Origin of the sequence: Pseudoalteromonas aurantia 208 (assembly GCF_014858725.1) — a bacterium.
Taxonomy (GTDB): Bacteria; Pseudomonadota; Gammaproteobacteria; order Enterobacterales; family Alteromonadaceae; genus Pseudoalteromonas; species Pseudoalteromonas aurantia.
In genome coordinates, this window is sequence record NZ_AQGV01000010.1 from 1 (window position 1) to 57,671 (window position 57,671).

The window sequence follows — 57,671 nt, forward strand, 5'->3', positions numbered from 1 at the left end:
CCATACAACCCAAAATAGTTTTAAGTTGTACTGTCAAAGACAGTTTAAACTTCGCCAGAAGTTAATATTGAATACTAAAGTAGATGCTAATTAATCATTGATTAATTGGCATTGTTTTACTTTTGAAAACTCTTTATAGATACGAATATCTATAAGAATTTATTTATCAGCTTTTCCAAATTTTTAAAGAGCAAGAGAATTTAACTTCTCAAAGAGAAACACACTTCATACTCAGGATATACCTGAAGTATGCTTTTCTTTCAAAAGTAAGGTGGTGGAGCTAAGCAGGATCGAACTGCTGACCTCCTGCGTGCAAGGCAGGCGCTCTCCCAGCTGAGCTATAGCCCCACAATACTGGAATGACATTGTTTGATACCAAAGCTAAAAGGTTAGCAAAGTGGTGGGTCTGAGTAGACTTGAACTACCGACCTCACGCTTATCAGGCGTGCGCTCTAACCAGCTGAGCTACAGACCCAAACAATGTTTGTGTTCTCTAATTCTATTCAGCAATCATCTGTGTGGACACTACGAACAAACAAGTTCTAAATCGTATAAGGAGGTGATCCAGCCCCAGGTTCCCCTAGGGCTACCTTGTTACGACTTCACCCCAGTCATGAATCACTCCGTGGTAAGCGCCCTCCCTAAGGTTAAGCTACCTACTTCTGGAGCAACCCACTCCCATGGTGTGACGGGCGGTGTGTACAAGGCCCGGGAACGTATTCACCGCGGCATTCTGATCCGCGATTATTATTTTTAATAAAAACAAAAAAACAGTGAGTTCGGGCAAATAACAAGCAAAATGGGCCTAACATCATCATTCTGTATGAAAAACAACCTCAAATTTCAGTGTATTTCTACTTCATTTATTTAATAGATAAATATAAAACAAAAAGCCGGATCACTTTGCAGTTTTCCGGCTTACATTAAAATATATTAAATGACATCATGGACGAGGAATAAAGCCCACAGCATCATATACTGCATTTAATGTTATTTGAGCTCGCGTACTTGCTTTTTCAGCTCCACTTCTCATGATCTCATCAAGACGACTTTGATCTTCACGGATCTCTTTGAATCGAGATTGGATCGGCTCAATCATTGCGACAACAGCATCTGCGGTATCTTTCTTCAAATGGCCATACATCTTGTCTTCATACTCAGGGACTAAATCGACAATAGCGCGCTTAGTTGCTACCGAAAGTAACGTCAGTAAATTAGATACACCTGGCTTCTCTACTCTATCAAAGTAAATACGTGCTTGCTCATCGGAATCCGTTACTGCTTTTTTAAGCTTTTTCTCTATTTTTTTCGGCTCATCTAACATCATAATAAACGCATTAGGATTATCATCTGATTTAGACATCTTCTTTAATGGATCCTGCAAACTCATCACACGTGCTCCCAGTTCCGGTATATATGGTTCTGGTAATTTAAACACATCACCATATAAGTTATTAAACCGCGTAGCGATATCTCTTGTGAGTTCTAAATGTTGCTTTTGGTCTTCACCAACTGGCACTTGAGCCGCTTGATATAATAATATATCAGCAGCCTGCAATGCAGGATACGAAAATAGTCCAACATTAATATTATTTGCATGTTTTGCCGACTTGTCTTTGAACTGTGTCATGCGATTCAATTCACCCATTTGGGCGTAACAATTCAGTACCCAACCTAACTGGGCATGCTCTGGCACTTGTGATTGCACAAAAAGCGCTGCTTTTTCGGGATCAATACCACAAGCAACATATAGTGCGATTCCATTTAGTACGCGGTCACGAAGTTCTTCTGGTTTTTGACGCACTGTAATCGCATGAAGGTCAGCAAGCATAAAGTAACTTTCATGATTTTCTTGCAAGTTAAGCCACTGATTAATAGCACCAACATAATTGCCTATCGTCATACCACCTGTTGGCTGCATGCCACTCAACACTACTGGTTTGCTCATGATGTTCCTTTATATCTAAATATTAAATTCGCTTGGTTAAAATAGGGATTATATCTAAGAATCCCTCACAGAGGTACTCTGGATTAAAATCTTCTAAATTGCAGCCTTGGTTATAACCGTATTTTAAGGCGATAACGTCTACTTCTGCATTTTTGGCCGCCAATATATCGCTTTTCGAATCGCCAATCATTATTGCATCGCTCGGTTTAATACCCAACGCTTTGCATGCCATTAAAACCGGTTCAGGATTTGGCTTTTTCGCCGTATCATCACCACAAACAAGCACTTCAAAATGGTGATTAAGTGATAGTTTATCTAAAAGCTGCTCGGTAAAAGCCCTGTCTTTATTGGTCACCACAGCCTTAGGTAAATGCGCCAGCGCAGACAAACCTGTCTCTACATGTGCATACAAAGCGGCGTAATTACCCACAATATCATGATAGTGCACCTTGAACCGGACAATTGCGTTATCTACAAGTGATTGGCTCAACTCAGGGTTAACTAGCATGTCTCCTGTTAAACCACGCTTCACCAATATTGTAATGCCATTACCCACCCATGTTTTAACTTGCGCGTAGCTGACGATCGGATAGGCTACCTCAGTCAATGTCAGGTTTAAAGCCATATACATATCTTCGACGCTATCAACTAACGTTCCATCTAGGTCGAACAACACACCTTGATAACTCATGATCCAACCTTTGCAAGTTCATCACGCATTTGCTCTATAACCGTTTTATAATCTGGTTGGCTAAATATGGCAGACCCCGCCACAAACATATCAGCACCTGCAGCGGCTACTTCTGCGATATTCTCTACTTTAATACCACCATCAACTTCTAGACGAATGTCTCTCCCGGAGTTTCTGATAAGTGTCTTAACTTTTTTTAACTTACTTATCGTTTCTGGGATAAAGCTTTGACCACCAAAACCTGGATTTACTGACATTAATAAAATGACATCAAGCTTATGTATAACATGGTCAAGATAATGTAACGGCGTCGCAGGGTTGAACACTAATCCTGCTTGGCAGCCATGTTCTTTAATCAAGCTAATTGTGCGATCTATATGCTCACTTGCTTCTGGATGAAATGTAATAATACTCGCACCAGCATTCGCAAAGTCGGGAATTAGTCTATCAACAGGCTTAACCATTAAATGCACATCGATTGGTGCGGTAATACCATAATTCCGAAGCGCTTTGCAGACCATTGGCCCTATTGTTAAGTTAGGCACATAATGGTTATCCATAACATCAAAATGTACAACATCCGCACCAGATTTAAGAACGCGCTCTACATCTTCACCTAACCTTGCAAAGTCTGCTGATAGAATAGACGGAGCAATAAGGTATTTTGCTTTTTCAAACACTATAATACTTCCTGATATATCGAATTATCAGGTTCACTTTACCGCAATTTTTACTCCGACCCCAGTGAAAATAAGCGTAATCGACTTCATTGAATTTGATATCGACTAAGCTATAATAATTGTGTTTGTTTTATGAGCATCTATTGTGTATTATCTAATGATAACTTGTAAGTGAGGGTAGTTATTATGTTGAGTCGGCTAAAAACACGGATGCTTGGGCTTTCAGCGATTGCAATTGTTTCTTTAGGTGCAATTTCATATGATAATGCTCAATTAGTACTTGCAGAACACAAAAATTGTGGCTGTAATACAACACTTCAGACCACAAATCAAAATACTTTAATCTGTAAACGTGAAGCCCACACAAGCTGGTACGCATGGCTAACAGGTGAGAGTAGCAGTGCCCAGTTCCATTACTTGGATTTACTCGAATTACTTTTAGGCTCTAAACAATCGAGTGATAACAGCAATAGGTTAACATCACACCTATAAAAAAGGACTGCCACGACATGAAGTTACTCAGCATTTTCCAAAGTGTATTAGCTGCTTTATTTGGCGTACAAAGTCACGGCAAATATGAGTTTGATTTCAATTCTGGCTCTTTTTTACCTTATGCTGTCGTTGGTATAGCACTTGTTACGGGGTTCGTTGTCGCACTTGTTGTCTTGGTTAATTACATTCTCAACTAATTTCTTTCAAAGGAAGAATGGTTAACTCTTACAATAAAGCGCCATTAATTCATTCACCTTATTTCGGCTCCCACCTTTTGGACTGATCGTTCTTTTTACTTGAATAACATCTAACGATGCTTGACTGTAGATTTTACGTGTCCAAGCAGTATCATGATTGGATATCAAAACAGGAGTCGACTGCTCAAATGCTGAAACTTCCGCTAAATTGGCTAAAATAGCTTGATCATTCAAATCAAAACCACCTTTCGCATAAGAGGTAAATGAAGCCGTCTTACTTAACGGGACGTATGGTGGATCACAATATACGACGGCATTATTCGGCAAACTCTTAAATACCTGAGCGTAACCTTTACACGTAAAAGTCGCTTTTTGTGCCTTTTGCGCAAATGTGTATAGTTCTTTCTCTGGGAAATATGGTTTCTTATACTTGCCAAACGGTACGTTAAAAATGCCTTTTAAATTATATCTGCATAAACCATTATAGCCATGTCTATTCATATATAAAAAAAGAATTGCGCGCTCATAAATATCAACGCTTGCGTTAAACTGCTTTCGGTAGTCATAATAAGCATCAGCATGATTATTGAGATCAACAAAGAGTTTACGAGCATCGCTTACAAACTCATCAGGTTGGAGCTTCAATTCATTATACAAATTGATCAAATCGGCATTAATATCGTTTAAGACATAGCGCTTAAAGTCCGTATTCAAAAACACTGAACCAGCACCAACAAAAGGCTCAACTAGAGTATCGGCACTTTGACTTGCTAACGATAAACGTTGCGCTATGCCATCTACCAGACTATATTTTCCGCCTGCCCATTTTAAAAAGGCTCGGGTCTTTTGTTGCATACTGACTCTATTTATTTTGAAGTTGCGCGATTTTACACTAAAATCTACCAATTACCGAATGAACAAAGCAATTTCCTGCTTGATTTTAGTCTGCTTTTTAAAGAATGGTTGTCCAGTGAGCAAATCTTTTGGCAATTTCGCTTTTCCTATTTTTGCCGCATCGATGGTAGAGTAACCACTTTGGATAACTATCCACCATGCAACATCGGCTCGGTTTGTGCCGTAAATTTTTAAATCACTAACGCGTTGCTCATGAGCAGAAATAAAAGCTTCTGCAATTGCTTTATCTTTTACCGCTAATAATTGAATAACCCAGTTAGAATCAGGCTCAGATAACAAATTCAAGTGGTCATCAACAACGCTAACACTTTCCACATCCGCAACCACCTCATTTAATTCTAAAAACTCGGCACTTTCTTCTTTTCTAAGTTCAGACGTAACGGCTACCGAAAGTTGCTTCGGTTTATTGTCCGTCACAATCTTATCCACTTCGGCTTTTTGAGGAGTGTGGGTAAGCGCAGAAAAAATTGCACTCGTCTCTGTCTTATTTTGTACTTCTAGTGCATCACCGATTGACACACCAGCTGTTCCATTCAAAACATCATCTGATATTTCAGTCTTACTGCCATCACCTATAATTAACTCATGACTATGCAATGGTGTTTTTAAAATCCGAGTACTTGGCAGTACGGTGTTAACAACTGCTTTTTCCTCACTCATCTCGGGTATCAAGCTCGTAATTTCTTTTTGATACACAAAAGCAACCATCAAAAGTGCCAACAAAACAGTCAGCAATGTCAAATGCCACTGCATCTTTATGAATTTACTGGATCCTGGTTTTTCTAACTGTTGCGTTTCAGGCTGCCAATCTAACAAGATTGCAGGGTTACCATGAGATGCACTCAAAAAGGTTTGAAAAATTGGATCTTCATCAACAGGCAACTGCTTAAAAAACATTTTCATTAGCGTCTTGGACTCAGACAATGAGAGTGGCTCTAAATGTAAATCCAATGCTTGCGGGACCACCATCGGTGATTGTGCAGTGACAAGAATATATATTTTTTCAATGCCCTGTTTTGCTATGTTTTGTAGCTCCGCGATCATTTCATCAGATAAATGTCGCGCGCCATCCAAAACCCATAAGCAAGGGCCTGATGGAGAATGATTGTGTAAATTTACGAAATTCTCACTTAAGGTGAGAGTTTGATCAATTAATGGGGAGCGAAAACTGTGCTGTAATAATTGAACTGTTAGATCTATATCTTTTGAGTTTGCTGATAATTTAATAAATGCTTTATTAAATTCAGCATATTTATCTGTAATGAATGACTCTGCTAAATAGCTTTTTCCTAATCCAGAAGCTCCTATTAAGCAAATCAAATTCTGCCCATATTCAAACTGTAATTCAATTCGATTAACTAAAGCAGCTCTACTGGGCAATATTTGAGATTGCATTAGCGCCCTATTAGCGTACTCACAGCGTCATCAGAAACATCGTCTACCAATGCGCAATTACCCAACTTCGTTGGTACGATAAAACGAATGCGGCCTTGCTTATTCTTTTTATCTTTACGCATATGAAATAAGAATTCAGCACTAGTCATATTATCAGGAATATCAATAGGTAAGTCATACAAAGATAACAAACCTTCAATTCTTTCAACTTCTTTAGCCGTTAATGCACCACGTTGATATGCTAACTTAATAGCCAACATCATACCTGAAGACACCGCTTCACCATGCAGCCATTTTCCATAGCCCATCTGTGCTTCAATAGCATGACCAAAAGTGTGACCTAGATTTAGCAATGCACGCAAGCCAGCCTCCTTCTCATCATGTGCAACTATTTCAGCTTTAATTTGGCAGCAACGATGGATAACTTGCATCAGTGAGTCGACGTTTAACGCTTTTAACTTTGCATGGTTATCTTCAAGGAAGGCTAGAAAGTCAACATCATAAATTAAGCCATACTTAATCACTTCAGCCATACCTGCCGAAAACTCTCGAGGTGGTAATGTCAGAAGTGTATCAGTATCAATAAAAACGGCAATTGGTTGATAAAAAGCCCCTATCATATTTTTACCAAGAGGATGATTTACAGCGGTTTTGCCACCGACAGATGAGTCGACTTGTGATAATAAGGTTGTTGGTATTTGTATAAAAGGAATACCACGCTGATAACATGCTGCAACGAACCCTGTCAGATCTCCTATTACTCCCCCGCCTAAAGCAATTAAACAAGTGTCTCGCCCACAATTGTTTTCCAACAAAAAGGCTGATACCTGTTCAAAATACTCTAATGTTTTATATTGCTCTCCATCCGGTAGAACAATATGTAAGGGGGCGTGTTCATCTAAACTACGTAATAAACCATTCAAATACAATGGTGCTATAGTTTGGTTAGTCACGATAACAGGTCGGCATGTACCAACATAGTGTTTTAATTTCTGCCCATCAGACAATAGATTCTGACCAATATAAATTGGATAACTACGCTCGTTCAAATCCACTTTTAATTCAAGCATGCATCCCTCTCATATTGGTCATTTCACTAGAAGTCTAGTTTATCTATTATTTGATTCGCAACTACTTTTGCGCTTTGCTCATCTGTTCGAACAATGTGATCTGCCACTTCTTTATAAAGTGGTTCGCGCTCTTCAGCCAAACGCTCAAGAACATCTCTTGGCGCTTCTTCTGTTTGCAATAGTGGACGGCGCTTGTCACGCTGTGTACGAGCAACTTGTTTTTCAATTGGTGTTTCTAGGTAAACAACAATACCGCGCGCAGATAACTTGTTACGCACTTCTTTGCTGACTACCGAACCTCCACCAGTTGCTAAAACAATCCCTTGTAGCTCGGTTAGATCTGAAATCACGCCTTCTTCGCGTGTTCTAAATCCATCCTCACCTTCAAGATCAAACACCCACGCAATATCTGCGCCAGTACGGCGTTCAATTTCTTGATCCGAGTCTACAAATTCAAGGTGTAATTGATCAGCAAGGTGCCGACCAATCGTGCTCTTACCAGCCCCCATCGGGCCCACTAGAAATATATTACGTTTCTCAGCCATATCTTTTTAGTACTAACGAACTCTAAAATTTGAAATAAAACCCCGCCTAACGACCTGGCCCCAAAATTAAGGGGGGGATTATCTCAGTAATTCGTGAACGATTTCAAGTCAAATAGTATAAAAAGCATCTACTGAACCTAAAATCAACCTATTATTAGTCAATTACTGACCATCTAACATTATTTTTGGGGTTACAAATATCAATAATTCTTTCTTTTCATTAATCTCACGGGTATTTCTAAACAACATCCCTAAATACGGAAGGTCACCTAACAACGGAATCTTGCTTACTGCGCTGGTAATTTCCTGTTGATAAATACCGCCTAACACCACAGTCTGACCATTTTCTACCAAAACTTGGGTCTGAATCTGCTGTGTATTGATTGCAACAGCGGGTCCACTTGGCGTTTGTACATTATCACCGCGTGTGTCCTGTGTAATCACCAAGTCTAGTATAATTTTGTTGTCTGGTGTGATTTGTGGTGTAACTTCTAAACTTAACACTGCCTTTTTAAAACTAACAGAAGCCGCACCACTAGAAGAAGCCTCAACATAAGGAATTTCTGTACCTTGTTCTATGCGCGCTTTCTTCTGGTTTGCTGTTGTAATACTCGGAGTTGCAATTATCTCTCCCTTATTTTCTTGCTCTAATGCAGACAATTCCAAGTCTATTAACGTTCCATCTGCCAATTTTGCAATATGAACACCAATTCTACCTGCCGAAGTACCCGCTACTGGTAAGTTTACATTTAATCGATCTGTAAATGCAGGGATAGTACCATTGGATAACTCATTTGCGCCTTGTAACGAGCCTGAAATCGCATCAGAGCCCTGTTGGTCACTAAACCCCCATCGAATTCCTATATCCTCTTGTACGTTGTCCTTAACCGTTACCATACGAGATTCTATACGTACCTGCTTTACTGGTACGTCTAATGTCTCAACCATGCGTCGAATACTTTCAATACTTCTTGCGCTATCTTTAATCAACAACGTATTTGTACGATTATCGACAGATACACTCCCTCGTTCACTAATGATACTGTTGATATCCGTTTTTAACAAATCCGCAAATTCTTCTGCCTTCGCATAATTTAATTGGATATACTCGCTGTACAAAGGCTCTAACTCTTCGACTTGTTTACGTGCTTGTAATTCTTTCGCTTCTCGTGCAGCTAACTCTTCTGAAGGCGCAACCATTAAAATTGACCCCTCCATCCGCTTATCTAGTCCTTTTACTCGTAAAACCACATCAAGTGCCTGATCCCAAGGTACCCCATCTAAACGCAGTGTAATATTGCCGCTGACCGAATCACTCGTTACTAGATTGAAGTTATTTGTGTCTGCAATAATCTGTAGCACTGAACGAACAGGGATATCCTGAAAATTAAGTGTAATTGGCTGCCCTTGATAATTTTTCTTTTCTCCAAACACCTGCTGTTCATTATCTTTTTCTACCGTTAAAGTAAAAATACTATCTAATTGCTGGTAGGTATATTTAAATGCTGCGTTTGGCTCAATCACTAAACGCGTTTTATTTTCTTCTTTAAAGGTTTCAACCTTACTAACAACAGTACCAAAATCTAATACATCCAGTTCATATAAATGCTCATCAAGGATCGCTGTATGGTGGAAATCAGCTATGATCTTCCCGCCTCGTTCTTGCACATCAATTGCAGCATGCCCACTTTCTAAAAAAGCAAATACTTTAGCTTCACCTCTTTCTCCGCGACGAAAGTCAATCGACTGGATTGTATTAATGTGTGTTGCAACAGTGTCACTTGCAGGGTCTAACGTCTCGAGCGCAATCGGGTTTTCTGAAACCTGTAAATAAACTAAATTGTTTTTTACTCGGACCTTATAAAGCTTTAACTTGTCCATAACAACCGTCACGGAGAAGCCCTGTTTACCCATATTGCTTTCAATGCGTTTTATGCCCGCTTTATTTACCTCAAGTAATTTTAAACTTTCTTCAAATTCTGCATCAGGAAAAAACAACTCTAATCTAGCCGGTGAATTTAATACTTTAACTACTGGCTCTATATCTAATTGCTCATCAAAAACAAATTGTAATTCCGTTTCATCATTTGGCACTGGATTATAGCGAACGTCATAAAGCATAGGAACAGCTTGAACCAACCCAGAAAAAGTAAACAGGACCACAGAAAACGTTGCGTTTAACCAAAAATTCAAACCCTTGCGAGCCATAATAGTGTTACCTTTATTGTTATTCACTTGTACCGGTTTCTTCTGATTCATGTATTTCTACTTTTGTTAACCGTTCTTTCCAACAACCAGTACCGTCGGGTATTAATTCTAATAACTCGATATGATCAGGATTCACACTAACCACTTCACCATGATACAACCCCATATATTGGCCTTGCTTAATCCTATATAGTCCTTGATCTGATGCTTTAATTAAGGCCCATGTGGCATTAGTTGTGGCAATTGTGCCTTTCATTTCTAAGTTATCCAATGGATATTTTTCCAATGGATCTCTGGCTCGATTCGGATCAGGATGCAGACAATTTCGTATCTGCACCATTTTACTTTCTATTACTTCTGGCTCTGGTGCCACAAAAGGGCTGCGCAAATTTTCCGCATCATAAGCAAAATGTATAAACTCTCGCATTTCTGGAATAGGCTCAACTTTGGGCGTTGCACTCGCCTGTATTTGATCGATATATTCTTTTTGTTCAGCAGTATCATCATTACATGCACATAATAGTAGCGTACTAAAAAATAAGCATGGTAAACGATACATCACTTACGCTCCCCCTGTTCATAACGATACGTTTTGGCTATCACACTAAATACCAAATCATTATTACCCGCATTTTCGATCTGAAAATCGTGCAAACTCACTATTCTAGGTAACTGAGCCACCTTCCCAACAAACTTACCAAATTCATGGTAAGTTCCTACTATTTCAAGTTTAATCGGTAATTCAGTGTAGAACTCTTTCTTGACTTCAGGCAGCCACCCTATTTTCAAAAATGTTAAGCCGCTTGAAGTACCCACATATGTTAAATCATCTAATAACCCTGGTGTTTCATTCGACGTTGGTAGCCGGCGTAATAGTTGGGAAAATTGTGCTTCCATATCTAACATTTGCTGACGATATAAATCTAAGTTATTTGCGCGAGCATATTTTATACGATAACTCGTTCTAAACTCTTCTTCCGCATTAACCGCGCTTTCATACCGGCTAATTGAGGTAGACACAAGTAAACTATATCCGACCACAAAAGTAATTACGACGACTATGACACAGCATAAAACTTTAACGACAAAAGGCCATTCACCGATATTGTCTAGCTCAATTTCATTCCAATCAATATCTTGTAGAGATTTCAAGTCAAAATTCACAGTTTATATTGCCACCCTAAAGTTACTTTCCACGCTGAGAATCTTCAATTTGTTGAAATGACTTTACATAAAAATGCATGCTAAAATCACTCAATAAACGCGACCGTTGCTCACCAGCGACAATACCTTGAATGATAGGTCGTTCCAATAAATATGATGCTTCAACTTGTCTCAGCATTTGTGATAGTCGATTATTTGACTCACTTCTACCCACAACTTTCAATAAGTTACCTTTTCGCTCTAAGCTTGTAAGGTACACACCTGCAGGTACTACTCGCGTAATTTCATCTATTATTTGAGTACCCAAATTTCGATTACTTTGTAATTCTTCAATCAAACGAATGCGTCTTTGCAAATTGTTTTTCTGCTTATTTAAATCATTGATCGCAATAATTCGCGTATCTAACTTAGAGATCTCCGCTTTTAAATAATTATTTTTAATGTTTTGCCCTGTGGTTAGACTATCGTAAAACGCACCGATGAAATACATCACTAAACAAACCACACCGATAATTAAGCCTATTATTGTCAAAAACTTCTGCTGTGATGCTTGTCGTTCTTGTTCTCTCCACGGAAGTAGATTTATATGTGGCATGATGTAAAACTCCTAAGTGCCAAACCCGTCGCTATAGCAAACTGCGCTCGGTGCCGTTGCAATACATTACGGTCTACCTTTGGCGATACTTCCATATCCGCAAATGGATCAGCCACTATGGTATGAATACCTAATTCATCCACTAACAATCTGTCCAACCCCTCAACCAGCGAAGTTCCTCCTGTTAGTACTACATAATCTACGTGATCTTTACCGCTAGTCGTCATGAACATTTGTACAGCTCTTCTTACTTGCTGCAATAACGCAGTCTGAAAAGGGGCAAGTACTTCAAAAGTATAGTTAGGGGGTAAATCTCCGGTCGTTTTAGCAATTTCAGCTTCATCGAAACTTTTATTGTAATAGGCAACAATACTATTTGTGTACTGCTCTCCACCAAACACTTGATCTCTTGTATAAATCGCTTTTCCAGATTGAATCACACTCACTAACGTAATCACAGCGCCAATATCAATCACCGCAACCACTTTATCAAATGCATCGGAAGGCAATTGCCCATACAAAACATCTAAAGAACGTCCAAGCGCATAACTTTCTACATCGACAACTTTTGTTTTATAACCTGCATCATCTAACGCGTTAACACGTGCTTGCACACTTTCAGTACGCGCTGCTGACAACAGTACATTTACTCTCGACGGATCGGCTTCATTAACAGAGATCTTTTCAAAATCTAGGCTAACCTCATCCAAGGGATAAGGTATCAAACTATCGGCTTCTATCGCAATTTGCGACTCTAATTCAGCATCAGTTAATGAAACATCCATGAAAATTACTTTCGTAATGACGCTTTGACCTGATACTGCGACTGCTGCATACTGTGTATGTTTGGGTAAACGCTTTTTAAGTTTGCTAATAACACGGCCTATCGCTTCAATATCTTGGATCGCACGTTCAGACATTGCACCTTTTGGGACAGGCTCTATTGCAACCGCTTCAACCCTAAAACCAGTATTAGATTGTGATAACAGTACCGCTTTGGCGCAATGTGAGCCAATATCGATACCGAACATCATCGGCGCTTGTTTTTTGAATAATTTGCTAAGCATGCCTGTCGCCTAATATCCTTTGTTTTATGTATGAACGAGTTATAATTATACGTACAATAGTTATTAATCATTTTTTATTCAGATATACTAGCAGTGTCTACCTATAATTGGGAGCCTAACTAGGGAATATTCCGTGACTATATTGAAGAGAGCTATACAGTTTTTCATCGCGTGTACCATTTTAGGTCTATTAACATTAATCAGTCTTTATTACTATGTCAAATCAGATATCCCCAGTGTCGCAGTGCTTAAAGAGGTACAATTACAAACACCGATGCAAGTATTTACCAAAGACGGTAAGTTAATAAATCAATTCGGTGAAAAAAGGCGTATTCCCGTACGCATTGAGGATATTCCCCAACCGCTTATTGATGCCATACTCGCAACTGAAGATAATCGCTTTTACGAGCACTTCGGCATCGATCCCATAGGGATTGTGCGCTCATTTCTTGTTTTAGTAAGTACTGGTGAAAAGAAGCAAGGCGCGAGTACGATTACCATGCAGCTAGCAAGAAATTTCTTCTTAACAAGGGAGAAAGCATACATTCGTAAAGTGAAAGAAATTTTCATCGCGCTACATATTGAACAATTACTAAGTAAAGACGAGATATTGGCTTTATACCTTAATAAAATAGAACTCGGTCATAGAGCCTTTGGTATTGGTGCTGCAGCACAAGTATATTATGGTAAAGAGTTAGGTGAACTCACACTCGCTCAAATGGCTATGATAGCAGGGCTTCCAAAAGCGCCTTCAGCCCTCAACCCTATTAGCAACCCAACTCGCGCAAAACAACGTAGAAATGTCGTGCTTGGTCGTATGTTTAAAGAGCACTACATTGATCAAGCTACTTATCATAAAGCGAGGGAAGCACCAATTACTGCGCGCCGTCATGGCGCTGAAATAGAACTATATGCGCCTTATATTTCTGAAATGGTACGCGCATATATGGTAGAACGCTACGGTACAGATAAAGCCTATAATAGTGGATTTAGAGTCTTTACCAGTGTCGAGTCTGATATTCAAGCTGCAGCCCAACGTGCTCTCGTTAACAACCTGCATAAATATGATATGCGCCATGGTTACCGAGGACCAGAAAAAGCGCTATGGCAGCCAACAATTGATATTCCCTGGAACGAACAAGCCATAATATCTTACTTAAAAACAGTAAAGGAGATTGCGCCACTGAAGGCGGCTGTTGTGATCCATATTTCTGAAAAATCAGCAACAGTTTTGAGCAAAGCTGGCGCTTATCATACGATTGAATGGAGTGGACTAAATTGGGCTCGTAGTTTCATTTCTCAAACGCGACAAGGATTACCACCTAAGACCGTTGACGACATTTTATCTCCGGGTATGCAAATATGGATAAGAAACCATAATCAGCAATGGCAACTCAGTCAGTACCCTACGCCTTCCAGCGCACTCGTATCACTCGATCCACAAGATGGGCGTATCAAAGCATTGGTCGGTGGCTATAGCTTTGCACAAAGTCAGTACAATCGTGCAACACAAGCAAAAAGACAGGTCGGTTCAAACATCAAGCCTTTTATTTATTCGGCAGCCCTTGAAAGTGACTACTCTCTTGCTACGATTATTAATGATGCCCCTATAAATCACTGGGATAAAACCCAAGGATACTCATGGAGACCTAGGAACAGCCCAGATGTTTACAGTGGTCCAATTCGTATTCGCCGTGCATTAGCACAATCCAAAAATGTTGTGTCAGTTCGCCTTTTGCGTGGCGTAGGGTTACAAGAAAGTGCCGACCATTTATTAAAATTTGGATTCCAAGATGAAGATATTAATCGGAGCGAGTCCTTGGCGCTGGGTAGCGCAGCCATGACTCCGCTTGAAATGGCCAGAGGTATGAGCACTTTTGCCAACAGAGGTCATTTAATTGATCCTTATTTCATTAGTGAAATTCAAGATGCCTACGGAAATACACTTGGCACTGCCCAGCCCTTAATCGCATGTGATGAAGAACAACAAGATATGCAGACACACCTTTGTGCACCGCAAGTTATTACTGAACAAAATGCGTTTTTAGTCTCTAGTGCCATGCATAGTGCTATTTGGGGTGGAGGTAGCTGGCGACATAAAACAGGATGGACAGGTACCGGTTGGCGCGCTCAAAATCTAAAACGCCGTGATTTATCTGGTAAAACAGGCACAACCAACGAAGCAATCGACACATGGTTTAGTGGATTTAACCAAAATGTGCTTACCACTGTATGGGTGGGATTCGATGATGCTAGCAAACCATTAGGTCGAGCGGCCTACAATAATAGTTTAGGTAAAAACCAACTTGTAGGCGCTGAGTCCGGCGCTATTTCAGCGCAGCCTGCTTGGATTGAATTCATGCGCTCTGCACTGGTGAATGAACCCCTCGCACCGATAGACCCGCCGCCTGGGTTAATTTCGGTACGTATAGATTTAAAAACCGGCTTGCTCAGCCACAAAAATGATTTCACCAGTCGTTTTGAATATTTTGAATCAGGCACTGCCCCCACAAAATATGTATTAGATACTGGATCTAGTACGCCATTTGATGAGCCTCTACCTGTACAAGATGAGTTATTTTAGTTCACTCATTGAAAAATAGAGCTGCATAAACATAAAAAGCCAATCAAAATAAGATTGGCTTTTTACATACAACATCAATCATTTACTACGCTTCAAGATCTGCCATATAATTTTCTGGCAAAGCTATTTGGGCAACGCCTGAGTCAATCGCAGCATGAGCAACTGCTTTCGCTATACGTGGCAATAAACGCGGATCCATCGGTTTAGGGATAATATACTGTGCTCCAAACTCTAAGCTTTCTACATCAGCCGCTTTTAATACTTGTTCAGGAACAGCTTCTTTGGCAATACTTCGGATAGCTTCAACGGCTGCTATCTTCATCTCGTCATTAATCGCTGTTGCACGCACATCCAATGCTCCACGGAAAATAAACGGGAAACATAGCACGTTATTCACTTGATTTGGATAATCTGAACGACCGGTTGCCATAATCAAATCTTTGCGAGCACTATGTGCCAATTCAGGATTAATTTCTGGATCAGGATTTGAGCAGGCAAATACAACAGGCTTTTCATTCATCAACTTCAAATCATCAGCTGAGAGTAAATCTGGTCCAGATACGCCAACAAACACATCAGCATCAGCGATTACATCTTGTAACGTACGCTTATCTGTGTTGTTTGCAAATAATTGCTTGTATTCATTTAAATCATCACGACGCGTATGAATAACACCTTTACGGTCTAACATATATATATGTTCACGTTGAGCACCGCACTTAATTAACAGCTCCATACAGGCAATAGCCGCAGCTCCTGCACCAAGACACACAATAATAGCATCTTGAATGTTTTTTCCTTGGATCTCTAAGGCATTAAGCATACCGGCTGCAGTTACAATTGCTGTACCGTGTTGGTCATCGTGAAACACTGGAATATCACAACGTTCTATCAGCGCTTTCTCAATTTCAAAGCACTCAGGCGCTTTAATATCTTCGAGATTAATACCACCAAAAGTATCTGCTATGTTTGCAACCGTATTAATAAAGTCTTCAGTTGTACGATGCTTTACTTCAATATCTATGGAGTCAAGCCCCGCAAAACGCTTAAAAAGTAAAGATTTACCTTCCATTACAGGTTTAGAGGCAAGCGGCCCCAAATTTCCTAGGCCTAAAATAGCCGTACCGTTACTGATCACGGCCACCATATTGCCTTTACCAGTATATTTATAAGCGTTTGCTGGATCTGCCGCGATTTCGCGCACGGGTTCGGCCACACCGGGGCTATACGCCAATGCGAGGTCTTTTACGGTTTCCGCTGGCTTGGTCAGTTCAACACTGATTTTACCTGGAACGGGATGAGCATGATAATGTAAAGCTTGTTCACGAAAGTCTGACATGACGCGATATATTCCTGCAAGAAGTTAAAAGTGAGAGTGAAGTTCCGCAATTAAGTAAACAATACCTTGTTTGCAAATATATTCAAGCAATATCAGGTCTATCCTGTGATGACACTTTACAAGCATTTTCTCTGACTTTTACTGGTATTTAACTTACTTTATCTACATTTATTCGTTCTTACTCGCTTAAAAATAAGTAAATCATCACTCATATCGAATGAAAAACAACCCAAAAAAGAGACGAATAGCAAAATAAGCTAATAAAATCCAAAAAATAGCATTTTTACATCTTTTAGAAGATCTTAATGAACTTTAACAACAAAATAACCATTAAAAACGTCGCTACTCTTCGAATTATTATGCAAAAAAATCACCAAGGTACGCAAAATACTTTACGGCACTATTTAGGAATATAGAAGCAACTGATAAAAAATGAAATGTCGTGAATTCAATAGTGAATATAGACAATAAAAATTCGAGCTTAAACTTTATCGAAAAGAGATATAAATAAAAGATATAAAAAAAGCACCCGTAGGTGCTTTTTTTTCAAACGTCTTTGCTTACTTACTGCTAAGTGAACCGAAACGCTTGTTAAAGCGGTCAACACGACCACCTGTGTCTAAGATTTTTTGCTTACCAGTATAGAACGGGTGACACTCAGAACAAACGTCTAAGTGAATGTCTTTACATAGAGTTGAACGAGTTGCGAACTTGTTACCACATGAACAAGATGCATTGATCGTTTCATACTTAGGGTGAATACCTTCTTTCATAGCAACCTCTGGTTAGGCCGTATCGCTCTCCAAACCCGAAGTTTGGCACCATACGTAGTTATACAAATAATTGGACGCGTATTTTAAGTAACTAAAGCACGATCCACAAGCAATAAATACACTATTTTACTAAATTTTGTACACTCACCTGCTTTTCCCCAGTTTAAACTGGGTTTTTAGGTCCCTCTCTAGTAAATTAGCATCACCCATTTAGATACGAGCTTGCAATGTCCTTTGTCGAAGTTGTCATTAAAGTCCCGCTCCCACGTACCTTTGATTACTTACTAATCGAAGCCCAAACTGTAACTGTCGGTTGCCGTGTAGAAGTTTCCTTTGCTAATCGAACTTTAGTAGCGTTGGTTGTGGCACTCAAAAACCATTCCAACGTCCCAGCCAATAAAATTAAACCGATTGCGCGTATTATCGATTGCTACCCCATCTTATCAGCTCAGCATATCGAGCTTTTGCGTTTCACCGCACAGTACTACTGTCACCCTTTAGGTGAGACATTGTTTACCGCTTTACCAGCCTCATTACGCAGTGGTGAACACCCTGACAAAACCACCGTAGCCACTGTAACATTAACAGCTAAAGGTGCTGAGTTACCCAAGCTCCGTTCAAAAAAACAACAAGCACTACTCTCTCAACTAGCGGGTTCTGGTGCATCAAGTGTCACAGAGCTCAAAGCCTTGGGATTTACAAAACAACAAATTGACGCTTTACAAGAGAAAGCACTCGTCGAAAAATCTTTAGAACATGATACGAAATGGACGCAAGCGCCTAGAACAATAAACTCAAAACCCCGACTGAATGAAGAACAAGCAGCCGCCTTTAGTGTTATTAACCAGCAACAAGGTTATCGTACATTTTTACTCGAAGGCATTACCGGCAGTGGTAAGACTGAAGTGTACCTACAATGTTTAGAGAAAATAGTTAACTCAGGCCGTCAAGCACTTGTGTTAGTACCTGAGATTGGTCTAACACCGCAAACAGTGAATCGATTTCGACGACGCTTTCCTGATACACCCATTGATTTATGGCATTCAAACTTAACGGATAATGAGCGCTTACACGTATGGCGTAGAACGGAGCAAGGCAGTTGTGCACTCGTTATCGGCACTCGTTCAAGTATTTTCTTACCCTTTAAAAATTTGGGTATGATGGTCGTCGATGAAGAACATGATAGTTCTTTTAAACAACAAGATGGTTTGCGCTATCACGCAAGGGACTTAGCAGTATATCGCAGTGCCCACGCAAATATTCCCCTAATTCTCGGCACCGCAACTCCGGCACTTGAGACCTTGCATAAAGCAATTAATAATAAATTTCAACTGCTCACATTATCAAAAAGAGCAGAAACAAAAGTAGCAAACCAATTTTTACTAATTGATATGAAAGGCCAAATTGAACAAGGAGGGTTTGCACCATCCACGCTTCAGCACATTGAACGCACGTTAGCGTGTGCGAAACAAGTGATGGTCTTTCTAAATCGCAGAGGTTATGCCCCCACCTTGCTATGCCACGAGTGTGGCTGGTTAAGTCAATGCACTCATTGCAGTGCTAGCACAACATTTCACAAAGCGATGGCAAGATTAGTATGCCACCACTGCTCACAGCAAAGCTATGTTCCTGCACAATGCCCAGATTGTGGTAGCACCCAAATTATGCCTGTAGGCTTAGGTACTGAGCAACTTGAAGATTTTTTAAAGGGTCACTTCCCTGATACGCCGATAAGTAGAATAGACAGAGATTCAACTAGAAGAAAAGGCGCTTTAGAAACTGCCTTAGCTGATATTAATGCCGGTGGAAGTCGCATTTTGGTAGGTACACAAATGCTCGCAAAAGGTCACCATTTTGCCGATGTTAATCTAGTTGTCATGTTGGATGTCGATGGAGGGTTATACTCAAGTGACTTTCGCGCCACAGAGCATATGGCACAATTAATTACACAAGTGGCGGGCCGGGCTGGCAGAAGCGGAGAACCCGGCACTGTGTTATTACAAACCCACTTTCCTGATCACCCTTTGCTCCAAGATTTAGTGAATAATGGCTACCAAGATTTTGCACGTTATGCGCTAAAAGAACGGCAAGAAGTAGAACTTCCTCCCTACACTCATTTAGCATTAGTACGGGTAGAGGGTACTAATGCTAAATTGGTAATAGACTTTTTAACTGATTTAGTTCCTGCAACCCCATACTCTGGTATACAATTACTCGGGCCGATTCCAGCTCCGATGGAGCGTGTTGCCGGTAAGTATAGATACCAATTACACATACAAGCCCCCGAACGACCTGTTTTGCATCGCTATCTTGCACAGCTTTTGAGCTATATTAGTGAACATAAGCTTGCAAATAGAGTTCGGTGGAGCATTGACATCGATCCTATGGATACCTATTAGTAATTTATGGCACAGCACGACTATATAAATAGACAACCAAAAACTCGTCAGAGCGCTAAAAACAAGAAGAATGCGCAAGTATCACAGCGTAAACCTTTTCCTGTTTTTTTAAGTATCGCCGCAGTGATTTTAATTACTGGGTTCACATATGGCTTGTGGTATATCAAAACCAATGCTGACCCAGAGCAAGTCAATCAAGCACAAATGCCAAAAACGGTCGCTAAGAAGATAGACACAGCCCCAGAAAAGCCAAGGGATCCTGAGTTTCTAGAAGAGATAAGAAATCATGAAGTCAAGGTCGACGTCAAAGAAATTAAGCGTAACGGTCCTTATCAAATGCAGTGTGCCTCGCTGAGAACATATCCAGAAGCCGAAGCGCTGAAAGCCAAAATGGCCTTCGCAGGCTTAATTGCGGAAATAAAGCGAACAGAAGGCAATAACGGCGTATGGTACCGCGTACGTCTGGGGCCATACGATAGCAAACGTAAAGCCGAAAGTGACAAGAATAAACTAAAGCGCATCCATATTATTGGCTGCGCTATATGGGGCTGGACTTGATTTTAGTCCAATCGCCCTCATCTATGTTGTAATTAAATTTAATACGAGGCACACACAGCCTCTCTATTAAGGAATACTATGACTACCATCGTAAGCGTCCGTCGTGACAATAAAGTTGTTATTGGCGGAGATGGCCAAGTATCACTTGGTAATACCGTAATGAAAGGCAACGCCCGCAAAGTACGCCGTTTATATAACGGCAAAGTACTTGCTGGATTTGCCGGCGGTACCGCAGACGCTTTTACTCTATTTGAACGCTTTGAAAGTAAACTTGAAATGCATCAAGGACACCTCACCAAAGCGGCTGTAGAAATGGCTAAAGATTGGCGTAGTGACCGAGCTCTGCGTAAGTTAGAAGCATTGCTTGCTGTGGCTGATGAAACCGCCTCCTTGATCATCACAGGTAACGGTGATGTTGTTCAGCCCGAAAACGACTTAATCGCAATTGGTAGTGGCGGTAACTTTGCCCAATCGGCAGCCACTGCATTATTAGAAAATACCGATTTAAGCGCCGTTGAAATTGTTGAGAAAAGCCTTACGATTGCAGGCGATATTTGCGTATTTACCAACAATTTCCAAACCATCGAAGAATTGTAAGAGGAATTGCCATGACCGCAATGACCCCAAGAGAAATAGTCCACGAACTAGATCAACATATTATTGGTCAAAATAAAGCGAAGAAAGCGGTTGCTATCGCACTGCGTAACCGTTGGCGTCGCATGCAGTTGAATGATGACTTGCGCGCAGAAGTAACACCAAAAAACATTTTGATGATCGGCCCAACAGGGGTTGGTAAAACTGAAATTGCACGCCGCCTAGCCAAACTAGCAAACGCGCCTTTTTTAAAAGTAGAAGCCACAAAGTTCACCGAAGTGGGCTATGTAGGTAAAGAAGTTGAGACTATTATCCGTGACTTAGTCGATATCTCAATCAAAATGACGCGTGAACAGCAGTCTAAGAAACACCAACACCGTGCAGAAGAAGCCGCAGAAGAACGTATTCTTGATGCCTTATTACCACCCGCTAAAGACGCCTGGGGTGAGTCACAGCCCGCAGATAACAATTCGACTCGTCAGGTGTTCCGTAAAAAGCTGCGTGAAGGACAGCTAGACGATAAAGAAATAGATATTGATATTGCTGAGACTCAGCCTCAAGTTGAGATCATGGCACCTCCTGGTATGGAGGAAATGACAAATCAACTACAGGGCATGTTCCAAAACATGACCGGCGAGAAAAAGAAAAGTCGTAAGCTTAAAATCAAAGATGCTTTTAAACTGCTCATCGAAGAAGAAGCCGCTAAAATGGTAAACCCTGAAGAGCTTAAAGAGCAGGCTATTTTTTCAGTTGAACAAAACGGTATCGTCTTTATTGATGAAATTGATAAGATTTGTAAGCGCGGAGAAGCCCAAGGCCCAGATGTAAGCCGTGAAGGCGTGCAGCGCGACCTTTTGCCTCTAATTGAAGGGTCTACAGTCAGTACTAAACATGGAATGGTTAAGACAGACCATATCTTGTTTATTGCCTCTGGTGCATTTCAAATGTCCAAACCGTCTGATTTGATCCCTGAGCTGCAAGGGCGCTTGCCCATTCGTGTTGAACTTGAAGCACTGACCGCCAAAGATTTTGAGCGTATCCTCACAGAGCCTCATGCATCTTTAACTGAGCAACAACAAGCTTTATTGAAAACCGAGCTGGTTGATATTAACTTCACTGAAGATGCACTCACTCGTATTGCAGAAGCTGCATGGCGAGTAAACGAAAAAACTGAAAATATTGGCGCACGCCGCCTTCATACTGTGATGGAAAAATTGATGGAAGAAATTTCATTTGATGCATCAGAGAAAAATGGTGAAGCCATCGAAATAAATGCACAGTACGTTGAAAAGCATTTGGACATTTTAGTGCAAGATGAAGACTTAAGCCGCTTTATTTTATAACGAGCAAAACTATGATAAAACGGAGCATATGCTCCGTTTTTTTATGGACCGACATTTCTATGTATGTAGTAACTAAATTACACTATCACCGTAAAAGTAAGATGCTCGACATCTACTTTGATGATGCACAAATGCACACGTTAAGTTGCGAGTATCTTCGTACTCATTCCCCATCGGCGGAAGTTCAAGGGCATGGTACGACACCCAGCAAGTTAGTGCTCAATAAACACGCTGTCAAAATTGAACGGCTCGAGCCAGTTGGTCATTACGCAGTTAAGCTGCATTTTAATGATGGTCACAACTCAGGGCTCTTCAGCTGGCAATATCTCAGAGAACTATGCGTTAATTATCAATTATATTGGCAAACCTATCTCGAACGAACGGAGCAATATCACGCTCAATTAGATAGTGTACCAATTAAGTTTATCCCATAACCCTTCTTATAAAACCCATTTAGCCACACACAAAAAAACGCAGCAAAAGCCGCGTTTATTTGCGCTATTTTTAGATGTGTATTACACCTTATATTTTGCAACGGCTTGATGCAGCACACTGGCTTGCTCAGACACTTCCTCGCTACTTTGAGCATTTGATTGCGCATGTTCAGATGCCACTTGGGCAATATCCCTAATACGCACTACATTTTTATTTACCTCTGAGGCAACTTGATTTTGCTCATCAATTGCCGTGGCGATATGTGTGCTCATATCCATAATTGTTTGCACATCTGTAGTAATTAAAGTTAGAAACTCACCTGCTTTCTCCGCTTGAGAAACACTTTCACTGCCTTGCACACGACATTGCTCCATGATATTAACCACTTCACGCGTACGCTGTTGTAACGTCGAAATAATACTTTCTATCTCTTGTGTCGAGTCTTGCGTGCGCTGTGCCAATGACCGTACTTCATCTGCAACCACAGCAAAACCTCGGCCTTGCTCGCCAGCTCGCGCTGCTTCTATGGCCGCATTTAATGCCAACAAATTGGTCTGTTCGGCAATACCTCGTATAACATCCAACACAGAACCAATCGTCTCGCCATCTTTCTCTAATTGAGATACCACATCCGACGCACCTGCTAAAGACTCCGACAACACCATAATATGTTTAATGGTCGCATCAACTTCACTCCGACCTTGCTGCGCATTATTGTTAGTTGACTCTGCTTTTTGTGCTGCGGCTTCCGTATTATGTGAAATATCTTGAATGGTCGCTTGCATTTCTGTTGCAGCAGTGGCTACCATATCTGCTTCGTGTAATTGCTCGTGCATTCCAGAGCTGGTTTGCGCCGTTGTTTCTGTTAAATGTAACGTGGCATCGTTAATTGTACCTAGCGCTGAATTAACCTCTGAAATTAATATCCCAAAATCATTGACTAAACTATTAAAATCTCGGGTCATAATTGTTATCTCATCGTTACCCGTTTGCTCTATCGTTAGCCCTAGATTATTCTCTCGACGGATCCGTTCAATGGTTTGATAAACTCGCTCCACAGGATTAATAATAGAACTGCTTGTTAACAACACTAAAATCATCACTATCACAGCAGCTATAACAAAAATAGCAATGCCCACAAATTGCGTTTCATCTGCGTTAAGTTTAATTTCCAATTTTGTTTGTTCGACAATCTCAGCAACAACCTTATCACTTTTTTGCACATTGATTTTCATTTTACCCAATGCACCATCATCTAAGCTTAATCCCAGTGTTTGTTGTGCACTGACTAAGGCCTCAAATTTATTCTGATATTCATCAACGAGCGAAAGTAAGTTGTTCTGATAGTTATTATCAAAACCAGCTTGAGAAATCTGCGTGCTAAAAGTTGAGATGAGTTTATCGAATTTAGTTAAATACTTTAAATCCAATCGTAACATGAAGTCTTTTTCAGCTCGACGCAACTGCAACATAGTGGTTAATAATTCAAAGTTTTGCCGTTCTTTAAGTAACGTTTCTACCTCATGCACAGCCCCTCTTAATTCACCATAAAGGGCATCTTTTGGATGTAATCCAATGGTTTTTTGCAGCTCCACAACACTATGAAAGTCTTGGTTGTAAGAAGCCGCTAGCCGTTTAAACTCATTCAATTGAGCCGCATCAATACCGAATTCATCGAATATCACTGACAAAGATTCAACTTTTTGTTGAAGCTCTGCATATTCCGCTTCAAATTGCTTTAACGCATCCGTGTCCTTATAGAATAGGAAATTTTTCTCATACTTGCGCATAGCTAACTCATGAATATCTAATTCTTCAGCATATTCAATCGTTTCATTGAGCCTAAGCATCGTTTTTGCTTCGAGAATAATCACAAACAACATCACTAACATTGCGATGCCCACAACAAGGGCATTGAGTTGCAAACGCCGTTTAATGGTTAAATTTTCCAATAAGGCCATACTGTTACCTATATTTTTTGCTACTTAGCAGACAGTATAGCTGAGAATATGCGCCAATGCGTATTAGAACCCCTTTGAAATTAATAAAAATCACTGCCAACTATTGCAAAAATACTGAACAAAGCAAATAGTTATGCCGCTTTATCCGTTGGTAATGACAAGCCTTGCCACAGCGTTTTATGGAGCGAGTCTAAATCATGCCATTGCTTTGACATAAGCCAATCAACCAATGCATATGGGTTAGTTGGAAAATCGATACTCTTTCCGCTGGGCAATTCAAGAAATTCTTCTAACGCGTCAGAACTTAAATAGTGCATAACCCGAGCAAACCCCATCTCCTCTAACGTATGTGCGTTTGCCAATTGCTCAAATTGACCAGCCAATGGCTTCAATAAAAGTTTTTTGCCAAATTTTAAAGCTTCACTTGATAGTTCAAAACCGGCATTACCTATCACTCCGCTCGTGTTTACAAGGTCTTTTAAAAAACCCTGCCTATTTGGCTTTCGAAGATGAATATGCGCTTGTGACTGATTATTAGCATCTGGGTGATAGCAGTAAAACTCTTTATCAGGAAAATCTTGTAGCAACTCTAAAACACGGTTGAGGTTTTCAAATGGCAAATATACCAACACTTTATTCGCGATTGAGCTGCAATGATTAACTGGCTTATCATAAGGTATAAAAGGCGGAATAATATTTTTTGCAAATGGCTGCCAATGCACACCTAAATAAACATCCGCGGGCGCAAACTGCTTTAAAAGTGTACGTTTAAGAAAACTGTGACTATATATAGGCACTTCGGGACATAAAAATGCAGCTTGATGACTCATCGCTATAACCGGTATTTTGGCGCGTTTAGCAGCCCATGCGGTGATCGGTTCAAAGTCGTTAAAGACAACATCATACTGAGTTACATCAAGGTTTCGAACATCTTTAATAAATTGGCCGATCTTTAAGTTTTTTAATGTCTCGATTTGATCAACTTGACCATTACGTGTGGAAAAGCTCAGCCCTGCTCTTGTTTGATAATGCCCAAAAGGCTGCATATCAAAATATTCACTGTCTTTGCGACCAGAAAATATATAGTCAACATCGATATTTTTTTCTGTAAAACACTCTGCCATTACTCGCGCCCGCGTAATATGGCCATTACCTGTTCCCTGTACGCCGTATAATATTTTCATAATATCCCTACTAAAAAAATCGCTAGACTGGCACACCCAATCCCCATCATCGCACCAACCACAACATCTAAGGGGTAATGGACGCCTACCACAACTCGTGATAACGACACACCTGATGCCCAAATTATTAATGGCCACAGCGGAACACTCAAATGCTCTATGACACAAATTGCATATAACCATGCTCCCGCACTGTGACCAGAAGGAAGGCTAAATTTGTCTGCCGGCGTTAACAGCGCTTTAAGAGCAAAACAATCACATGGCCGTACACGAGCAATCCGTTTTTTTAAAAAGAAATACAGAGGTCTTTCAATCGCAAATGCTAATACTGCAGTCAGTGCAAACTTTTGCCCTAAAGGCTCCAAAAATACAGCACAAATTAAAGCCAGTAGAATATAAAGTCCACCATTGCCACTTTTCGAAAATGCTAACGCAACAACCCGCCACCAGTTTTTTGGGCTAGGTGTAAACACTGCAAAATACAATACGGTGTCTAACTGCGCTAATTTACCTTTCATAATGCTCACCTATTACTTTGCTCACATTTTCAGCATAGAAGAGCTAAATAACAAAGCCGTGACAGTTTTGCGACACTAATATGTAAGTTACTGTTTACCCATTGCTATGACCATTTATGGGAGTATACTAAAATGGACTTTCGTTATTTTTTCAGAGGATTTAAAGTATGGACTACAGCACTTCAGACTTGTGCGATCATTTCGCTGACGTCGTTGATGTACTCGAACCTATGTTTATTAACTTTGGTGGGCAAACAGCTTTCTGTGGGCGCATTAAAACGATTAAATGTTTTGAGAATAACGAATTGATCCGCTCAACGTTAGAGCAAGATGGCAGTGACACTATTTTATTAATTGATGGTGGCGGCTCAACTCGACGCGCGTTAATTGATATAGATTTAGCTGAATTGGCTGTCGAAAACAATTGGCAAGGTATTATCGTATATGGTGCTATACGCCATGTCGATGAACTTGAAGAGTGCAATATAGGCATTCAAGCTATTTCATCTACCCCCGTATCTGCCGATAGTGAAGGGGCTGGCGAACACGGTGTCCCTGTTAATTTTGCTGGCGTATCATTTTTTGATGATGATTACCTATATGCAGATAGCACCGGCATCATTATTTCCGCTGAAGAACTTATCTTAGAAACCGACGATACGCAAGACTAGAGCACCATGACTGAACACCTACATATTTATCGCGAAGCTGATATTGCCAGCCTTGTAACGACTCGTGAGAATGAGCAAAAATTCTGGCAGTCTTTAACTTTTCTTGATACACAGTTAGAGACTCTGCAAGCACTTAAAGATGCAGCCGCTTTTGGTATCAAGTATGTACTCGTTGGTATTAATGAGGATATTGGTCCTCGTGCAAATTGTGGTCAAGGTGGTGCGACATTAGGGTGGCAAGCATTTTTACAACGATTTTTGAATTTACCCTGTAACCAATTTTTAGACCCTAAAAATGTACTGCTCTTAGGGGAGGTCATATGTGATGATCTTCAAAAGACGAGTAAAAACTTATGCAATAAGCAACCTGAACAATTGGCTGAATTACGTCATCTATGTGCCGATATAGATCAACGTGTCAGTAATGTCCTCAAAATGGTATTTGCAGCTGGTTTAGAGCCTATCATTATTGGTGGGGGTCATAATAACTGCTTGGGTATTATACAAGCACTTCACTCAGTAACAGGGCAAGCATGCCATGCGATTAACTTTGACCCACACGCAGACTTTAGAGCGATAGAAGGGCGTCACAGTGGCAATGGATTTCATTATGCCTACCAACAAAACATGTTAAGCGATTATCATGTCGTAGGTTTACATGCTCAAAAAAATAATCAAGCAATTTTAGAAGCCTTAGATACAGCGAATTTTAGCTATACCACTTATCAAGATATCCTTGTGACGCGAAGATGCACGTTAACTCAAGCGATTAAAACGGGTTTAGATCGCTTTGACAATACTGCCCCTATGGGAGTTGAAGTGGACGTAGATAGTATTAGTGGCATGCCTGTAAGTGCCTATACAAACTGTGGCTTTACAACCAACGATGCTGAACACTTTGTATCATTATCTGCCGAGCAAAGTAATACCGCTTATTTACATTTGTGTGAAGCGGCCCCCGCTAATCACCCCCAGGGGTTGGCGCAAGGGTTGATTGAGGCAGGTCAAGCACTTAGCGGTTTAGTGTGTAGCTACCTTACGAGTCGCCAACGCGTTGAGAATTAATTCAAAATCACGCCATTAATGCTCTAGTTTCCATTGTTTCAGCCAGCTTATCATACCTACGCTGCTTAACGGTCTAGCAAAAAAATAGCCTTGAGCAGCAAATGTTTCTAGGCTTTGTACAAAGTTAAGCTGCTCTTGAGTTTCAACTCCTTCGCAAATTACTTTACTATTAAGCTGCTGCTGCATTTCTACCATGCCCCGGACTACACTTTTAAACTGTCCTTGCTGCTGATGTTCAGCAGTTAGAGACCGCCCAACTTTCACGTAATCTACAGAAAGCTTTGGTAACTTCGCTAGAATTAATGGCGCTTCTCCAAAACCATCTACACACAATCGAACGCCAATACTTCTCAAACGTGCCACCATAGCAACACCTTGTGCATCCAATGACATAAACAGAGCTGATGGACACTCAATAATTAAGTCCCCAGGTAATAAATGATGTTCCAGTAGAATCCTATCCAGAAATTCAATAAATTCTTCATGCAGCATTTCAGGGCCAAATACGTTTACGCTCAACGGCATATGAATATTGTCCATTCTCAACGCCATGGCAATTTCAGCTGCCCGCTCGATGACATAATGTGCAACTGGCACAGCTAATCCAGCCAAACGAATATCATCAATAAATCTACCCGCAGCCAAAATTCCCTGCTTAGGATGTTGCCAACGTAACAATAACTCTAAAAACTCTATCTCGTTATCTTGATGACGGATCACAGGTTGAAAGTACAGCTCGAATTCACTGCGAAAATCAATATGGGCAAGTTCAGCCAAACGCGCCTGTTGTTCTAATTTAGTAATTTGCATTTGTTGTTGATATGCACAGACAGCGCGATTTGGTTGACTATCTAATGCCAAAAACCCACATGTAAGTAAATTATCAAATTGACCAAGCTCTTCATCACAGTTGACATAACTCGCCCGCGCACTCACTTCTAAGGTACAATTTCCAACATTAAAGGGTTTTAGCGTACTACGTAAAATATCATCAATGAGTTGTTCATGGAGGTGTTTTTGGTTACTCAGTCCACATACGAAAACAAAATGGAGTCCACCTAAATGAGCAACCCTTGCCATATCGTTACCATTTGCAATCGCAATAACATCATGGCTGTGTAGTTGTTGTTTAATTCTATTTGCTGATTGCGCAAGCAGTAAATCTCCAAATTCCCGACCTAAATGTAGATTAACTTGCTCAAAACCTTCAAGGCGGATCATCACCAACATTGCAGGTCCTGGGTCTAAAGTTCTAAACTCATTAAAAGCAGCTCTTAAACTTGCCCGATCAGGCAAACCTAACACATCATGAGCTTGGTCACTTGCGGCTTCACTTTGAACCGTCTCAACCTCTTCATCATTACCAAGAAGGCAAAGCTGCCCAATATACAGCAGGCCTAGCACTGCAACACTCAGTACGTGTGGCCAAGACCATACGATATGCCCTCCCAACAACATAATAAATATCAGTGCACATACACAGCTCAATACAAGATGAGCACCTTCACTATATCGTAAGTTATACATAATATGCAGGATTAGGGTCAGTCCAAAAACATACTGAACCCAATCAGTATTCATGGCGAGTGCTGCCAGCCCTATTCCCGCCGTCACTGCATGTAAAATACGCAGTCGCGGTTTTTTACTCAACACTATTACAGCCATGCTGCCCATCAATATGACACCCGCTAGCAAAGCCGCTAGAAGAGGAATGAACCCCTGTTGCAATCCATTGAGTACGGGGATCGCGGTGACGGACCACATATGTGTGAAAGCCGACATCAATACCCCATTGCAAAAAATTAATACTGAATAAGTTTACCTAAGATCCAGAGATTTAACAGATCATTCACGCCAAATTGGTAACTTAATTGCGCAGGATGACTAATATCCCATAACGCAATGTCTGCTCGCATCCCTTCTTTTAAAACACCTCGGTCCGATAAACCAAGCGCCTTAGCAGCTTCACAAGTTACCCCTTTGAGGGTTTCTTCTGGTGTCATTCTAAACAATGTACAACCCATGTTTAACATTAACCGCAACGAACATAGTGGCGCCGTCCCAGGATTAAAATCACTCGCAATGGCCATAGATACATGATGTTTTCGAAGTAATTCAATAGGTGGTAGCTGCGTTTCTCTCAGAAAATAAAATGCTCCGGGAAGTAGTACGGCAGTCGTGCCGGCATTAGCCATAGCAATCACACCAGCTTCATCTAAATACTCAATATGATCTGCCGATAAACCTTTAAACTCAGCAACTAATTCAGTGCCTTTTTGATTAGATAATTGCTCTGCGTGACACTTCACTTTTAGCCCGAGTTTAGTAGCTGCCTCAAACACTCGACGTGTTTGTTCATAACTAAACCCAACATTTTCGCAAAAAACATCAACCGCGGTGGCCAAGTTCAGTTCAGCTACACGAGGCAGCATGTCATTACATACAATATCAATATACTCATCAGCACGCCCGGCATACTCGGGGGGTAATGCATGAGCCCCTAAAAACGTACTATGAATATCTATCGGGTGATGCGCAGATAAAAGCGTGTTTACTTCGAGTAATTTAAGTTCATTTTCTGTATCTAAACCATAACCTGTTTTACTCTCAACCGTTGTAACACCTTCTCTTAATAAGCTATTTAAACGTGTCTTTGCATTAACAAATAATGTTTCGTGATCTGCCTCACGTGTCGCACGAACTGTACTAGCAATCCCGCCACCTTGCTGAGCAATCTGTTGGTAGGATACACCTTGCAGACGTTGTTCAAATTCTGTGGCACGATTACCTGCAAATAGAATATGTGTGTGACAATCAATTAAGCTCGGTGTTAGCCATGCGCCTTTTCCAGAATGTACAGGAGTCACTAAAGCATCAAATCTTGGCATATCGGCTTGCTTACCTAACCAAGCTATAGTGCCATCTTTAATCATTACAGCTCCCTGCTCAATCATGCCATAGGCATCAGAACGGTCAACGTCCATCGTTGCAAGGTTCACATCACAAATTACTAAATCAGGCTCAATCATCGCCACAGCTCCGAAAATAAATATCTGATATGAGTGTAACAAGGTTACTTGTATATACAAGAAAGTTGTGCCATCTTTTGCATACATGACTCTTAATTCGGCATGCTTGGTATGACCCAACAACCTAAATTTGCACTTATAAAGCAACATATTATCGACAATATTAGAGCCGCAAACTGGGTTGAGGATCAACGCGTTCCATCAGAAAATGAATTAGCAGAACAATTTTCGGTAAGTCGCATGACAGCACGTAGAGCGCTCAGTGAGTTAACAAATGCGGGAATTTTGACACGGAGTCAAGGTTTAGGCACATTTGTAGCAAGCCTTAAATCACAGTCCTCCTTATTAGAAATTAAGAATATTTCTGATGAAGTTCAAGCCCGTAACGGTGCATATTCTTGCAGCGTCTTATCACTAGAGTCCATATCTGCCATTGCACCCATAGCCATAGCTTTAGGTGTCGATATAGACAGTCAAGTCTACCGAAGTGTCTTAGTCCACAATGAAAATGAGCAACCACTACAAGTGGAGGAACGATTTGTTAACCCTACACTTGCCAGCAATTATTTGCAGCAAGACTTCAACTTAACTACACCACACGAATATTTATCGCAAGTGGCACCTTTGACGGAAGCCCGCCACACTGTTGAGGCGATTATGCCGTCCATTGAAGTTTGCCAATGGTTAAGCTTATTTAATGAAGAGCCTTGCTTACAAGTTATTCGCCGTACTTGGTCGTATGAAGGCATCGTCAGTTTTGCTCGTTTAATTTCTCCTGGCAGCAAATACCGTTTAGGCGGACACTTAACATTCAAACGCAACAGCGAATAGAGGTTTCTCCATATTCGTTAGATAGCATGTAAATATTCAAAACCAAGTTGCTCTATAGCCGAACCATCAATAATACGTTCGCTTTCTGTGTCACACGAAAATGTGGGGGGCTGGGTTTCCAATAATTGACATTTTTGTTGATAATACTGCGCACGCGTCGGGTGCCATGGATGACATAAATTATATATTGCTTGGTTATGGTGCCAGTTAGATAGAACAGTAAATATACCATTTAAAACATCTTGCTGATGTACCATATTAACATGCCCATGCGATGAACTTTTCAGTGCCTTTGCTGCAATAAATTGACCTGGCTCTCTATTTGGCCCAACCAAACCAGCTAATCTCAAAACTTTGCCACCCTGATTCAATACCATGCGCTCCGCATTAACCAACATTTGCTGCCGGTCTGTTGAAGTCTCAATAGAGCTGTGTTCATTGTATAACCCGTCGGCACGGCTATACACCCCGGTACTTGAGCACAGTAAAAAGCCTTTAGCGGACATATCTTTACTCAATGTTAAAGCATGCTCTAAAGTATGTAGGTACTGACTATCTTTATTTCTTGCTCTTGGTGGTATAGCGCATACCCACCAAGCATTGTGCAATGATAAGGTATGGGTAACCCGCTCTTCTAACAAACTGAACTGTCGTTCAAATGGTACTGTAGGGTCAGGGTTTCGCCGTGTTCCCTGTACTTGCCAACCTCGTTCGTTCGCCTGCCGACACAAAGGTTGGCCAAGCCAACCTGCCCCCAATACAATTAACTGCGTCATACTTTTATCCAATATTAAATTTTCTCTGACGCCTTACCTGCGCTAGGAAGCCGCACTTGGGCACTTAAACCGCCATCAGGGCGGTTTTGCAATCTTACTTCTCCTCCATGAGTGGTCACTATCCGTTTAATAATTGCTAAGCCAAGCCCACTTCCTTCACTACCTCGAGCTTGATCGCCCTGTTTAAATGGCTCAAAGACACTTTCCAGCTCTTCTTCTGGAATCCCAGGCCCTCTATCTTGTACCTTAATTAGTACGGATTTATCAAGTACATTATATTCAGTGGACACTTCAATCGCGGCATCTGAATACCGAATCGCATTCTCAATCATGTTTGTCAGTACCCGCTTGAGTGCAACTGAATTCATCAATACTGGTGTTAATTCTTCTTGTGTTGACAAATGAATAGTACGTTGATGCTGCTGCTCGGCATGTACAACTTCCTCAACAACGGTGTTCACGTCCTCTAACACCATTTCACCAGAATTATGATGCCGTAAGTATTCAATAAATTGATCAATTATGGCATTCATATCTTCAATATCGTCAATGATGCCTTCCTTCAAATAATCTTCCTCATCAGCCATCATTTCCGTGGCTAAACGAATGCGCGTTAACGGCGTTCTTAAATCATGAGACACTCCAGCCATTAGCAACCGGCGATCACTTTCAAGTTCAGCAATCCCTTTTGACATTTGATTAAATGCTTTTGTTACTTCAATCACCTCTGTTGAACCACGTTCAACTAATCGTGTAGAAAAATCGCCTACTCCGACTCGTCCTGCCGCTGTCTGCAATGCTTTTAAGGGTCGGTTTAAATGTCGAGCAAACCACCAGCCACCGAGCACACTTAAAAAACCGATACTCGATAAATAAAAAATTAAAAACTCCAGCTTGGTTTCACTAAAACCTGTCAAAGGTACACGAACCCAATAACCAGGCGCTTGAGGGGCTTCAACCCAATACACGACAGGATCACCTTGGCTGATCCGTACACGTGCTGAGCCATTTAATTGCTCTGACATACTTTTCGACAATAAAGTATATTCTTTTGCTTCTCCTAACCCATTAATATACGCCTCTCTCTGTGTCATTACTTCTATACCAGTGATTTCAAAAAATCGCTCTGATAATTCAGATGTCACTTCAACGCCATCTTCCCAATCAATAAAGACCGTTTTAACTTGCTTCGCTAACATCAAGTTGACTTGCTCGAATGTTGGTTTAAATACATACAAAGTCACAGTGATATAAGACATAATTTGATTGACAAGTAATAATGCCCCAACAAAAAACACGGTTTGCCCAAATGCACTTTTTGGAAGTAAACTCATACGCCTAACTAACTTTGGCCATCAGGAACAAATACATACCCTAAACCCCAAACGGTTTGAATATAACGTGGATTAGTTGCATCTTCTTCAATCATTCTGCGTAGCCGTGAAACTTGTACATCAATGCTTCTTTCCAACGCACTGTAATCTCTGCCTCGAGCTAAATTCATTAATTTATCTCGACTTAAAGGCTCTCTAGGATGATTAACAAGTGCTTTTAATACCGCAAACTCTCCACTTGTTAGGGCGATGACCTCATCACCTTTATGCATTTCACGTGTTGCCAAGTTTAGTTTGAATATACCAAAAGCCACTTCATTTTCTTCTGCTGCTGGCGCACCTGGAACTTCTTTTGCCCTGCGTCGTAAAATGGCTTTAATTCTGGCAAGCAGTTCTCGTGGATTAAACGGTTTTGGAATATAGTCATCAGCTCCCAATTCCAAACCTATAATTCTATCCACTTCATCCCCTTTTGCAGTTAACATTACAATCGGGATTTCATTTTCTTTTTGTCTAAGCCGGCGGCAGATTGATAACCCATCCTCTCCAGGCAGCATCAAGTCTAAGACCATTAGGTGGAAGTTTTCTCGCTCTAATAAACGATCCATTTGCTCACCGTTGGCAGCAGTGCGAACAATGAACCCTTGCTCAACTAAATACCTTTCCAATAAACTGCGTAGACGCATATCATCATCTACGACTAAAACCTTAGTGGTTTCACTTCCCATTACTCATTCTTCTTTTTATTAATACCTTAGCTTAATATAATTGAAAAATAGATAACTAGACACCATACCTTAAAAGAAGATTTGTTACCGAACGTTACAAAGTAAAAAAATAAGGTCCGCGAACGTAGAAAGCTCGACATCCAAATCTTTTTTATTTAAGTTGTCACAGCATCAACACAGAGCCGATTTATGACATGAAGACAAACCTGATCACCCCTGAAGGGTACCGAAAATTGCAGCAAGAACATGATCACCTTTGGCATGAAAAACGCCCAGAGATCACGAAAATCGTGTCATGGGCTGCAAGCTTAGGTGATCGCTCTGAGAATGCAGATTACACATTCAATAAACGTGTATTAAGGCAAATAGATAGGCGGGTTAGATATTTAAGAAAGCGTTTACCCGATTTGAAAATTATTGAATATTCGTCTCAACAGGCTGGCAAAGTCTTTTTTGGTGCTTGGGTTGAAATTGAGAATGACGAACAACAATGTAAAAAGTTTCGCATTGTTGGCCCTGACGAAATTTATGAGCGACATGATTATATTTCTATTGATTCACCGATGGCCCGTGCTCTATTAGGCAAACAAGTCGACGATGACTTTGTAGTACAAACTCCGCAAGGAGAAAAAGTATGGTTCGTAAACAAAATAGATTACCCTTCCAGCTAAGCTTCTTATTCATTTATGCTGTGATATAGTTAGTATTATTAATATATGCCGAATTAGCGCGTATCGTATTGAACTTTATAAGGATTTTGCATGAGCAACATCTCTGGACGTTTAGCACAAGAGTTAAACGCACAAGAACAGCAAGTCATTGCTGCTACTGCTTTATTAGATGAAGGTGCAACTGTACCTTTTATTGCCCGTTACCGTAAAGAAGTCACTGGCGGACTAGACGATACTCAACTGCGCCTATTAGAACAAAGATTGAGTTATTTACGAGAATTAGAAGAGCGCCGAAGTTTTATTCTCAATACAATCACAGAGCAGGAGAAATTGTCTGATGCACTGGCCACAGACATCGCGAATGCACAAAGCAAAACCGAGTTAGAAGATTTATATTTGCCGTACAAGCCAAAACGACGTACCAAAGGGCAAATCGCAATCGAAGCTGGGCTTGAGCCTCTCGCTGATGCGCTTTTCATGGACGCTAACCAATCTCCTGAAATACTGGCTGAAAAATATCTAAATGACCAAGCTGGAATGAGCGACATCAAGGCCGTGTTAGATGGAGCAAAATTCATTTTAATGGAGCGTTTCGCTGAAGACGCCAAACTACTCGCTAAATTTCGTCATCACATTCAACAGAATGGTCAACTTGAAGCGATTGTTATAAAAGGAAAAGAAGACAGCGGTAGCAAGTACCGAGATTACTTCGAACACAGTGAAAAGCTCACTAAGGTCCCATCTCACAGAGCTTTGGCCATGCTAAGGGCACGTAATGAGGGCTTCTTACAATTAGCCATTAATCCAGAACCAGGGGTAGACAATCCACAGCAGTATTGCGCACAGATGATAGCCGATCATTATCGACTCAATGTGTCGTCTGCCAATGCCAGTCAATGGTTGATGATTGTTGTACAGTGGACGTGGAAGATTAAATTATCACTACATCTAGAAAATGAATTTCTAGGATCACTACGTGAAAATGCTGAAACAGGCGCAATTGATGTTTTTGCGAAAAACCTAAAAGACCTACTAATGGCAGCACCTGCTGGACCGCGTGTTACCTTAGGGATCGACCCTGGTTTACGTACAGGTTGTAAAATTGCGGTGGTCGATAGTACTGGAAAATTATTGGCTACTAACACCATTTTTCCACATGCACCGCAAAATCATTGGGATAAATCATTACGCACACTTGAACAGCTTTGTCGCCAACATAAAGTGCAATTGATTGCCATTGGCAACGGAACTGCCTCTCGAGAATCAGACAAACTGGCTTCCGAATTACTCAAAGCTGCTGAGGAACTAAAGCTCAGCAAAATTATGGTCAGCGAAGCAGGAGCTTCCGTTTATTCTGCATCTGAATTCGCAGCGAATGAATTTCCTGATTTAGACGTATCACTACGAGGCGCTGTTTCTATCGCTCGCAGATTACAGGACCCGTTAGCCGAATTGGTCAAAATCGAGCCAAAATCTATCGGTGTTGGTCAATATCAGCATGATGTGTCACAAAGTCAACTAGGCCAAACATTAACCTCAGTAGTAGAAGACTGTGTTAACTCCGTTGGCGTTGATGTAAATATGGCTTCAGCGCCTCTTTTAACACGAGTATCAGGTCTCAGCAAAACGCTGGCTAATAATATCGTTAAATATCGAGATGAACATGGCTCGTTTACGGCACGTAATCAACTGAAAAAAGTTGAACGACTCGGTCCAAAAGCATTTGAACAAGCAGCGGGTTTCTTGCGCATCATCGATGGTAAAGATCCTCTTGACGCCTCATCTGTTCACCCAGAAGCTTACCCGGTCGTCAAACAAATTGCACAAGTAAAAGAAATTCCAATTTCCGATTTAATTGGTAACAGTACAGTGCTTAATACACTCGTCGCAAACGACTTTACGAATGATAAATTTGGCTTGCCAACTGTATCCGATATTATAATAGAGCTAGATAAGCCCGGCCGAGATCCTCGCCCAGAGTTTAAAACAGCCGAGTTTAAAGCTGGGATCGAAAAGATATCAGACCTGGAAATAGGGATGATTTTAGAGGGTGTTGTGTCAAATGTCGCAAATTTTGGTGCCTTCATCGATGTAGGTGTACATCAGGATGGTTTGGTCCATATTTCCGCAATCACAAATAAATTTATCTCAGATCCCCGTGAGGTGGTTAAAGCGGGTGATATTGTAAAGGTCAAAGTAATTGAAGTGGATGTAGCTCGTAAACGTATCAGCTTTACTATGCGTTTGAACGATGAAATACATCCAGGTGAAAATATCAAGAAGAGCAAGCCGCACGTTCAGAAGTCAACACCAAACAAACAGCAAAACCGTGCAGCTAAGCCAAAAAAAGATAATGGTAATGCTGCGATGGGCAATGCATTTGCGGAAGCTTTTGCCAAGATGAAAAAATAAACGAGTATCTTATTTATATAAAAACCCGTCATTGAACGGGTTTTTATACGTAAATCCATCTGTTATTAATCTGATATGGAGTATTAAATGAGCCTAATTTCTACTAGACTTGAAGTGATAGAGATGCAGATAATTCAGGCTGAACAGACTGTTGATAAAAGTCATTAATACGCAGCGAACGCGCCTGAATTTGCGGATCTCTTTCAATTGGCAAAGCCACCGAAAATGGTCCACCTTCTGATTTTAGCGCAACAGCTTCTGGTTCAATTGGTAATGCCACTGAAAATGGCCCACTCTCTGATTCTAACACTGCAGAATCACTTAGAGCTAATCCTTCATCGTCAGCAGCCAACCTGCGAGTTTCATAATTTTGAACCCGAGTCGTATCTTGCTGTTGATTCTCCTCTTCCGCTCCTCTACTGATCACTTGCTTCGCTAACTCAGCTTGAGCTGCAGCTTGTTTTTGTGTTGCATCAGCTGCAATTGCCCGATCAGCCCCCGAAGGCTCAGCAGGCGCTAACGCTGCCGCTCGAACTGTTTGCATTTTTTCAATCGTACCAGAAGGATCACCTGGGATCTCTGCCACATCAATCATTACTTGCCCGCCAACAGCATAATTGTTGCCGTCAGGACCTCGTTGATATTCATAACTAGGAGAGCCTGCATACTGCCCACCAACCCGAGCATGCGCTTGTTCGTGCAACCTTACTTCCGTATCACGGGATTTTAATTCTTGGATCTGCTGTTGCTCAGCCTTTTCTTCATTTTGTTCTTGCTCGCTTGCAGTATCATCACCGTCTGATTTGGCTTGACGATCATCACTTTGCGCCCCTTTTTCATCAATGACTTTGTTTTTCTCTAGTTTACCTGAGCTATCATATAATGTGTTATCATCGGGAGAATTGGCTTTCGCTTTATCGCCATCATTTACCGCTTTATTTTCAGTAAATGTGGCCGAGGTAGGTGCTGCTTTAGGGATCACCTCACGCAGCTGATTATCACGTCTTGCTGTTTCAGTGTAGACGTTGGCAGTATTTAAATTCATCGCCGGTGGTGGCGTTACAATACTCATACCATTTTACTTCAATCTCAAACCTTAATATCAATCAAAGTGCCCAATGCTTCATCTGCAGTACGAATTGATTGCACATTCGCCTTCGCATTAAACTCTTCAACTTTCAAATTCACTAATGCTTCATCAATCTTAGCTGGTTGAGCAACAGGTGCTGTTACTGACTCTTCTGGACGGGCCCCTTGCAATTGACGTTGCTGTGCCAATTGATTCTCATCTTGCGAACTTTGAGTCGCACGATTGATTTCAGCACTAGCACGCTCAATACCTTGGCTGGCTCTATTAAACCCCTCAATCCCATTATTTAATACGTCACCAATTGGCATAGCGTGCTCCAGAAACATTTATATATGGTTAATTATTGCGCAAAAAGTCATGGAAATAAAGCACGATTTCGCTATTTTAATACCATTTTTATATTCAATTTTTAAAGTACTGATTTTAGGAAAGTTATAAATTCCTGCCGATGTGAAATAAATGGTGCGTGTGATGCTTTAGGCAATACTTCATAGTTAAATTGTGGGTTAAGCTCGCAAATTTGTGTAATGACACCTTTGGGTACTAGTGAATCTAAGCGACCAAATAAACCAAAAATAGGTTGTGGTAATACACTCATTTCAGCCCGTAAATCTTCCCGTTTTAATATTTCTAGGCCCGCTTTAAGTGCTCGACTATCCGGTGCAGGAGATCCCGCGAGCAAAGCCCGTAAATGCTTAATATCTTCTCGTGCATTTTCACTTCCCATCGCTTGAATTGCTAAAAATCGCTCGATGGTTTTAGCTGCACTATTTTGTAATTGAACTTGGAAGGTATTCAACACATCAGGTTTGATCCCTAACCAGTATTGTTGCTCACAAAAATAAGGCGTTGATGCAATTAAAATGACTTTACTCACTTTCTCTGGAAAATGCTTTGCCAGATAAAGGGCAAATAATCCACCCAATGACCAACCAATTAAAACACTGTTTGCATGCAGCTGCTTGGCTAGTAATTCTGCGGCACTTGCAAGTGAATAATCGCCAGCAGGTGAACATGCGCCACCGAAGCCCGGTAAGTTAATACTGCGCACATTCCCTTTATATACTGCCTGTATATCTGGTTCTACATAATGCCATACTTGTGCATTCATACCCCAGCCATGTAACAGAACCGCTTCATTTTGCATTTTCAAAAACTCTCAACCAAACTTGTTGTAATAATACCGCTAACACAATGGAAAGTAACGATGGCACTCAGGAAAATCATCGATTGGCTTATGCCCAATATCTGTATTTGTTGTCATGCCCCTCTAGCAACACATGACGTCATATGCCCGTATTGTCTCGAAGATATGCCGCTATTTGCTCATAGTGAGGGTAACCTATTATTACGTCCTGATATTCAAAGAGACTTCGCGCTGCCAAATTGTAGTGGTTTGATTGCATGTGGATGGTATGAGAGCCAATTAAAAGTATGGTTAAAGGGTTATAAATTTCAACACAAGGCCTATTATAAAAAAGCGCTACAACAAGTTATTACACAACAGTTTAGTGGATGTTTGTCGCACACAGCTTTTACGCCTGATTTAACCATCGTCATCCCCCTACATCCAATTCGATTAGCCACCCGAGGTTTTAATCAAGTCAGTCAAACATGGCAACCCTGTTTACTCAATACAGTCACGCCTATTCCTACATTAGTCAGGTCACACAACACGCAAGCTCAAAGTAATTTATCACGGCATAAACGACAGCATAATATTAAAGGGGCATTTTACGTTGAAGGCTCAATGGAGGGACTTAATGTAGCACTTGTTGATGATATTATAACCTCCGGTGCAACAATGAATGCAGCTGCACGCGCGTGTCTAGAAGCGGGTGCAGCGCAAGTTTGGGCATTTACTACCGCATTAACGCCCTTGAACCGATAGTGTGTGACCAAAAAATATAGCATTTGTCAGTAAGCGACTACTTCCATACCAATACCCTCTAAAAACAGGGTTATCTGTACTGGCTATCACGCTACCTTCCCCATACCGGTGGGCAATCACTGCTGCACCTTCGCTTATTTTCGAAACATTCTCTGCTGCGGCGTAGCCCGACAATAAAGGTTTTTCTACATATTTGCTGACCGATAAGAACGGCTTTTCAGGCGCTTTAAGCAACCAGGTGCTGTTTTTAAACACAGGTAATGTCGCACGTTCAAAGCCGAAGGAAAGCGGATGTGAAAGATCGAGCTCAGTAGAAAAAATAGCGCCAGCGATACGCTGCTTACCACCCAGTGCATCTTGATCACCATAAGTCAGATCCTTGGTATTAAACTGCTCAGCCATTTCTTTTTTACTCACACTTTTCGCATTTAGCATTTGACTATCAAGCAGCCATTTTGCGCCTCTTTTATGACCCCAAATTACACCTCCCTTATTAACCCAACCAGTGATCAACACTTTAGCCCGATCTGACAAACGATTAAAACGACCATCTGTTAAAATGATATGGCTATATTTTGAGAGATTTACTTGCGCGATTCTATCTTGCTCAACAAGTGTTGGCGCGATGCCTAAATGTTTATCCAAATGATACCAAACTTCACCAACTTCATACTGACTAGTCCCTTCACCTCCTACAAGCAATACCTTTGGCCGCGTGAGTGCGCTCATATTGCGAGATCCTAGATCAATGCCTTTACTCGTTAAACCTGTAGTGATGGGGTGAATTTTTACCGAAAACTTAGTTTGTGCCATATTCAACAGTGCAAGCCAGCGCTTATTCTGCTGAAGCCCTGATGGAATAACGATACTACCTGAGGCAAAAGCGTGTTCTCCTGAGGTGGTTATAGCATTAAATGCTTTCATGGCTACGCGAGTTTCAATTTTATTCTTCAACAAAAAATTCAGCATTTTTGGAGCCTGCCATTGTTGCCATGAAAAGCTATAAGCATACGCATCTGGAAGCACTTCATATTGCTGCTTTGCAGGCAACTTCCAAGGTTGCTCGCTCACTTTTAACCCCCATGTACTATCTGCTTTAGCAAAATTCAAATTAAATGCATGTGCTAATGTCCACCCTGAAACATCATAGAAAGTATTATCTTGAAACGTTTTTTGTTCCGAAAATACCGCTTTAACTAATCGATATTGTGGCTGTGCTAATGGCACATAAATATCACCTATTTGGTACTGGTAGCCAGCCACTTTAAAGGGTTTTTGTAATGTAAACCCTTCGATTTGATGCTGTGACAGCAACGATAAAAACGTTTCAAATTTTTGTTGATCTTGCCCAGCAGATACCACATAACCTGCAAACTTCTCTTTGTCTGCCAAAGCGACTGCCTGTTGATAAAACTGCTGTTGATAGGAAAGTAGTTGTTTTTTATTCGCCATTACCCCTGTAAATGTCGACAGACTGGTTGTTAACTGGTTTTTTATGGTTTGCGCAAAACTGAGCTGTCCATTGATTGTGTCTTGTACATGACCTCGGCTGCTTGCTTGCTCAAATAAAATACCTATAGCGCCATTTGCATCCGGATAAGTAGATCCCTTTCCGTAATAAAAATCATCAAAGCTTTCTTGTGTAAAATAGAGCTGCTTATCATCATCTAAAGACTTAGCATGAAACTGTGCTAATACCTCAGTTAAAGTCACATTCATTTTAGGAGTTAGAGGGTGTGTCCGAGATGCAATACCGGGTTGGAAAAAGTAACTGCTATTCGATCCCATTTCATGGAAGTCAGTTAAAACATTTGGTTTCCATCGATGAAATTCAGACACCCGAGCTTGAGACTCCGGATGTTGCAGCAACAGCCAATCTCTATTTAAGTCAAACATATAATGGTTTGTGCGTCCTGAAGGCCAAGCCTCCACATGCTCTCTATGTTGTGGATCCGCTGATAAATTCATACCTCGATTACTATTTGCCCATTGAGCAAAACGCGCTAAACCATCTGGATTTAGAGAGGGATCCAATAAAATAACCGTGTTGTTCAATAATTCTGTTACCGCATCGTTTTGCGCCGCTGCAAGATAATACGCCACCAGCAATGCCGCATTACTACCAGATGGCTCATTACCGTGCACACTATATCCCATCCAAGCAACCGCAGGTGTGCCCACACTGGTCTCTTCTGAAGATAATCGAGCTAAATGTTGGGTACGAATTTTTTCAATGTGTTGTAATTTGTCAGGTGCCGTTATAGTCAATAACAGCAATGGCCGTTGTTCGTGCGTGTAACCGATTGTTTTTATTTGCACGCGATCACTCTTCTTAGCTAACACTTTCATATACTGTACTAATTGATCATGTCGCACATGCCATTGTCCAACCTCATACCCAAGTACTTCACTAGGCTTAGGAATGTTTGGGTTAAATTGAATATCTTCTGGAAAATAGTAATGAAGTGGCTTAGCCACCACCGAAAGAGGCAAACATATCGCTATTGCCAAACAAAAAAATACAAACCGCATATCAAGACCTTAAAACTGATGATTGTTTAAACGCTAACAGCCTAATTAGAAGTTGCCAAATTTTTACGTCCAACACTAGCGACAACACGATGAGGGGAGTATCATACAAAGTATCCGAGTAATTTAGTCAAGTAATAGTCACAGTTATGATAACCATTTCAGAAACAGCTCAATCACATTTCGCTAAACTGCTATCCGATCAAGCAGAAGCAACTAACATTCGTGTGTTCGTCGTAAACCCAGGTACTTCTCAAGCCGAATGTGGTGTATCTTATTGTCCTGCTGATGCCGTTGAGGAAAGTGATATTCGCCTTAACTTTAACGGCTTCGATGCCGTGGTTGATGCCGAAAGTGCACCATTTTTAGATGAAGCTGAAATTGACTTTGTCACAGACAAAATGGGCACACAACTTACCTTGAAGGCCCCCAATGCCAAAGCTAAAAAGCTGAGTGAAAATGCGGACCTAAATGAACGCGTTGAGTATATGCTAACCTCAGAAGTCAACCCGCAGCTAGCGAATCATGGTGGTCAGGTCAGCCTAGTTGAGATCACAGCAGAAGGGATTGCCATATTACAATTTGGGGGCGGGTGTAATGGCTGCTCAATGATTGATGTGACCCTTAAAGAAGGAATTGAAAAAGAAATGATAGCCAAGTTTGATGAAATCACCGGGGTACGTGATATCACAGAGCATCAAGCTGGTGAGCACTCTTATTATTAAGGCACCATGTTAAAAGCCATCATTTATAAACTTGGGCAGCACCCTAAGCTGAGTCTCAGGCGCTTTTTTATTGGCTTGGGACTGTTTGCACTTAGCTGTATAGCCATTGCATATGGCTATTATGAGCAAGCATGGGTGCAGCTAATTGGGCTAGGATTACTAATCCCGGCATTGTTTTTTGCTGCATGGGGTTATCTTGGTATATTTGCTAATCGCTTTTCACAAGTCATTGCAACAATGCACCCTGATCAAATATCTTCTTATAACGATAAACCAAAGTGAGGCCTCTCGTTGCCATAAAGCAGCTCATCGCAAACCATAAGCCATGATTCCCCCACTCCATCGTTAAATAAAAAGGTACAAAAAATCCAACCATCAGTGCAATAAACATCGAGTTACGCATTTCCTTTGCTCGTGTTAGGCCGACAAATACGCCGTCGAACAAAAAACATGCCATAGCAATAATTGGTAATACAATAAGCCATGGTAAATAAAGCTTAGCAGCCTTAATTACATCTGGAATATTCGTCAGCAATCCGATGATAGTTGAGCCAAATATCGCAAAAAAAACACAATATCCAATAGCAAAAATACTTCCCCACCATACGCTTACCTTAACCCACAAATGCAACTGTTGAACATCCCCTTCCCCTTTCGCTGCACCCACTTTCGCTTCGGCAGCATAAGCAATACCATCTAATGCAAAGCTTACTAGCATGAGAAAGTTCAACAACACAGCATTGGCAGCAAGTATCGTTTCGCCTAATCGCGCACCATAAAAAGTCATGAAGCTAAAGCATAGCTGCAACAGCAAAGAGCGGATAAATATATCACGATTTAGGGTCAACAAACCTGCAATACTTTCCTTTGAAGGCAAGGATCCCCCCCAAGAAACACCGTGACGAGCGAATAGCTTTTTAACTAAACATACTGCTAACACCAATGCACTATAATCCGCGATTACAGACGCCCAAGCCGCACCAGCGACCCCAAAATCTAGTACGAGTACAAACACCACATCTAAAAAAATATTCACAATATTGGTAAACAACACCAAATAAAATGGGCCTTTCCCATAATGCATGCCAAGCATGAGCCCGAGTAATACTAAATTACTTAGTGCCGCGGGAGCACTCATAATTCGAATAGAAAAGTAACTGTTCGCCTGTGACATCACTTGTGGTGACGCCCCCGACAATGCCTCTATCAAAGACATTAATACTGGACTCAAAGCGATAAGCGTAACCGAAAAAATAAGAGACAAAAATAAGCTACTTAACAGGAGTTGCTTAACTCTTACGAAATCTTTAGCACCAAATGCCTGTGCGATAACACCTGTTGTACTCATCCTTAAAAAACTCGCCAACCAAAATAGAATCGCAATGCTTCCTGATCCTAAAGCAATACCGGCTAAATAATGGGCACTTGAGAGATGCCCAATCACAGCCGTATCAACTAAACCTAGCAAGGGTACCGAGATATTTGATAAAATCATCGGTCCCGCAAGTAAAAGTAAAGCGAAGTGGTAGGACTTATGTTTGCTAAGAAAATGACCCATATTGTATTTTTGGCCTCAATGTTGATGACTCGCAGCGTGTTTGCCGCAGTAATATTACAGTATCATCACGTCAGCGAAAAGCTGCCCGCTGTAACCTCAGTAAGTAGTGATACATTTACAGCACATCTTCAATATCTTAAAGAAAATAATTTTAAAGTTGTGCCATTAAACACACTTTTACAGAAACTAAAGCATGGCCTAGCGGTAGGACCTAACACGGTCGCCATTACCTTTGATGATGGTTACGACAACAACATCACAGATGCCGCCCCCTTACTTGAAAAATTTAACTATCCGTATACTATTTTCGTCAACCCCAAGCTCATTGACGAACAACAAAGTTACGTCATGACTTGGGATGAATTAAGAACGCTTGCCAAACGAGGAGCATTGATCGCGAATCACAGTGCACAACATGATTATCTCCATAAAAAGTTAATGGGAGAAACCCATGATGTTTGGTACACACGAATTAAGCAAGATATCACCTGGTCAGAACAACGCATTAAAGAAGAAGTGGGGCATAATGCAAAGCTATTAGCTTACCCTTATGGCGAGTTTAACACTGCACTACAACAACTTGTTGCGGAGTTAGGCTATATTGGCATAGGACAGCATTCTGGGGCTGTGGGCATTTACTCTGACTTCACTCGTATCCCACGTTTTCCGGCATCTGGAATTTATGCTGATTTAAACACGCTCAAGACAAAATTACATTCAAATGCTTTTTCAATCGCAGCTGCGCAATATGATAATTCAGTGACATCACAATCAAAGCCAATAATCACACTCACCTTCCACAACAAGCCCTTCCATACTGGCCAATTAGCTTGCTTCATATCTGGGGGAGGCACTGCTGAGCTAACATGGTTAAATGACAAAAGTGTCTCCATCACTTCTTCACACGCTCTGACATTAGGTCGCTCAAGGTATAACTGTACCGCCCCGATTAAAGGGAAACCGGGTCAATACTATTGGTACTCGCAGCCATGGGTAATTATTAAGTCTCATCACGACAATTAAATTCCAACATGCCACCTCTACTTAGTGACTGATGACAACAATGTCTGAGCTACTCGACTCAGTGGTATAACAGTCTGTGCAGCCTCAAGCTGCACAGCCGCCCGAGGCATACCCCACACCACACAACTCGCTTCATCTTGTGCTGCAGTCTTTGCTCCGTTCTGTCGCAACTTTAACATCCCTTTTGCACCATCACTTCCCATGCCAGTTAAAAGCACGGCACTCACTTGTTTTGCCAATGGGATCAGTGAATCAAACAAAACATCTACAGCAGGTTTATGCCGATTCACAGGATCACCATCATACAGCTCACAGACCGTCACCGAGCCGCGTTTCACTATTTTTAAATGTTTATCCCCTGGCGCAATAAACACTTTACCTGGTCCTAACACATCTCCATGTTCCGCCTCTTTAACAAGCACACTCGTGCAACGATCCATACGTTGTGCAAAAGACGCACTAAATACAGGGGGAATATGTTGTGTTATCACAGTAGCAGGGGCATGCTTTGGCAGCTTCATCAATACTTCTTTAATTGCTTCTGTTCCCCCCGTCGAAGCCCCAATCGCCAAAATCGCGTTGACTTTGTACTGTTGTGACTCGCCTATGATGGTTGGAGGAATGTGATCTGACGCCTTAAATGGCCTGATCCGTGCTTGAGCAGCAACTCTGACCTTTTCTTGTAATGTATCAGCATACGCCTGTAACTGTTCTGACACATTCACCTTTGGTTTAGCAATAAAATCAACAGCACCAATTTCTAAAGCCTCAAGCGTGGCTGGTGATCCTTGCTGAGTCAATGTCGAAATCATGACTACTGGCATAGGTCGCAAACGCATTAAATTTCTTAAAAAGCTTAAGCCATCCATTTTAGGCATTTCTATATCAAGTGTTAGTACATCAGGGTGAAGTGTTTTAATCAATTCCCTTGCTTGATATGGATCTTCTGCGCATCCAACGACTCGAATGTCTGCGGCTTGTTGCAATACCTCTGTTAGTATCCCTCTTATTAAGGGAGAATCATCAATTACGAGTACTTTAATCATGCTCCCTCCTAAAACAACTCTATATCAGTTTTTGCATCTTGCGTTTCAATGTCATGTAGATACCTAACTTCTCTCTTTTCTATCGTATCATTATGCATTTCACGCAACTTTTTCACCTGTGCTTTTCCCGTTTGAGGGTGAAAAACCACCTTTCTAGGCCATGGTCCTCCAACATCGTGTGATACCAGATCTAACGCTTCATCTTTAATATAAGCATTCGCAAACCGTATATTACCAACACCAATATCAGTCATTGAGCGGATTATTTTCCCTCCACCAAACAACTTTATTTTTAAATTCTCTCTCGCAGCACCATTTTTAAGCACTTCATTTATAAGATATTCCATTGCCCAGTGACCATATCGACAATTTAAATCATCAGCATGAATTTCTTCCATGCCTTTCACTCCTGGCAACATAAAATGATTCATACCACCAATGCCTAATCTATCATCATACACACACGCCGCAATACACGAACCTAATACTGTCGATATTAACTCATCATTTTTAGACACATAAAATTCACCTGGGAGCACTTTTGCTACCACCATCGAACGACCGGAATCCCAAAAGCGCTTAACATGTTCAAAACCACTTATGACTGACTTGAACTGCTTATCCATTGCATATCTTCTTATACGTGGTTTTACCTAAATTCTTAAATTCGTCATGCTCTTTACCCATCGTTTCTGAATGGCCAATAAACAAATGTCCGTCACGTGATAACATCTCATGATATCGCCTAAATAACGTATCTTTAGTTTCCTTATCAAAATAAATCAGTACATTACGGCAAAAAATCACATCAAATGGACCTTTCATAGGCCAGTTTTCAAGCAAATTTAATCGCTTAAATGAAATCTGTTGTTGTAACTGTGGTTTAACTCTATATGCCTTTTCATCGGCACTTTTTAGAAAAAATAATTTCAACTGGTTCGCTGCCAAACCCGTAATAGTATCCGGTTCATACACTCCTTGTTGCGCTTTGCTAAGTACATTTGAATCTAAATCAGTCGCTAAAATTTTCACGTCCCATGATGATGGAAATTTATCCATAATAGTCATTGCAATGCTATATGGCTCTTCACCCGTAGAACAACCAGCAGACCAAATTCGTACTCGCCGAGACTCCCTATTCGTCTCTAAAAGTGAGGGAATAATTTGCTCCGATAAATACTCGAAATGATGATTTTCTCTGAAAAAAGACGTTAAGTTTGTTGTAATTGCATTAATAAAGTGGCTAAATTCAGCATCGCTATGCGTTTCTAAATACCGCAAATAATCAGTAAATGAAGTGAGGCCATTCGCCCTTATTCGCCGTGCAATTCGAGAATAAACCATTTCTCTTTTATGCGGGCCAAGCACAATACCACATGCTTGATACACCCGCTCAGAAATCACTTTAAAGTCCGTATCAGTAAACGTAAATTCCCGCATCCCACAGGCTCCTTTTTTATTGAATAGAAAGCGCTATGTCATGTATTAAAACTCTTCCCACTCTTCCGAATTGTCTGCAAATTGATTACCTGTTGCGGGTGCATTAGCGCCCTCATTTGCCGTGGAATGCTCAATACGTGCAGATGCTTGAGGTGGGCGATTAGCTAATGCCTCAGGCACCGAATGCGTTTGTGACGATAACCCCATCGTTGTGGCCTCTGATTCCTCATTCAAAGAGAAGTAATTAAGCAATCTTTTCATATTGTTAGCTTGTTCTGCCATCGACTCACCTGCGGCAGATGCCTCTTCAACAAGAGCCGCATTTTGTTGGGTCATTTCATCCATCTGCGTGACCGCTTTATTCACTTGCTCAATACCTGAGCTTTGTTCCACCGAGGCTTCAGCTATATCAGAAATCATCTGCGTAACACGTTTTACTGAGGCAACAATATCCTTAAGTGTTTCTCCTGATTCGTTAACCAGAATTGTACCGTCTTCAACCTTACCCACACTATCACGGATCAGATCTTTGATTTCTTTTGCCGCACCAGCCGACCGCTGTGCTAAATTACGCACTTCACCTGCAACTACAGCAAACCCGCGGCCCTGTTCACCCGCTCGAGCGGCTTCAACGGCCGCATTAAGCGCCAGCAAATTCGTCTGGAAAGCAATTTCATCGATCACGCCAATAATATCTGCTATTTTTTTACTCGACTCATTTATTGCAGACATACTCGAGACTGCACGATTAACAACCTCACCACCGAGCATTGCTTTATCGCATGTCTCCTCAGCTAGGCTATTTGCAATTTTTGCATTATCTGCATTTTGTCTAACCGTACTGGTCATTTCTTCCATACTAGACGCTGTTTCTTCTAATGACGAAGCTTGTTCTTCTGTTCTTTGACTTAGATCAGTATTTCCCTGCGAAATCTCTTCTGCACCACTGGCCACCAGCGTCGCGGAAGAATTAATTCGATTGAGCACCTCGGTTAATTTATCAGCGGTGGCATTCGCATCTTGCTTTAACTTGTCAAAAGCACCATGGTAATTTGCATTAACACGGCGTGTTAAATCACCATTGGCCAGCGCATCTAACATTTGTGCCGTATCTGACACAGCCCCATCAACAATACCGACAAGCTCGTTTAAACCTTGGGTTAAACGTAAATAAAAACCTTGTTTATTCGCTTCTTCCAATCTAGTGCTTAAATCACCTTTACCTGCTGCAACAACAAGCCCATTAACTTCCGCTTCAATCGCTACCTCCGCTGTTCTATCGCTCCACTCAACCACTGTACCAATTCTTTCTCCATCAGCACCTATAATTGGATTAGCGACCAACCCAAATGTCCGGCCACCCACTAAGATTTCCGTTTTATAAACTGATGTCAAACGCTCTAACATACTTCGTTGATGTGATGGATCTTTGTGGAAAATGTCAATATTTGAGCCAAGTAAAGTACGACTATCAAAATGTGGTAAATCTTTCTTAATATCACTTTCTGCATTGCCCATCATATGAACAACGGCTTTGTTCATATAGACGATATTGTGTTCGTCATTTGCAATCATGGTATTCGTTGCCACATTATCAAGTGCCCGCTTCACCCGTAAATTTTCATTTGCGCGTTCTTGCTCTTCTTTCTCTTTAGCCAAACGTTTGGTTTTGTCTTCCCATTCAACCACTGTACCCAGTCTTTCATTATTATCATCGTATACCGGTGTGGCTATCAGTCCAAATATAAAGCCAGCCACCTCAATGTCTGTCTTGTAGGTTTGTGTTAGTTTCGCCAATAAGTGTCGTTGATGGCTGGGGTTTACATGAAATACATCGATACATTCACCAATTAACTTACTTGCATCAAAATTAGGTAGCGCACTTCTAAGCTGTGCTTGATTAGCAGTTAACATTTGTAATACTGAGTGATTGGCATAAACAATATTCAAATCGGGATCGGCTAACATTACATTCGCTTGGCACACATCTAATGCGCTCGATATACGAGCCGTGTGTGCGGACAGCACTCGCTGCTTCTCCTCAAACTCTAATTTTTCCGTTATATCTTTCCATTCAACCAATGTTGCGATACGCTCATGCTGATCATTGAATACTGGTGTCGCTATTAACTCAAACGTCAAGCCTGCAACTTTAATCTTTGTCGTATATACCTGAGACAGAGTCCCTAATAAACTCCTTTGATGTGCGGGGTTTACATGGAATGCATCAATATTCCTGCCAACTAAGCCATCTACACGAAAACTTGGCAAACTCTCTTGTAACTTAGCTTCGTTATCTTTTAACATTTGGGTTACTGAATCATTCAGATACGTAATATTAAGATCTGTATCAGCGACCATGATATTTGCTTGGCACACTCGCAAGGCTCTAATTAAACTATCTATATGACTTTTATCAGATTTAAGGGACTGCTCTGATTGCGCAGTCAAAGCACGGTGTAATTGCGAGTAATGACTAAAATCAATCGTGGCTATTGTTTCTATCTCTTCAACTTGTAAAAACGGCAAAACGCGCTCAACGCACTCAAGTTGAGCGAGATAATGACTAAAGCAATGCTTCAAGTACAAGACGCAAGCTAATACAGCAATAATAGGCACCAACATCATTGCACTATTTATCAGTGTCAGATCAATACCTATAAGCTTAAATGCCAAAGCAATACAGGCAATTTGAACGATGCCAACATACATCAATTTATTATTAATTGACCCCTGTAAATTATGATTACTCATGTTCTCTCCACTTTACCCATGCTGCATATAATTTGCGCTCAAATCTAACACTCTCGCTAAATTAAGTAACACAACCATTTTCTCGCCGACATTTACTAAGCCATGCACATATTGTGCATTATCAGAATCCTGAAAATCAGGAACATCTTTAGCCTTTTCCTCAGAAATACTATAAACATCCGAGACCGCATCTACGACTAAGCCCATTACTTTGAGCTGATCTTTTATCTCAACTGACACAACAATTACAACAGTTAGAGGGCTGTACGCCACACTTTCAATCCCAAAGCGTAACCGTAAATCAATAATGGGGACTATCGTCCCTCGTAAGTTAATCGCCCCTTTAACAAACGCTGGGGCATTAGGAATAACGGTGGCATCTTCCCAACCTCTAATCTCTTGAACTGCTAAGATATCCATTCCATATTCTTCACCAGCCATCATAAATGTAAGATACTGATCTTCATCTTGTTGACCACCTAGAATTAATTGTTGGTTTAAATCAGCTTGTTCATTCATCATGCAACCTCAACAGCTTTCGCTTCTACTAGAAGCTCTTGTGATCCAGGCCGCTTTAAACCACTTAGTTTTATCAAACCGCTAATATCAATAATCAATGATACTCGACCATCACCAAGTATTGTTGCACCCGATACTCCATCCACCTTTTGATAGTTAGCTTCAAGGCTCTTAATTACGACTTGTTGCTGGGCTAATAAATCATCAACAAGTAAGCCAACTTTATGGTTGTCACTTTCCACAACAACTAAGAGTGTTTTATCAAGCTCTTCAATTGCCCCTTGATGGCTAAAAATGTCGTAGAGTCTCAAAATCGGGATATATTCATCCCTTAGCCTCAATACATCCAAATCTTTGCCAACGCGACTGACTTTTGAAATATCAATTTGTAACGATTCAACGATTGAAATGAGTGGAATAATGTAAGTGTGCTGAGCAACCTTGACCAATTGACCATCAAGAATCGCTAATGTTAACGGTAAACGTATTGTAAATGTTGAACCAACACCTGGTGCAGACGACACCTCAACAGAGCCATTCAATGCTTGAATATTTCGTCGCACAACATCCATACCCACTCCCCTGCCAGAAATATCACTCACTGCGTCTGCAGTAGAAAAACCTGGCATGAAAATAAGTTCATTTATTTCATCTGCACTGAGCTCATCGGATTCTTGCACCAGACCATTTGCAATGGCTTTTTCTTTAATTTTCTCTGTATTTAAACCTTGCCCATCATCCATAATTTCGATCACAATGTTTCCTCCTTGATGAAATGCATTTAAGGTAACAGTGCCTACTGGATCTTTACCCGCAGCAACTCGCTGCTCAGGAGTCTCTAATCCATGATCTAAAGAGTTTCTCACTAAATGCACCATCGGATCGGAGATTTTCTCCATAACCGTTTTATCCAGTTCGGTTTGTTCCCCTAACAGTTTCAATTCAACTTGCTTATTAAGTTTCTGTGATATATCTCGGACTAAGCGAGGGAAGCGACTGAATACAAAACTAATAGGCAACATTCTAATGCGCATAACATTTTCTTGCAGATCTCGAGTATTGTGAGCAAGCTGCGCCAAACCTTCTTGTAATGAAGTAATGGTTGTCTCTGTTATATCCTGCTCTCCGATTTGACTCAGCATGGCTTGTGTAATAACAAGCTCTCCAACCATATTTATCAGGGAATCGACCTTATCAATACCGACTCGAATAGACGTGGAGCTTTGTTCTGATGGTTTTTTTGGTTCAGCTTTTTTCCCGAGAGAGTTGACTGGCACTTCAGCTTTAACCGGTTTTGGTGATGGCGTTTCGAGGCCACTATTACTCTCAATATTGACATTTGCTGTTTCTACATCCGCGTTACTGGCGACCTTACCAAATAGCCCGCCGCACATTGTAATTTCAATATGTGCATCATCTTCAACCCATTCAAAAATCTCTTTAATTGCTGATTCAGGTTTGATGGTTGTCAAAAAAAATCGCCAACTTAAAAAGCACTCATCTGGACTTAAATTTTCGATACTTGGGATCCCATCATAGAAAGCTGTTGTTTCTAATTCTCCAAGTTCAGCTAATTCGCTAATCATGTAGAGGGGTTCATTACCGGTTTTAAACAAATGAGGCAAAGGCTTGAAATCAATTTGATAAGTGGACTCTCCTGAAGACTCTTGAAGTGACTCAACAGGCTCTTCAGCCACACCATCACTCATACCGAGAATCACTTCAAATTTTAACCTTAGTTCATTGGCTTCACTAAGGTCTGGTGCTTGTTCTGCTTGAAGTGCCCCCAATAAAGCCCGCAAACAATCAACTGATTTGAGTAACAAGTTTACATGCTCAGCAGTTAATTGACGTTGCCCATCACGGATCTGATCTAAAAGTGTTTCTAAAACATGGGTAAAATCGGACACTGACGTAAAGCCAAAAGTGCCACTGCCACCTTTAATAGAATGTGCGGCTCTGAAAATTGTATTGATCGTTTCGGAGTCTTCAGCGCCTGGTTCTAAATTAAGTAACTCGGCTTCCATTGCATCTAACCCTTCAAAGCTTTCCTCAAAAAAAACTTCAAAGAATTGACTTAAATCAATACTCATAAGGCACTCCTAGATCAACGAATAACCTTTTTTAATACCGCTAACAACTGCTCCGGGTTAAACGGTTTAACAATCCACCCTGTAGCCCCTGCTGCTTTACCTTCGGTTTTCTTATCTAAACCCGATTCAGTAGTCAACATTAACAATGGGGTGAATTTATAATTAGGTAACGAGCGCAGTTCACGAATTAAGGTAATACCATCCATCACAGGCATATTCACATCAGATATAACGGCGTCAAACCCCTGCTGCTTTGCAATACTAAGCGCCTCACTGCCATCTTTAGCCTCAGTTACATCAAAACCCGCTTTTTTTAATGTGAATCCGACCATTTGTCGCATTGATGCAGAATCGTCTACAGCCAAAATCTTTTTCATACTGACCTCTTAATTAACACTATCTAGGGCTAAATATTGTACTAGCCCTAACTCATCGACTGCATTAGTAAACGCAGTACTTTGCCCGTGCCAGACTATTTGATGATTGATGTTCTGGAGATGTTTTTGTAACGCACAAAGCAATTGAATTGACGCCGTATCAGCTCTACAGACTTCAGAAATATCAATACAAACGTCATGCTCTACATGCAGTTCTTGCTGCAACTGCTGATGTAAATCTTCAACTTGACTTATCGTCAACTCAGGTGAAAGTTTCAACATATGCAGGGCACTGTCCTTGTAAATTTATATTTATAAACTCAGCTTAGACGCAGATGTAAAAAATGCCATAAAAGTTAATACAAAAAAGGTAAAAATAATTAGCGTGTTAGCTATAAATACCGGAAAAACGCGCACTATAATTCAAGCACATTATCCCGTATTTCTGTTCTTACATTGCAATAAGGTTAAAATCAGAGATCAGCGTAGCAACATCAATCAATGGAATTTCATTTGCCGTGTATTTGGCCTTGAAAATAGCCGCTAATTCACCATTTGGATTAATCAATGCCACCGACGCGCTATGATCAACATAATACTCTGAGTCTTCACTGTTATTAATCGCATAAATTAACCCAATATCACGTACAAACGGAAATAATGTCGCGTGAGGCCCACTCATCGCTTTAAACTCGTGATTGAAATAATCTATATATGCTTGACGCTTTTCAACAGTGTCCCTGTGCGGGTCTACCGATATAAACCAAATAGACAATGGCACACTATTTTGTAGTCGTTGATGTACTTGAGCAAGTTTCGCCAATGTCATCGGACAAATATCAGGGCAACTCGTATACCCTAGAAACAACAATGTCCATTGTCCTGGTAAATCTTGCTCAGTCAATATTTCGCCATGTTGGTCTGTTAACGCAAATGGTTTGATAAGTTTTGGCTGTTGATAATGAACCGTCAAATCAGATACCACCGGTTTTTCTGAACACCCAAGTAATAAAACCGAAACAATCCCAAGTAAGATATAACGCATTACATAATCCATTTATCTGCAAAAAGAGCGACAAATAGTAGCAGTAAATGACTTATTGAAAAACGAAAAAGCGCCATCGCTTTCTCATCTGAGGGCCAATAATACAGACTCACACTTTTAACTATAAACCAACCATTTAATACACTTGAACACACTAAATAAAACCATCCAGACATCGAAATTAGATAAGGTACAATGCAGATCAGTGCGAGTAATATGGTATAGACAATCATGCATAGTTGCGTGAACTGTGTACCATGAGTTACAGGCAACATCGGAATATTAGCACGCTGATAGTCATTTCTTCGGGCTATCGCCAATGCCCAAAAGTGTGGAGGGGTCCAAGCAAAAATAATCATGACTAAGAGTAAAGGCTCTGCATCTAACTGCCCAGTTTCACTGACCCAGCCAAGAAGTGGCGGCATCGCACCAGCTAACCCACCAATCACGATATTTTGGGGGGTTGCTCGCTTTAAGAATAGGGTATAAACAACGGCATAACCTAAAAGAGCTAGCAGCGTTAATACAGTACACAGTAGGTTGCTCCACTGTAAAAGAACAACAACTCCTATCACGGTCAACCCTGAGGAAAACAACAATGCATCACGCACCGTTAATCGGTCCGTCGCGACAGGTCTGTGTCGCGTTCGCGCCATCTTTTGATCTATTTCTCGGTCGACAACATGGTTAACGGCCGCTGCCGCTGCCGCTAAAGCACCAATACCCAATAAACTCATTATTTGGGATATCCAACTGCGATCCATCTCTGGTGCCAAAGCAATACCAACCCAAGCAGTAATAACCAACATAGCCACTACTTTCGCTTTACAAATGGCAATGTAGTTGCCCACTGAGTGCCACCAAGAAGCATGCACACTTTGATTCATAATCGCTGTTTTCATACTGCCTCTCCACATCGGTACTTGATTAAAAAACACAACCTAACCATGCTAGTCAATAACATAGCTGCCATAAAATTATGAAAGAGGGTTAAAAGTAGCGGAAATTGTAGATATACAATCGCCGCTCCCACACTCAACTGAATAATCAATAATGCCACGACCCAGAGAATGGCATATTTGAAAGTTGTTGATGTTGCGAGTGCATACAGCTTGATAGCCATGACAAATATCGCAATTGACGTGACCAGCGCCCAAAATCGATGAACAAAATGGATAGACAGCCTCGTTTCAAATGGCAATACGCCATACTCATAATTTTCTTGACCAATTGGTAAATGAAATAAGCTATTAATTGAAAACAACTCCATATTGTTACATGCAGGAAGGCCCGTACAATGAGGTGCAGCATAATTCGCGGCCACCCAACCACCTAGAGCAATTTGAATAACCAATATCCCCAAGACAAACAGTACCATTTTAAACCGGTGAGATACCTTGTCAGCCAAT

55 protein-coding genes, 2 tRNA genes and 1 other annotated feature (1 of these 58 running past the window's edge) are annotated in these 57,671 nt (G+C 41.0%); of the genes, 17 read left to right on the forward strand and 40 right to left on the reverse strand.

Going from position 1 to position 57,671, the window contains the following annotated elements; genetic code table 11:
* Window positions 1-272: 272 nt before the first annotated feature.
* The 5 genes from PAUR_RS01575 to rpe all read right to left on the reverse strand — a co-directional run bounded on the left by PAUR_RS01575 (window position 273) and on the right by rpe (window position 3,319).
* Window positions 273-348, reverse strand: a tRNA-Ala gene (locus tag PAUR_RS01575).
* A 50-nt stretch (window positions 349-398) separates the two neighbouring features.
* Window positions 399-475: transfer RNA gene (locus PAUR_RS01580), tRNA-Ile, on the reverse strand.
* 90 nt (window positions 476-565) lie between these two features.
* Window positions 566-698: a sequence feature (16S ribosomal RNA rRNA prediction is too short), on the reverse strand.
* A 245-nt stretch (window positions 699-943) separates the two neighbouring features.
* Entirely contained in the window at window positions 944-1,948 is a 1,005-nt protein-coding gene (gene trpS, locus PAUR_RS01585; protein WP_192506083.1) for a tryptophan--tRNA ligase, read from the reverse strand.
* Window positions 1,949-1,970: 22 nt separating this feature from the next.
* Window positions 1,971-2,639: an HAD-IA family hydrolase gene (locus tag PAUR_RS01590; RefSeq protein ID WP_192506084.1), complete on the reverse strand. Its 669-nt coding sequence runs from the start codon at window positions 2,637-2,639 to the stop codon at window positions 1,971-1,973.
* Window positions 2,636-3,319 (reverse strand): ribulose-phosphate 3-epimerase, encoded by a 684-nt coding sequence (gene rpe, locus PAUR_RS01595; RefSeq protein WP_192506085.1) that lies wholly within the window; start codon window positions 3,317-3,319, stop codon window positions 2,636-2,638. Before rpe ends, PAUR_RS01590 begins: the two co-directional genes overlap by 4 nt.
* A 186-nt stretch (window positions 3,320-3,505) precedes the next feature.
* On the opposite strand from rpe, the gene PAUR_RS01600 reads away from it, so the two are divergent.
* Both PAUR_RS01600 and PAUR_RS01605 read left to right on the forward strand, forming a co-directional pair.
* On the forward strand, window positions 3,506-3,811 hold the full coding sequence (locus tag PAUR_RS01600) for a hypothetical protein (RefSeq protein WP_192506086.1): 306 nt from the start codon (window positions 3,506-3,508) through the stop codon (window positions 3,809-3,811).
* A 17-nt stretch (window positions 3,812-3,828) separates the two neighbouring features.
* Complete coding sequence (locus PAUR_RS01605) at window positions 3,829-4,008, forward strand: DUF2970 domain-containing protein (RefSeq protein WP_192506087.1); 180 nt, start codon at window positions 3,829-3,831, stop codon at window positions 4,006-4,008.
* A 21-nt stretch (window positions 4,009-4,029) separates the two neighbouring features.
* On the opposite strand, the gene PAUR_RS01610 is transcribed toward PAUR_RS01605, so the two are convergent.
* The 9 genes from PAUR_RS01610 to PAUR_RS01650 all read right to left on the reverse strand — a co-directional run bounded on the left by PAUR_RS01610 (window position 4,030) and on the right by PAUR_RS01650 (window position 12,967).
* Complete coding sequence (locus PAUR_RS01610) at window positions 4,030-4,863, reverse strand: Dam family site-specific DNA-(adenine-N6)-methyltransferase (RefSeq protein WP_192506088.1); 834 nt, start codon at window positions 4,861-4,863, stop codon at window positions 4,030-4,032.
* Between the two features lie 51 nt (window positions 4,864-4,914).
* A complete protein-coding gene (locus PAUR_RS01615) occupies window positions 4,915-6,318 on the reverse strand; it encodes an AAA family ATPase (RefSeq protein WP_192506089.1) in 1,404 nt (467 codons plus the stop codon).
* The gene (aroB, locus tag PAUR_RS01620) at window positions 6,318-7,388 is read right to left on the reverse strand and encodes a 3-dehydroquinate synthase (RefSeq protein WP_192506090.1); all 1,071 of its coding nucleotides are present in this window, start codon (window positions 7,386-7,388) and stop codon (window positions 6,318-6,320) included. Before aroB ends, PAUR_RS01615 begins: the two co-directional genes overlap by 1 nt.
* A 26-nt stretch (window positions 7,389-7,414) precedes the next feature.
* Window positions 7,415-7,933, reverse strand: a complete 519-nt coding sequence (gene aroK, locus PAUR_RS01625) for a shikimate kinase AroK (protein ID WP_192506091.1) — start codon at window positions 7,931-7,933, stop codon at window positions 7,415-7,417.
* 162 nt (window positions 7,934-8,095) lie between these two features.
* A complete protein-coding gene (locus PAUR_RS01630) occupies window positions 8,096-10,192 on the reverse strand; it encodes a type IV pilus secretin PilQ (RefSeq protein ID WP_404821656.1) in 2,097 nt (698 codons plus the stop codon).
* Entirely contained in the window at window positions 10,161-10,700 is a 540-nt protein-coding gene (locus PAUR_RS01635) for a pilus assembly protein PilP (RefSeq protein ID WP_192506092.1), read from the reverse strand. The genes PAUR_RS01630 and PAUR_RS01635 overlap by 32 nt, the downstream gene beginning before the upstream one ends.
* On the reverse strand, window positions 10,700-11,305 hold the full coding sequence (gene pilO, locus PAUR_RS01640) for a type IV pilus inner membrane component PilO (RefSeq protein ID WP_192506093.1): 606 nt from the start codon (window positions 11,303-11,305) through the stop codon (window positions 10,700-10,702). Before pilO ends, PAUR_RS01635 begins: the two co-directional genes overlap by 1 nt.
* Before the next feature lie 22 nt (window positions 11,306-11,327).
* Window positions 11,328-11,900 (reverse strand): PilN domain-containing protein, encoded by a 573-nt coding sequence (locus tag PAUR_RS01645; RefSeq protein WP_192506094.1) that lies wholly within the window; start codon window positions 11,898-11,900, stop codon window positions 11,328-11,330.
* Window positions 11,888-12,967 carry a pilus assembly protein PilM gene (locus PAUR_RS01650; RefSeq protein WP_192506095.1) on the reverse strand — a complete coding sequence of 360 codons (1,080 nt, stop codon included), beginning with the start codon at window positions 12,965-12,967 and terminating at the stop codon, window positions 11,888-11,890. The genes PAUR_RS01645 and PAUR_RS01650 overlap by 13 nt, the downstream gene beginning before the upstream one ends.
* A gap of 133 nt (window positions 12,968-13,100) precedes the next feature.
* On the opposite strand from PAUR_RS01650, the gene PAUR_RS01655 reads away from it, so the two are divergent.
* Window positions 13,101-15,551, forward strand: coding sequence for a penicillin-binding protein 1A (locus tag PAUR_RS01655; RefSeq protein WP_192506096.1), 2,451 nt, complete (start codon window positions 13,101-13,103; stop codon window positions 15,549-15,551).
* Window positions 15,552-15,636: 85 nt separating this feature from the next.
* Here the strand turns inward: PAUR_RS01655 and PAUR_RS01660 are convergent, their stop codons facing one another.
* Entirely contained in the window at window positions 15,637-16,890 is a 1,254-nt protein-coding gene (locus PAUR_RS01660) for a malic enzyme-like NAD(P)-binding protein (RefSeq protein WP_192506097.1), read from the reverse strand.
* A gap of 560 nt (window positions 16,891-17,450) precedes the next feature.
* Window positions 17,451-17,663 carry a 50S ribosomal protein L31 gene (rpmE, locus tag PAUR_RS01665; RefSeq protein WP_010366427.1) on the reverse strand — a complete coding sequence of 71 codons (213 nt, stop codon included), beginning with the start codon at window positions 17,661-17,663 and terminating at the stop codon, window positions 17,451-17,453.
* A gap of 227 nt (window positions 17,664-17,890) precedes the next feature.
* Here rpmE and priA point away from each other — a divergent pair, with 227 nt between their 5' ends.
* The 5 genes from priA to PAUR_RS01690 all read left to right on the forward strand — a co-directional run bounded on the left by priA (window position 17,891) and on the right by PAUR_RS01690 (window position 22,991).
* Window positions 17,891-20,062: a primosomal protein N' gene (gene priA, locus PAUR_RS01670; RefSeq protein ID WP_192506098.1), complete on the forward strand. Its 2,172-nt coding sequence runs from the start codon at window positions 17,891-17,893 to the stop codon at window positions 20,060-20,062.
* A 6-nt stretch (window positions 20,063-20,068) separates the two neighbouring features.
* Window positions 20,069-20,620 (forward strand): SPOR domain-containing protein, encoded by a 552-nt coding sequence (locus PAUR_RS01675; protein WP_192506099.1) that lies wholly within the window; start codon window positions 20,069-20,071, stop codon window positions 20,618-20,620.
* A gap of 78 nt (window positions 20,621-20,698) precedes the next feature.
* Window positions 20,699-21,217, forward strand: coding sequence for an ATP-dependent protease subunit HslV (gene hslV, locus PAUR_RS01680; protein ID WP_119861768.1), 519 nt, complete (start codon window positions 20,699-20,701; stop codon window positions 21,215-21,217).
* Between the two features lie 11 nt (window positions 21,218-21,228).
* Window positions 21,229-22,557, forward strand: a complete 1,329-nt coding sequence (gene hslU, locus PAUR_RS01685; protein WP_192506100.1) for an HslU--HslV peptidase ATPase subunit — start codon at window positions 21,229-21,231, stop codon at window positions 22,555-22,557.
* Between the two features lie 59 nt (window positions 22,558-22,616).
* Window positions 22,617-22,991: a gamma-butyrobetaine hydroxylase-like domain-containing protein gene (locus tag PAUR_RS01690; RefSeq protein WP_192506101.1), complete on the forward strand. Its 375-nt coding sequence runs from the start codon at window positions 22,617-22,619 to the stop codon at window positions 22,989-22,991.
* 81 nt (window positions 22,992-23,072) lie between these two features.
* Here PAUR_RS01690 and PAUR_RS01695 read toward each other — a convergent pair whose 3' ends face one another.
* From PAUR_RS01695 to PAUR_RS01705, 3 genes are all read right to left on the reverse strand, one after another.
* A complete protein-coding gene (locus PAUR_RS01695; RefSeq protein ID WP_192506102.1) occupies window positions 23,073-24,953 on the reverse strand; it encodes a methyl-accepting chemotaxis protein in 1,881 nt (626 codons plus the stop codon).
* A 131-nt stretch (window positions 24,954-25,084) separates the two neighbouring features.
* Window positions 25,085-26,137, reverse strand: a complete 1,053-nt coding sequence (locus PAUR_RS01700; RefSeq protein WP_192506103.1) for an MJ1255/VC2487 family glycosyltransferase — start codon at window positions 26,135-26,137, stop codon at window positions 25,085-25,087.
* On the reverse strand, window positions 26,134-26,655 hold the full coding sequence (locus PAUR_RS01705; RefSeq protein ID WP_192506104.1) for a phosphatase PAP2 family protein: 522 nt from the start codon (window positions 26,653-26,655) through the stop codon (window positions 26,134-26,136). Before PAUR_RS01705 ends, PAUR_RS01700 begins: the two co-directional genes overlap by 4 nt.
* Before the next feature lie 167 nt (window positions 26,656-26,822).
* On the opposite strand from PAUR_RS01705, the gene rraA reads away from it, so the two are divergent.
* Window positions 26,823-27,326: a ribonuclease E activity regulator RraA gene (gene rraA / locus PAUR_RS01710; protein ID WP_192506105.1), complete on the forward strand. Its 504-nt coding sequence runs from the start codon at window positions 26,823-26,825 to the stop codon at window positions 27,324-27,326.
* A gap of 6 nt (window positions 27,327-27,332) precedes the next feature.
* Complete coding sequence (locus PAUR_RS01715) at window positions 27,333-28,391, forward strand: formimidoylglutamase (RefSeq protein ID WP_192506106.1); 1,059 nt, start codon at window positions 27,333-27,335, stop codon at window positions 28,389-28,391.
* Between the two features lie 15 nt (window positions 28,392-28,406).
* Here the strand turns inward: PAUR_RS01715 and PAUR_RS01720 are convergent, their stop codons facing one another.
* The gene (locus tag PAUR_RS01720) at window positions 28,407-30,065 is read right to left on the reverse strand and encodes an EAL domain-containing protein (protein WP_192506266.1); all 1,659 of its coding nucleotides are present in this window, start codon (window positions 30,063-30,065) and stop codon (window positions 28,407-28,409) included.
* 128 nt (window positions 30,066-30,193) lie between these two features.
* Window positions 30,194-31,420 (reverse strand): imidazolonepropionase, encoded by a 1,227-nt coding sequence (gene hutI / locus PAUR_RS01725; RefSeq protein WP_192506107.1) that lies wholly within the window; start codon window positions 31,418-31,420, stop codon window positions 30,194-30,196.
* Between the two features lie 111 nt (window positions 31,421-31,531).
* On the opposite strand from hutI, the gene hutC reads away from it, so the two are divergent.
* Entirely contained in the window at window positions 31,532-32,251 is a 720-nt protein-coding gene (gene hutC / locus PAUR_RS01730; RefSeq protein WP_192506108.1) for a histidine utilization repressor, read from the forward strand.
* A 17-nt stretch (window positions 32,252-32,268) separates the two neighbouring features.
* Here hutC and PAUR_RS01735 read toward each other — a convergent pair whose 3' ends face one another.
* Genes PAUR_RS01735 through ompR form a run of 3 tightly spaced genes read right to left on the reverse strand, consistent with a single transcriptional unit; the run spans window position 32,269 to window position 35,089 of the window.
* Window positions 32,269-33,039: a Rossmann-fold NAD(P)-binding domain-containing protein gene (locus tag PAUR_RS01735; protein WP_404821661.1), complete on the reverse strand. Its 771-nt coding sequence runs from the start codon at window positions 33,037-33,039 to the stop codon at window positions 32,269-32,271.
* A gap of 2 nt (window positions 33,040-33,041) precedes the next feature.
* The gene (gene envZ / locus PAUR_RS01740; protein ID WP_192506110.1) at window positions 33,042-34,361 is read right to left on the reverse strand and encodes a two-component system sensor histidine kinase EnvZ; all 1,320 of its coding nucleotides are present in this window, start codon (window positions 34,359-34,361) and stop codon (window positions 33,042-33,044) included.
* A gap of 8 nt (window positions 34,362-34,369) precedes the next feature.
* The gene (gene ompR / locus PAUR_RS01745) at window positions 34,370-35,089 is read right to left on the reverse strand and encodes an osmolarity response regulator transcription factor OmpR (protein ID WP_192506111.1); all 720 of its coding nucleotides are present in this window, start codon (window positions 35,087-35,089) and stop codon (window positions 34,370-34,372) included.
* A 194-nt stretch (window positions 35,090-35,283) separates the two neighbouring features.
* Here ompR and greB point away from each other — a divergent pair, with 194 nt between their 5' ends.
* Window positions 35,284-35,760: a transcription elongation factor GreB gene (gene greB, locus PAUR_RS01750; protein WP_192506112.1), complete on the forward strand. Its 477-nt coding sequence runs from the start codon at window positions 35,284-35,286 to the stop codon at window positions 35,758-35,760.
* A 90-nt stretch (window positions 35,761-35,850) separates the two neighbouring features.
* Window positions 35,851-38,172, forward strand: coding sequence for a Tex family protein (locus PAUR_RS01755; RefSeq protein WP_192506113.1), 2,322 nt, complete (start codon window positions 35,851-35,853; stop codon window positions 38,170-38,172).
* 103 nt (window positions 38,173-38,275) lie between these two features.
* On the opposite strand, the gene PAUR_RS01760 is transcribed toward PAUR_RS01755, so the two are convergent.
* From PAUR_RS01760 to bioH, 3 genes are all read right to left on the reverse strand, one after another.
* Window positions 38,276-39,244, reverse strand: coding sequence for a putative metalloprotease CJM1_0395 family protein (locus PAUR_RS01760; protein ID WP_192506114.1), 969 nt, complete (start codon window positions 39,242-39,244; stop codon window positions 38,276-38,278).
* Window positions 39,245-39,261: 17 nt separating this feature from the next.
* Window positions 39,262-39,570, reverse strand: a complete 309-nt coding sequence (locus PAUR_RS01765) for a hypothetical protein (protein ID WP_192506115.1) — start codon at window positions 39,568-39,570, stop codon at window positions 39,262-39,264.
* Between the two features lie 101 nt (window positions 39,571-39,671).
* Window positions 39,672-40,409, reverse strand: coding sequence for a pimeloyl-ACP methyl ester esterase BioH (bioH, locus tag PAUR_RS01770; protein WP_192506267.1), 738 nt, complete (start codon window positions 40,407-40,409; stop codon window positions 39,672-39,674).
* 60 nt (window positions 40,410-40,469) lie between these two features.
* Here bioH and PAUR_RS01775 point away from each other — a divergent pair, with 60 nt between their 5' ends.
* Window positions 40,470-41,153: a ComF family protein gene (locus PAUR_RS01775; protein WP_192506116.1), complete on the forward strand. Its 684-nt coding sequence runs from the start codon at window positions 40,470-40,472 to the stop codon at window positions 41,151-41,153.
* On the opposite strand, the gene PAUR_RS01780 is transcribed toward PAUR_RS01775, so the two are convergent.
* Window positions 41,133-43,685, reverse strand: coding sequence for a M14 metallopeptidase family protein (locus PAUR_RS01780; protein WP_192506117.1), 2,553 nt, complete (start codon window positions 43,683-43,685; stop codon window positions 41,133-41,135). The genes PAUR_RS01775 and PAUR_RS01780 overlap by 21 nt on opposite strands.
* A gap of 146 nt (window positions 43,686-43,831) precedes the next feature.
* Here PAUR_RS01780 and nfuA point away from each other — a divergent pair, with 146 nt between their 5' ends.
* Together nfuA and PAUR_RS23520 are read left to right on the forward strand one after the other, a co-directional pair.
* A complete protein-coding gene (gene nfuA / locus PAUR_RS01785; protein ID WP_192506118.1) occupies window positions 43,832-44,407 on the forward strand; it encodes a Fe-S biogenesis protein NfuA in 576 nt (191 codons plus the stop codon).
* 6 nt (window positions 44,408-44,413) lie between these two features.
* Window positions 44,414-44,689 carry a hypothetical protein gene (locus tag PAUR_RS23520; protein WP_225738258.1) on the forward strand — a complete coding sequence of 92 codons (276 nt, stop codon included), beginning with the start codon at window positions 44,414-44,416 and terminating at the stop codon, window positions 44,687-44,689.
* Here PAUR_RS23520 and dinF read toward each other — a convergent pair.
* A complete protein-coding gene (dinF, locus tag PAUR_RS01790) occupies window positions 44,634-45,965 on the reverse strand; it encodes an MATE family efflux transporter DinF (RefSeq protein ID WP_192506119.1) in 1,332 nt (443 codons plus the stop codon). The genes PAUR_RS23520 and dinF overlap by 56 nt on opposite strands.
* On the opposite strand from dinF, the gene PAUR_RS01795 reads away from it, so the two are divergent.
* Entirely contained in the window at window positions 45,942-46,988 is a 1,047-nt protein-coding gene (locus PAUR_RS01795) for a polysaccharide deacetylase family protein (RefSeq protein ID WP_192506120.1), read from the forward strand. The two genes, dinF and PAUR_RS01795, sit on opposite strands and share 24 nt — an antisense overlap.
* A 17-nt stretch (window positions 46,989-47,005) precedes the next feature.
* Here PAUR_RS01795 and PAUR_RS01800 read toward each other — a convergent pair whose 3' ends face one another.
* The 11 genes from PAUR_RS01800 to PAUR_RS01850 form a co-directional block, all read right to left on the reverse strand.
* Window positions 47,006-48,034 carry a protein-glutamate methylesterase/protein-glutamine glutaminase gene (locus PAUR_RS01800; protein WP_192506121.1) on the reverse strand — a complete coding sequence of 343 codons (1,029 nt, stop codon included), beginning with the start codon at window positions 48,032-48,034 and terminating at the stop codon, window positions 47,006-47,008.
* An 8-nt stretch (window positions 48,035-48,042) separates the two neighbouring features.
* The gene (cheD, locus tag PAUR_RS01805; protein WP_192506122.1) at window positions 48,043-48,660 is read right to left on the reverse strand and encodes a chemoreceptor glutamine deamidase CheD; all 618 of its coding nucleotides are present in this window, start codon (window positions 48,658-48,660) and stop codon (window positions 48,043-48,045) included.
* Window positions 48,653-49,474, reverse strand: coding sequence for a CheR family methyltransferase (locus PAUR_RS01810; RefSeq protein WP_192506123.1), 822 nt, complete (start codon window positions 49,472-49,474; stop codon window positions 48,653-48,655). Before PAUR_RS01810 ends, cheD begins: the two co-directional genes overlap by 8 nt.
* Window positions 49,475-49,519: 45 nt before the next feature.
* Window positions 49,520-52,228 carry a methyl-accepting chemotaxis protein gene (locus PAUR_RS01815; protein WP_192506124.1) on the reverse strand — a complete coding sequence of 903 codons (2,709 nt, stop codon included), beginning with the start codon at window positions 52,226-52,228 and terminating at the stop codon, window positions 49,520-49,522.
* Window positions 52,229-52,240: 12 nt separating this feature from the next.
* Window positions 52,241-52,750: a chemotaxis protein CheW gene (locus PAUR_RS01820; protein WP_192506125.1), complete on the reverse strand. Its 510-nt coding sequence runs from the start codon at window positions 52,748-52,750 to the stop codon at window positions 52,241-52,243.
* The gene (locus PAUR_RS01825) at window positions 52,747-54,840 is read right to left on the reverse strand and encodes a chemotaxis protein CheA (RefSeq protein WP_192506126.1); all 2,094 of its coding nucleotides are present in this window, start codon (window positions 54,838-54,840) and stop codon (window positions 52,747-52,749) included. Before PAUR_RS01825 ends, PAUR_RS01820 begins: the two co-directional genes overlap by 4 nt.
* A 14-nt stretch (window positions 54,841-54,854) precedes the next feature.
* On the reverse strand, window positions 54,855-55,217 hold the full coding sequence (locus PAUR_RS01830) for a response regulator (RefSeq protein ID WP_192506127.1): 363 nt from the start codon (window positions 55,215-55,217) through the stop codon (window positions 54,855-54,857).
* 9 nt (window positions 55,218-55,226) lie between these two features.
* Complete coding sequence (locus PAUR_RS01835; RefSeq protein WP_192506128.1) at window positions 55,227-55,499, reverse strand: STAS domain-containing protein; 273 nt, start codon at window positions 55,497-55,499, stop codon at window positions 55,227-55,229.
* Window positions 55,500-55,668: 169 nt separating this feature from the next.
* Entirely contained in the window at window positions 55,669-56,262 is a 594-nt protein-coding gene (locus tag PAUR_RS01840) for an SCO family protein (RefSeq protein ID WP_192506129.1), read from the reverse strand.
* On the reverse strand, window positions 56,262-57,164 hold the full coding sequence (gene cyoE, locus PAUR_RS01845) for a heme o synthase (protein ID WP_192506130.1): 903 nt from the start codon (window positions 57,162-57,164) through the stop codon (window positions 56,262-56,264). The genes PAUR_RS01840 and cyoE overlap by 1 nt, the downstream gene beginning before the upstream one ends.
* On the reverse strand, window positions 57,161-57,671 hold the 3' portion of the coding sequence (locus PAUR_RS01850) for a COX15/CtaA family protein (protein WP_192506131.1). 488 nt of this gene lie beyond the right edge of the window; the window shows 511 of its 999 coding nt (coding positions 489-999); its start codon lies off the right edge, out of view — the gene reads right to left on this strand; it ends in the stop codon at window positions 57,161-57,163. Before PAUR_RS01850 ends, cyoE begins: the two co-directional genes overlap by 4 nt.

Bases quoted from the DNA above. Each gene is read 5' to 3' on its own strand.
- trpS (WP_192506083.1), bottom strand. From the start codon at position 1,948: ATGAGCAAACCAGTAGTGTTGAGTGGCATGCAGCCAACAGGTGGTATG.
- hutI (WP_192506107.1), bottom strand. From the start codon at position 31,420: ATGATTGAGCCTGATTTAGTAATTTGTGATGTGAACCTTGCAACGATG.
- PAUR_RS01630 (WP_404821656.1), bottom strand. From the start codon at position 10,192: ATGAATCAGAAGAAACCGGTACAAGTGAATAACAATAAAGGTAACACT.
- PAUR_RS01815 (WP_192506124.1), bottom strand. From the start codon at position 52,228: ATGAGTAATCATAATTTACAGGGGTCAATTAATAATAAATTGATGTAT.
- PAUR_RS01660 (WP_192506097.1), bottom strand. From the start codon at position 16,890: ATGTCAGACTTTCGTGAACAAGCTTTACATTATCATGCTCATCCCGTT.
- PAUR_RS01675 (WP_192506099.1), top strand. From the start codon at position 20,069: ATGGCACAGCACGACTATATAAATAGACAACCAAAAACTCGTCAGAGC.
- PAUR_RS01590 (WP_192506084.1), bottom strand. From the start codon at position 2,639: ATGAGTTATCAAGGTGTGTTGTTCGACCTAGATGGAACGTTAGTTGAT.
- PAUR_RS01810 (WP_192506123.1), bottom strand. From the start codon at position 49,474: ATGCGGGAATTTACGTTTACTGATACGGACTTTAAAGTGATTTCTGAG.
- PAUR_RS01695 (WP_192506102.1), bottom strand. From the start codon at position 24,953: ATGGCCTTATTGGAAAATTTAACCATTAAACGGCGTTTGCAACTCAAT.
- rraA (WP_192506105.1), top strand. From the start codon at position 26,823: ATGGACTACAGCACTTCAGACTTGTGCGATCATTTCGCTGACGTCGTT.
- PAUR_RS01780 (WP_192506117.1), bottom strand. From the start codon at position 43,685: ATGCGGTTTGTATTTTTTTGTTTGGCAATAGCGATATGTTTGCCTCTT.
- PAUR_RS01775 (WP_192506116.1), top strand. From the start codon at position 40,470: ATGGCACTCAGGAAAATCATCGATTGGCTTATGCCCAATATCTGTATT.
- PAUR_RS01700 (WP_192506103.1), bottom strand. From the start codon at position 26,137: ATGAAAATATTATACGGCGTACAGGGAACAGGTAATGGCCATATTACG.
- PAUR_RS01600 (WP_192506086.1), top strand. From the start codon at position 3,506: ATGTTGAGTCGGCTAAAAACACGGATGCTTGGGCTTTCAGCGATTGCA.
- hslU (WP_192506100.1), top strand. From the start codon at position 21,229: ATGACCGCAATGACCCCAAGAGAAATAGTCCACGAACTAGATCAACAT.
- PAUR_RS01720 (WP_192506266.1), bottom strand. From the start codon at position 30,065: ATGGGCAGCATGGCTGTAATAGTGTTGAGTAAAAAACCGCGACTGCGT.
- PAUR_RS01830 (WP_192506127.1), bottom strand. From the start codon at position 55,217: ATGAAAAAGATTTTGGCTGTAGACGATTCTGCATCAATGCGACAAATG.
- cyoE (WP_192506130.1), bottom strand. From the start codon at position 57,164: ATGAAAACAGCGATTATGAATCAAAGTGTGCATGCTTCTTGGTGGCAC.
- PAUR_RS01840 (WP_192506129.1), bottom strand. From the start codon at position 56,262: ATGCGTTATATCTTACTTGGGATTGTTTCGGTTTTATTACTTGGGTGT.
- aroB (WP_192506090.1), bottom strand. From the start codon at position 7,388: ATGCTTGAATTAAAAGTGGATTTGAACGAGCGTAGTTATCCAATTTAT.
- aroK (WP_192506091.1), bottom strand. From the start codon at position 7,933: ATGGCTGAGAAACGTAATATATTTCTAGTGGGCCCGATGGGGGCTGGT.
- PAUR_RS01610 (WP_192506088.1), bottom strand. From the start codon at position 4,863: ATGCAACAAAAGACCCGAGCCTTTTTAAAATGGGCAGGCGGAAAATAT.
- PAUR_RS01765 (WP_192506115.1), bottom strand. From the start codon at position 39,570: ATGCCAATTGGTGACGTATTAAATAATGGGATTGAGGGGTTTAATAGA.
- nfuA (WP_192506118.1), top strand. From the start codon at position 43,832: ATGATAACCATTTCAGAAACAGCTCAATCACATTTCGCTAAACTGCTA.
- greB (WP_192506112.1), top strand. From the start codon at position 35,284: ATGAAGACAAACCTGATCACCCCTGAAGGGTACCGAAAATTGCAGCAA.
- ompR (WP_192506111.1), bottom strand. From the start codon at position 35,089: ATGGGAAGTGAAACCACTAAGGTTTTAGTCGTAGATGATGATATGCGT.
- PAUR_RS01615 (WP_192506089.1), bottom strand. From the start codon at position 6,318: ATGCAATCTCAAATATTGCCCAGTAGAGCTGCTTTAGTTAATCGAATT.
- PAUR_RS01705 (WP_192506104.1), bottom strand. From the start codon at position 26,655: ATGAAAGGTAAATTAGCGCAGTTAGACACCGTATTGTATTTTGCAGTG.
- PAUR_RS01715 (WP_192506106.1), top strand. From the start codon at position 27,333: ATGACTGAACACCTACATATTTATCGCGAAGCTGATATTGCCAGCCTT.
- PAUR_RS01795 (WP_192506120.1), top strand. From the start codon at position 45,942: ATGTTTGCTAAGAAAATGACCCATATTGTATTTTTGGCCTCAATGTTG.
- rpmE (WP_010366427.1), bottom strand. From the start codon at position 17,663: ATGAAAGAAGGTATTCACCCTAAGTATGAAACGATCAATGCATCTTGT.
- PAUR_RS01820 (WP_192506125.1), bottom strand. From the start codon at position 52,750: ATGATGAATGAACAAGCTGATTTAAACCAACAATTAATTCTAGGTGGT.
- bioH (WP_192506267.1), bottom strand. From the start codon at position 40,409: ATGCAAAATGAAGCGGTTCTGTTACATGGCTGGGGTATGAATGCACAA.
- PAUR_RS01825 (WP_192506126.1), bottom strand. From the start codon at position 54,840: ATGAGTATTGATTTAAGTCAATTCTTTGAAGTTTTTTTTGAGGAAAGC.
- PAUR_RS01645 (WP_192506094.1), bottom strand. From the start codon at position 11,900: ATGCCACATATAAATCTACTTCCGTGGAGAGAACAAGAACGACAAGCA.
- PAUR_RS01800 (WP_192506121.1), bottom strand. From the start codon at position 48,034: ATGATTAAAGTACTCGTAATTGATGATTCTCCCTTAATAAGAGGGATA.
- cheD (WP_192506122.1), bottom strand. From the start codon at position 48,660: ATGGATAAGCAGTTCAAGTCAGTCATAAGTGGTTTTGAACATGTTAAG.
- hslV (WP_119861768.1), top strand. From the start codon at position 20,699: ATGACTACCATCGTAAGCGTCCGTCGTGACAATAAAGTTGTTATTGGC.
- PAUR_RS01690 (WP_192506101.1), top strand. From the start codon at position 22,617: ATGTATGTAGTAACTAAATTACACTATCACCGTAAAAGTAAGATGCTC.
- hutC (WP_192506108.1), top strand. From the start codon at position 31,532: ATGACCCAACAACCTAAATTTGCACTTATAAAGCAACATATTATCGAC.
- PAUR_RS01635 (WP_192506092.1), bottom strand. From the start codon at position 10,700: ATGTATCGTTTACCATGCTTATTTTTTAGTACGCTACTATTATGTGCA.
- priA (WP_192506098.1), top strand. From the start codon at position 17,891: ATGTCCTTTGTCGAAGTTGTCATTAAAGTCCCGCTCCCACGTACCTTT.
- PAUR_RS01760 (WP_192506114.1), bottom strand. From the start codon at position 39,244: ATGAGTATTGTAACGCCACCACCGGCGATGAATTTAAATACTGCCAAC.
- PAUR_RS01650 (WP_192506095.1), bottom strand. From the start codon at position 12,967: ATGCTTAGCAAATTATTCAAAAAACAAGCGCCGATGATGTTCGGTATC.
- PAUR_RS01755 (WP_192506113.1), top strand. From the start codon at position 35,851: ATGAGCAACATCTCTGGACGTTTAGCACAAGAGTTAAACGCACAAGAA.
- PAUR_RS01605 (WP_192506087.1), top strand. From the start codon at position 3,829: ATGAAGTTACTCAGCATTTTCCAAAGTGTATTAGCTGCTTTATTTGGC.
- PAUR_RS01835 (WP_192506128.1), bottom strand. From the start codon at position 55,499: ATGTTGAAACTTTCACCTGAGTTGACGATAAGTCAAGTTGAAGATTTA.
- PAUR_RS23520 (WP_225738258.1), top strand. From the start codon at position 44,414: ATGTTAAAAGCCATCATTTATAAACTTGGGCAGCACCCTAAGCTGAGT.
- dinF (WP_192506119.1), bottom strand. From the start codon at position 45,965: ATGGGTCATTTTCTTAGCAAACATAAGTCCTACCACTTCGCTTTACTT.
- envZ (WP_192506110.1), bottom strand. From the start codon at position 34,361: ATGAGTTTACTTCCAAAAAGTGCATTTGGGCAAACCGTGTTTTTTGTT.